55 protein-coding genes and 2 pseudogenes (2 of these 57 running past the window's edge) are annotated in these 57,671 nt (G+C 40.5%); 47 read left to right on the plus strand and 10 right to left on the minus strand.

Annotated elements, in window-relative coordinates; genetic code table 11:
- Window positions 1–352, plus strand: the final stretch of a protein-coding gene (locus BMZ22_RS01215; RefSeq protein ID WP_090080610.1) for a hypothetical protein. Its footprint begins 404 nt before the window's first position; only the last 352 of its 756 coding nucleotides appear in the window; its start codon lies off the left edge, out of view; the stop codon is at window positions 350–352.
- Window positions 349–834 carry a DUF6516 family protein gene (locus tag BMZ22_RS01220; protein WP_090080209.1) on the plus strand — a complete coding sequence of 162 codons (486 nt, stop codon included), beginning with the start codon at window positions 349–351 and terminating at the stop codon, window positions 832–834. The genes BMZ22_RS01215 and BMZ22_RS01220 overlap by 4 nt, the downstream gene beginning before the upstream one ends.
- 70 nt (window positions 835–904) lie before the next feature.
- Here BMZ22_RS01220 and BMZ22_RS01225 read toward each other — a convergent pair whose 3' ends face one another.
- Complete coding sequence (locus tag BMZ22_RS01225; RefSeq protein ID WP_090080212.1) at window positions 905–1,387, minus strand: DUF4188 domain-containing protein; 483 nt, start codon at window positions 1,385–1,387, stop codon at window positions 905–907.
- Entirely contained in the window at window positions 1,380–1,943 is a 564-nt protein-coding gene (locus tag BMZ22_RS01230) for a PadR family transcriptional regulator (protein ID WP_090080214.1), read from the minus strand. Before BMZ22_RS01230 ends, BMZ22_RS01225 begins: the two co-directional genes overlap by 8 nt.
- 214 nt (window positions 1,944–2,157) lie before the next feature.
- On the opposite strand from BMZ22_RS01230, the gene BMZ22_RS01235 reads away from it, so the two are divergent.
- Window positions 2,158–3,090 carry an HNH endonuclease gene (locus tag BMZ22_RS01235; protein WP_090080215.1) on the plus strand — a complete coding sequence of 311 codons (933 nt, stop codon included), beginning with the start codon at window positions 2,158–2,160 and terminating at the stop codon, window positions 3,088–3,090.
- 376 nt (window positions 3,091–3,466) lie between these two features.
- On the opposite strand, the gene BMZ22_RS01240 is transcribed toward BMZ22_RS01235, so the two are convergent.
- On the minus strand, window positions 3,467–5,401 hold the full coding sequence (locus BMZ22_RS01240) for a DUF2075 domain-containing protein (protein ID WP_090080217.1): 1,935 nt from the start codon (window positions 5,399–5,401) through the stop codon (window positions 3,467–3,469).
- A gap of 427 nt (window positions 5,402–5,828) precedes the next feature.
- Between BMZ22_RS01240 and BMZ22_RS01245 the strand changes: the two genes are divergently transcribed.
- From BMZ22_RS01245 to BMZ22_RS01285, 9 genes are all read left to right on the plus strand, one after another.
- Window positions 5,829–6,707 carry an LAGLIDADG family homing endonuclease gene (locus BMZ22_RS01245; protein WP_090080219.1) on the plus strand — a complete coding sequence of 293 codons (879 nt, stop codon included), beginning with the start codon at window positions 5,829–5,831 and terminating at the stop codon, window positions 6,705–6,707.
- A gap of 23 nt (window positions 6,708–6,730) precedes the next feature.
- Window positions 6,731–7,021: a DUF7222 domain-containing protein gene (locus BMZ22_RS01250; protein ID WP_090080221.1), complete on the plus strand. Its 291-nt coding sequence runs from the start codon at window positions 6,731–6,733 to the stop codon at window positions 7,019–7,021.
- A gap of 324 nt (window positions 7,022–7,345) precedes the next feature.
- Window positions 7,346–7,588: a helix-turn-helix domain-containing protein gene (locus BMZ22_RS01255; protein WP_177183320.1), complete on the plus strand. Its 243-nt coding sequence runs from the start codon at window positions 7,346–7,348 to the stop codon at window positions 7,586–7,588.
- A gap of 122 nt (window positions 7,589–7,710) precedes the next feature.
- Window positions 7,711–8,274, plus strand: coding sequence for a sigma-70 family RNA polymerase sigma factor (locus tag BMZ22_RS01260; RefSeq protein ID WP_090080226.1), 564 nt, complete (start codon window positions 7,711–7,713; stop codon window positions 8,272–8,274).
- A gap of 44 nt (window positions 8,275–8,318) precedes the next feature.
- Window positions 8,319–9,323: a DnaD domain-containing protein gene (locus BMZ22_RS01265; RefSeq protein WP_090080228.1), complete on the plus strand. Its 1,005-nt coding sequence runs from the start codon at window positions 8,319–8,321 to the stop codon at window positions 9,321–9,323.
- Between the two features lie 181 nt (window positions 9,324–9,504).
- Window positions 9,505–11,121: a DUF262 domain-containing protein gene (locus tag BMZ22_RS01270; protein WP_090080230.1), complete on the plus strand. Its 1,617-nt coding sequence runs from the start codon at window positions 9,505–9,507 to the stop codon at window positions 11,119–11,121.
- A gap of 219 nt (window positions 11,122–11,340) precedes the next feature.
- Window positions 11,341–12,321, plus strand: a complete 981-nt coding sequence (locus tag BMZ22_RS01275) for a PDDEXK family nuclease (protein ID WP_090080232.1) — start codon at window positions 11,341–11,343, stop codon at window positions 12,319–12,321.
- A gap of 116 nt (window positions 12,322–12,437) precedes the next feature.
- On the plus strand, window positions 12,438–12,728 hold the full coding sequence (locus tag BMZ22_RS01280) for a helix-turn-helix domain-containing protein (RefSeq protein WP_090080612.1): 291 nt from the start codon (window positions 12,438–12,440) through the stop codon (window positions 12,726–12,728).
- 62 nt (window positions 12,729–12,790) lie between these two features.
- A complete protein-coding gene (locus BMZ22_RS01285; RefSeq protein WP_090080234.1) occupies window positions 12,791–13,006 on the plus strand; it encodes a hypothetical protein in 216 nt (71 codons plus the stop codon).
- A 354-nt stretch (window positions 13,007–13,360) separates the two neighbouring features.
- Here BMZ22_RS01285 and BMZ22_RS01290 read toward each other — a convergent pair whose 3' ends face one another.
- From BMZ22_RS01290 to BMZ22_RS01300, 3 genes are all read right to left on the minus strand, one after another.
- Window positions 13,361–13,762, minus strand: a complete 402-nt coding sequence (locus BMZ22_RS01290) for a hypothetical protein (RefSeq protein ID WP_090080236.1) — start codon at window positions 13,760–13,762, stop codon at window positions 13,361–13,363.
- A complete protein-coding gene (locus BMZ22_RS01295) occupies window positions 13,759–14,244 on the minus strand; it encodes a helix-turn-helix domain-containing protein (RefSeq protein WP_090080239.1) in 486 nt (161 codons plus the stop codon). Before BMZ22_RS01295 ends, BMZ22_RS01290 begins: the two co-directional genes overlap by 4 nt.
- Window positions 14,245–14,682: 438 nt before the next feature.
- A complete protein-coding gene (locus tag BMZ22_RS01300) occupies window positions 14,683–15,450 on the minus strand; it encodes an IclR family transcriptional regulator (RefSeq protein WP_143069944.1) in 768 nt (255 codons plus the stop codon).
- A 175-nt stretch (window positions 15,451–15,625) separates the two neighbouring features.
- On the opposite strand from BMZ22_RS01300, the gene BMZ22_RS01305 reads away from it, so the two are divergent.
- From BMZ22_RS01305 to BMZ22_RS01355, 11 genes are all read left to right on the plus strand, one after another.
- Window positions 15,626–17,551, plus strand: coding sequence for a helix-turn-helix domain-containing protein (locus tag BMZ22_RS01305; protein ID WP_245745114.1), 1,926 nt, complete (start codon window positions 15,626–15,628; stop codon window positions 17,549–17,551).
- Window positions 17,552–17,716: 165 nt separating this feature from the next.
- A complete protein-coding gene (locus BMZ22_RS01310; protein WP_090080247.1) occupies window positions 17,717–19,228 on the plus strand; it encodes a 4-hydroxyphenylacetate 3-hydroxylase family protein in 1,512 nt (503 codons plus the stop codon).
- 28 nt (window positions 19,229–19,256) lie between these two features.
- On the plus strand, window positions 19,257–19,739 hold the full coding sequence (locus tag BMZ22_RS01315; protein ID WP_090080250.1) for a flavin reductase family protein: 483 nt from the start codon (window positions 19,257–19,259) through the stop codon (window positions 19,737–19,739).
- Between the two features lie 30 nt (window positions 19,740–19,769).
- A complete protein-coding gene (locus tag BMZ22_RS01320) occupies window positions 19,770–20,594 on the plus strand; it encodes an FAD synthetase family protein (RefSeq protein ID WP_090080252.1) in 825 nt (274 codons plus the stop codon).
- A 139-nt stretch (window positions 20,595–20,733) separates the two neighbouring features.
- Window positions 20,734–21,714 carry a catechol 2,3-dioxygenase gene (locus BMZ22_RS01325; protein ID WP_090080254.1) on the plus strand — a complete coding sequence of 327 codons (981 nt, stop codon included), beginning with the start codon at window positions 20,734–20,736 and terminating at the stop codon, window positions 21,712–21,714.
- Window positions 21,715–21,759: 45 nt separating this feature from the next.
- Window positions 21,760–22,674 carry an acetaldehyde dehydrogenase (acetylating) gene (locus tag BMZ22_RS01330; protein ID WP_090080257.1) on the plus strand — a complete coding sequence of 305 codons (915 nt, stop codon included), beginning with the start codon at window positions 21,760–21,762 and terminating at the stop codon, window positions 22,672–22,674.
- Window positions 22,671–23,690, plus strand: coding sequence for a 4-hydroxy-2-oxovalerate aldolase (gene dmpG / locus BMZ22_RS01335; RefSeq protein ID WP_090080258.1), 1,020 nt, complete (start codon window positions 22,671–22,673; stop codon window positions 23,688–23,690). Before BMZ22_RS01330 ends, dmpG begins: the two co-directional genes overlap by 4 nt.
- 70 nt (window positions 23,691–23,760) lie before the next feature.
- A complete protein-coding gene (locus tag BMZ22_RS01340) occupies window positions 23,761–24,549 on the plus strand; it encodes a 2-keto-4-pentenoate hydratase (RefSeq protein ID WP_090080260.1) in 789 nt (262 codons plus the stop codon).
- Window positions 24,546–25,337 (plus strand): 2-keto-4-pentenoate hydratase, encoded by a 792-nt coding sequence (locus BMZ22_RS01345; RefSeq protein ID WP_090080262.1) that lies wholly within the window; start codon window positions 24,546–24,548, stop codon window positions 25,335–25,337. Before BMZ22_RS01340 ends, BMZ22_RS01345 begins: the two co-directional genes overlap by 4 nt.
- A gap of 21 nt (window positions 25,338–25,358) precedes the next feature.
- A complete protein-coding gene (locus tag BMZ22_RS01350) occupies window positions 25,359–25,553 on the plus strand; it encodes a tautomerase family protein (RefSeq protein ID WP_090080264.1) in 195 nt (64 codons plus the stop codon).
- A 1-nt stretch (window position 25,554) separates the two neighbouring features.
- On the plus strand, window positions 25,555–27,027 hold the full coding sequence (locus BMZ22_RS01355; protein ID WP_090080266.1) for an aldehyde dehydrogenase: 1,473 nt from the start codon (window positions 25,555–25,557) through the stop codon (window positions 27,025–27,027).
- A gap of 109 nt (window positions 27,028–27,136) precedes the next feature.
- Here the strand turns inward: BMZ22_RS01355 and BMZ22_RS01360 are convergent, their stop codons facing one another.
- A complete protein-coding gene (locus tag BMZ22_RS01360; RefSeq protein WP_090080268.1) occupies window positions 27,137–27,829 on the minus strand; it encodes a DUF3862 domain-containing protein in 693 nt (230 codons plus the stop codon).
- Between the two features lie 381 nt (window positions 27,830–28,210).
- Between BMZ22_RS01360 and BMZ22_RS01370 the strand changes: the two genes are divergently transcribed.
- Window positions 28,211–28,531, plus strand: coding sequence for a YolD-like family protein (locus BMZ22_RS01370; protein WP_177183321.1), 321 nt, complete (start codon window positions 28,211–28,213; stop codon window positions 28,529–28,531).
- A gap of 95 nt (window positions 28,532–28,626) precedes the next feature.
- Here BMZ22_RS01370 and BMZ22_RS01375 read toward each other — a convergent pair.
- Window positions 28,627–28,854 (minus strand): annotated as a pseudogene (locus tag BMZ22_RS01375) (M20/M25/M40 family metallo-hydrolase); the annotation flags it as partial.
- A 442-nt stretch (window positions 28,855–29,296) separates the two neighbouring features.
- Between BMZ22_RS01375 and BMZ22_RS01385 the strand changes: the two are divergent.
- The 6 genes from BMZ22_RS01385 (at window position 29,297) to BMZ22_RS01410 (ending at window position 37,900) form a co-directional block, all read left to right on the plus strand.
- Window positions 29,297–31,885, plus strand: coding sequence for an ATP-dependent Clp protease ATP-binding subunit (locus BMZ22_RS01385; protein ID WP_090080274.1), 2,589 nt, complete (start codon window positions 29,297–29,299; stop codon window positions 31,883–31,885).
- A gap of 103 nt (window positions 31,886–31,988) precedes the next feature.
- A complete protein-coding gene (gene lpdA, locus BMZ22_RS01390; protein WP_090080276.1) occupies window positions 31,989–33,323 on the plus strand; it encodes a dihydrolipoyl dehydrogenase in 1,335 nt (444 codons plus the stop codon).
- A 149-nt stretch (window positions 33,324–33,472) separates the two neighbouring features.
- Window positions 33,473–34,408 (plus strand): thiamine pyrophosphate-dependent dehydrogenase E1 component subunit alpha, encoded by a 936-nt coding sequence (locus tag BMZ22_RS01395; RefSeq protein WP_245745151.1) that lies wholly within the window; start codon window positions 33,473–33,475, stop codon window positions 34,406–34,408.
- A gap of 31 nt (window positions 34,409–34,439) precedes the next feature.
- A complete protein-coding gene (locus BMZ22_RS01400) occupies window positions 34,440–35,471 on the plus strand; it encodes an alpha-ketoacid dehydrogenase subunit beta (RefSeq protein WP_090080279.1) in 1,032 nt (343 codons plus the stop codon).
- Window positions 35,472–35,487: 16 nt separating this feature from the next.
- Entirely contained in the window at window positions 35,488–36,738 is a 1,251-nt protein-coding gene (locus BMZ22_RS01405; RefSeq protein WP_090080282.1) for a dihydrolipoamide acetyltransferase family protein, read from the plus strand.
- Window positions 36,739–37,027: 289 nt separating this feature from the next.
- Window positions 37,028–37,900, plus strand: a complete 873-nt coding sequence (locus tag BMZ22_RS01410) for a hypothetical protein (RefSeq protein ID WP_090080285.1) — start codon at window positions 37,028–37,030, stop codon at window positions 37,898–37,900.
- 200 nt (window positions 37,901–38,100) lie between these two features.
- Here the strand turns inward: BMZ22_RS01410 and BMZ22_RS01415 are convergent, their stop codons facing one another.
- A complete protein-coding gene (locus BMZ22_RS01415; protein WP_090080286.1) occupies window positions 38,101–39,270 on the minus strand; it encodes an amidohydrolase in 1,170 nt (389 codons plus the stop codon).
- A 137-nt stretch (window positions 39,271–39,407) separates the two neighbouring features.
- Between BMZ22_RS01415 and BMZ22_RS01420 the strand changes: the two genes are divergently transcribed.
- The 7 genes from BMZ22_RS01420 to BMZ22_RS01455 all read left to right on the plus strand — a co-directional run bounded on the left by BMZ22_RS01420 (window position 39,408) and on the right by BMZ22_RS01455 (window position 46,965).
- Window positions 39,408–39,830, plus strand: a complete 423-nt coding sequence (locus tag BMZ22_RS01420; protein WP_090080287.1) for a DUF1801 domain-containing protein — start codon at window positions 39,408–39,410, stop codon at window positions 39,828–39,830.
- 721 nt (window positions 39,831–40,551) lie between these two features.
- Window positions 40,552–41,751, plus strand: coding sequence for an acyl-CoA dehydrogenase family protein (locus BMZ22_RS01430; RefSeq protein WP_090080289.1), 1,200 nt, complete (start codon window positions 40,552–40,554; stop codon window positions 41,749–41,751).
- A 20-nt stretch (window positions 41,752–41,771) separates the two neighbouring features.
- On the plus strand, window positions 41,772–42,536 hold the full coding sequence (locus BMZ22_RS01435; RefSeq protein WP_090080293.1) for an SDR family NAD(P)-dependent oxidoreductase: 765 nt from the start codon (window positions 41,772–41,774) through the stop codon (window positions 42,534–42,536).
- Window positions 42,537–42,634: 98 nt separating this feature from the next.
- Window positions 42,635–43,405, plus strand: coding sequence for a 3-hydroxyacyl-CoA dehydrogenase (locus tag BMZ22_RS01440; protein WP_090080295.1), 771 nt, complete (start codon window positions 42,635–42,637; stop codon window positions 43,403–43,405).
- A gap of 19 nt (window positions 43,406–43,424) precedes the next feature.
- Window positions 43,425–44,573 (plus strand): acyl-CoA dehydrogenase family protein, encoded by a 1,149-nt coding sequence (locus tag BMZ22_RS01445; protein ID WP_090080298.1) that lies wholly within the window; start codon window positions 43,425–43,427, stop codon window positions 44,571–44,573.
- A gap of 65 nt (window positions 44,574–44,638) precedes the next feature.
- The gene (locus tag BMZ22_RS01450; protein ID WP_090080302.1) at window positions 44,639–45,790 is read left to right on the plus strand and encodes a thiolase family protein; all 1,152 of its coding nucleotides are present in this window, start codon (window positions 44,639–44,641) and stop codon (window positions 45,788–45,790) included.
- Between the two features lie 38 nt (window positions 45,791–45,828).
- Complete coding sequence (locus tag BMZ22_RS01455) at window positions 45,829–46,965, plus strand: CaiB/BaiF CoA transferase family protein (RefSeq protein WP_090080303.1); 1,137 nt, start codon at window positions 45,829–45,831, stop codon at window positions 46,963–46,965.
- A 432-nt stretch (window positions 46,966–47,397) separates the two neighbouring features.
- On the opposite strand, the gene BMZ22_RS01460 is transcribed toward BMZ22_RS01455, so the two are convergent.
- Window positions 47,398–48,000 (minus strand): TetR/AcrR family transcriptional regulator, encoded by a 603-nt coding sequence (locus BMZ22_RS01460; protein WP_090080304.1) that lies wholly within the window; start codon window positions 47,998–48,000, stop codon window positions 47,398–47,400.
- A gap of 182 nt (window positions 48,001–48,182) precedes the next feature.
- Here BMZ22_RS01460 and BMZ22_RS01465 point away from each other — a divergent pair, with 182 nt between their 5' ends.
- The 10 genes and pseudogenes from BMZ22_RS01465 to BMZ22_RS01505 form a co-directional block, all read left to right on the plus strand.
- Window positions 48,183–49,676, plus strand: coding sequence for an aldehyde dehydrogenase family protein (locus BMZ22_RS01465; RefSeq protein ID WP_090080305.1), 1,494 nt, complete (start codon window positions 48,183–48,185; stop codon window positions 49,674–49,676).
- 92 nt (window positions 49,677–49,768) lie between these two features.
- Window positions 49,769–50,854, plus strand: a pseudogene (locus BMZ22_RS17205) (AMP-binding protein); the annotation flags it as partial.
- Between the two features lie 24 nt (window positions 50,855–50,878).
- On the plus strand, window positions 50,879–51,355 hold the full coding sequence (locus BMZ22_RS17420) for an AMP-binding enzyme (protein ID WP_342709734.1): 477 nt from the start codon (window positions 50,879–50,881) through the stop codon (window positions 51,353–51,355).
- 32 nt (window positions 51,356–51,387) lie between these two features.
- Window positions 51,388–52,968, plus strand: a complete 1,581-nt coding sequence (locus BMZ22_RS01480; RefSeq protein ID WP_090080317.1) for an ATP-dependent acyl-CoA ligase — start codon at window positions 51,388–51,390, stop codon at window positions 52,966–52,968.
- Between the two features lie 26 nt (window positions 52,969–52,994).
- Window positions 52,995–54,326 (plus strand): MFS transporter, encoded by a 1,332-nt coding sequence (locus BMZ22_RS01485; protein WP_090080319.1) that lies wholly within the window; start codon window positions 52,995–52,997, stop codon window positions 54,324–54,326.
- Window positions 54,327–54,394: 68 nt separating this feature from the next.
- Window positions 54,395–55,561 (plus strand): thiolase C-terminal domain-containing protein, encoded by a 1,167-nt coding sequence (locus BMZ22_RS01490; protein WP_143069947.1) that lies wholly within the window; start codon window positions 54,395–54,397, stop codon window positions 55,559–55,561.
- A 2-nt stretch (window positions 55,562–55,563) separates the two neighbouring features.
- Window positions 55,564–55,986 carry a Zn-ribbon domain-containing OB-fold protein gene (locus BMZ22_RS01495; protein ID WP_090080323.1) on the plus strand — a complete coding sequence of 141 codons (423 nt, stop codon included), beginning with the start codon at window positions 55,564–55,566 and terminating at the stop codon, window positions 55,984–55,986.
- Between the two features lie 49 nt (window positions 55,987–56,035).
- Window positions 56,036–57,088, plus strand: a complete 1,053-nt coding sequence (locus BMZ22_RS01500; protein WP_090080325.1) for an alcohol dehydrogenase catalytic domain-containing protein — start codon at window positions 56,036–56,038, stop codon at window positions 57,086–57,088.
- Between the two features lie 98 nt (window positions 57,089–57,186).
- Window positions 57,187–57,399, plus strand: coding sequence for a hypothetical protein (locus BMZ22_RS17215; RefSeq protein WP_245745119.1), 213 nt, complete (start codon window positions 57,187–57,189; stop codon window positions 57,397–57,399).
- Window positions 57,396–57,671 carry the 5' portion of an alpha/beta hydrolase gene (locus tag BMZ22_RS01505; protein WP_342709737.1) on the plus strand. Its footprint extends 216 nt past the window's final position, so only the first 276 of its 492 coding nucleotides appear in the window; the start codon lies at window positions 57,396–57,398; its stop codon lies off the right edge, out of view. Before BMZ22_RS17215 ends, BMZ22_RS01505 begins: the two co-directional genes overlap by 4 nt.

Genomic DNA, 57,671 nt, shown 5'->3' on the forward strand with positions numbered 1-57,671 from the left:
TGTGACACTGAACAATTATATGAAACAGGGCCTGGAACATATAGATACGTCTTCTCATAATAAAATACCAAAACATGCGGTAGATCTTTGGAAGGACCCAGTGTACTGTATTAAGATGCAATACCTTTATCAAGAGAAGAAGCGATTACGTCAAACACCTGAAGAACGTTTGAGTGAAGTTTATGAAGAACTGATGCAATACAAAAAGAAATACAAGACGCCTTACATTGAAAAAGCCTTTGAAGGGATAGACATTGATGCGATGGATGATCCATCTGATTATTATGAATGGCGGGAACTCCTTGAAGAGGAAGAGCAGATAACCAATCAAATTATAGGAGAAGGAAATTGATTAGAGAGACGAAAAAATTCCTTCTCCCTGCTGACATCCCGGAGATATTAAGAAAATATGGTGATTTATTCTGTAATTATACGCAATTGGCACCAAAGGATTCGATATATGGTAATTATAAACGAACCAATCATAAGTTGTCGGTACTGTTTCCACTAATAAAACATCCTGTGCACGGGAAGACAGGATTGCATGCAATTGAAAAATATGAAGATGGCTTTGTCATCGAGTACCATTACCAATGGAAAATTATCATCCCAAAAAAAGGAAAACTGTATAATCATATTTCGGCTTGGGAAAATGAGCCACACGATGAATCATGGACCCCAAGAGAATACAAAATTAAGTCAGAACCTCACCACCATCATCATGTACCCGGTGACAAGGGCAAGCGAAAGGAAAATTGGGACATCTTAACTTTAGATGATGCTTTTTCTTTCGTTGCTCATTACATACGCAGCGGTGAAGAATATCAGCCATAGAGGGCTCCTGCTTGCGAAGGAGTCTCTTTTCATTAATCAATAAAGATGTACATAAACGGTTAACGCACAGTTACTTCACACCCGTCCGTAACCGTTTCTCAGCAGTCCTTACCTCAGCAGTCACCGGCATATGTCCGGAGGCCTTAGCCAGCCCATAAACGGGCATGTTTCCATAAATCGCTTCATAATGCCCTTGTGGCACGACATACGTTTCGTGATAAATTCCGACTGTATCCGTGTCGCCGATTTTTCGGTTGAAATTCTTCCATGCTGTCAGATGCCTCTGCCCTCTGGAATAGGCAAGCAGATCCTCCTTGGACCGCCAGTACGTGATCATCACCGTCGTGCGCAGTCCGAAATAGTTTTCCATCGACAGAAAACCAAGCGCCTCCTGATTTTCATACAACTCCCGAATCATGCCCGGCATTGCGGTAAACACCGGCAGCCATTTCCGGATCGCAAGCCGCTTGTTGATGCGCATACCAATCAGAAATACGACAACATCCCGGTTATTTTCCGTTGTATACCGCCCTTCAAAAATGTGGTTATCCATCATTATCCCTCCCAGGATTAATTTGATCAATTGTGTCAGTGCACCAATCAATCGCGGCTTTTGTCAGTCGTTTGCCATAATCCAGGGTGAAAAGCCAATATGGTGCATCCTGTTTGTTATGCATATGTGAGGCAATCATCTCCTCAATCACTTCATACGTGCTGTACCGCTCTTCAAGCTTTTGCTGGTAATCTTCAAGCTGTCTGATGGTCGCATCAGCATCTTGGTGGCGGCTGAAAAAAAGCTTCAGCAGCACAGCGTTCCTTTCAGCAGGTATCTTGTCAATCGGGGTTTGCAACCATTCCTGTAATGCCGCCTCGCCTTTAGCTGTGATAAAATATTCCTTTTTATCCGGCCCGTCATCCTGCGTTGTGTCCCGGACCGTCGCCAGTTCATCCGTCACAAGTTGCTTCAGCATCGGATAAATCTGGCCATAGCTGATCTTCCAAAAATGATTCAGACTCCTGTCACACATCTGCTTGATGGCATAACCCGAGCGGCAATCCGTCGTGAGCAGCCCGAGAATGGCATATTTCGTATGATTGTCTTTTTTCATGAAATCACCTATCAATATGATATATATCTTTTTGATATAGTATACAGAAAATATTTGCGAATGACAATAGTATTTTGACATTTTTGTATTTTTGATGGAGGAGCCTGTTTTTGAAGATGTTTATTAGTGAAGTACATATTTGTTAATATAGACTTGTAGAAAAAGTTTTAATGAATTGCTTTTAACTGACATCGTTAATTGTGGGGGGAGAATGATGAAGTTTTATGTGGGTGTTACAGATGACAAGTGGTTTGAGTTTTTGAAATCAAATCAGCCAGACGAATTGAATTTCTGGCGACCTGGTGGAAAACAACCATTCAAAGCGTTAAGAGAGAATGATCTGTTTTTATTTAAACTTCATAGCCCTAATAATTATATTGTTGGGGGAGGATTTTTTGTTCGTCATACATTTCTCCCGCTTTCTTTAGCATGGGAAGCCTTTGGCTATAAAAATGGTACAAATGATGTCATTCATTTTCGAAATGCTATCTATAAATACAGGAAAAGCAATTATCAATCTGAACCAGACCCTGTGATTGGGTGTATTATATTAACTGAACCTTTCTTTTTTGATCGACAAGATTGGATTCCTGTACCAAAAGATTGGAAACCTAACATAGTACAAGGAAAAACTTATAATACAGATACTGAAATTGGCCAAGAACTCTATAATCAGGTGCAGGAACGGTTACATTTTCAAAAACTTAGACAATCTAATTACGTTGGAGAAGACCAACCAATGAATAGGTATGGCTCACTCCAAACGGTTAAACCCAGAATTGGTCAAGGTGCGTTCAGGGTAATGGTAACGGATGCTTATCACAGAAAGTGTGCAATAACAGGTGAAAAAACGTTGCCAGTGCTTGATGCTGCTCACATTAAACCTTATTCACAAAACGGCCCGCATCTAACAAATAATGGATTGTTGTTGAGAAGGGACATACATACACTATTCGACCGAGGTTATATTACGATAAACGAGGAACACCAAGTTGAAGTCAGCAAACGGATAAAAGCTGATTATGGAAATGGCAGAGAATATTATGCTTTACATGGAAAAAAACTAGCCGAAATGCCTGATTTCAAAAAGGAACGACCATCTCCTGAATTTCTATTATGGCATAATGAGAATATGTTTTTGGCTTAGTGTATACATAAATTGTAAGGACGAATAAAAATATGAAACAATTAGATTTCTAGGATTTGCATTGGAGTATGGAATCTTGCTTTAAAGACAATTACAAGGAAACATACGAAGAAATATAGAGAGAGAATTTATGACAGCCTACTGAATGATCGCTAAGGAGAGTCTGGTAATCGGAAATAATAAAGAGCCTCTGCAGGTTCTTTGCTATGAAATCACAGCCGACTGCTGTGCCTCTTCTTTATGAGTCGCTGTGATGGGAGTTCAGGACCGGGCCAAAGAGAACTTAAAAAGTTTTGGAGGTTGTGGTACATACTGAGAAAAATTTGATAATGAAAAAATACTGAGCGCTATAATGCACTCAGTATTTTTGTGAAAATTACTGATAAAACCCTTTATCCTCTGCCACCATGTCTATTTTGCCAGGTGAAAAATCATTGTATTCATAAGTCTTGTTCAGTCGTGATTGAAAGTATTTATTCAATTCCGGATCTGTACAAAATACGAAACAACCCTTTTGACCACGTGTCATAAGTGTACGATAGGTATTGCGAATAATATCATCTGCAATAGATTGGGCTTTTTCAGGGTTTTCTTTTGCCATTTTCTTAATACCTTTCAGTGACTGATCACTTCGGGCGCGTTTTGTGTAATCGGTTTGCACTTCACCGTTTTGAAAAAATAAATCCGGTCCTATAATGACACCGACATAATCAAACTCCAACCCTTGAGCTGTATGGATACACCCTGCCTCACTCACAGAGTTTTGATCAATTGCCCAAATGCTGTCTGATAGATTCCAACTGATTTCGAAATTATGTTCTGGTATTGTGATATCTTTATAATCTGTATTCTTCCGTTCTTTTGTCGGCCATTCCCAGCAATATCCGGCTAACATACGTGATTTGTTATTGGATTGATTAAGTTTTTCGATTTCACTTAACATCGCATGTGGATCATCGAACACTCGAAAGTCATAGTCCACTCCGTAGTCGTGTGTATTAGCTGTTTTGCGAATTTGAAGAACATCTTCAAGCCAGGCTATATAGGCATCCGATCCATCACAGCGGAATTGGGAAGTGAGTTTTCCAGTAATCAGATCAGCATCAAATTCATTTGCATACTGTTTGATTAAATCAATGCTTCCAATATCCTTTAACGTAACGCGTTGATGTTCATCAATGAAAAAGAGTGTAAATTTAGATGCTTTAATGAGTTCCTTAATTTGATTTTCCCCCATGTTCCCAAAGAAACCGGATTTTTCATTTAATCGATGTGCTTCATCGACAACGATAACATCAAATTCGTTCAACTCTGATTTGGTAAAGCTGCCAGACCCTTTAAATAAATTATCAATCTCTGTTTTTTTGATCGTCCCTTTCAGTTTGGAAGCATAGACTTCCCGTGGAGCTGCATTTTTGGAAACATAGAGGGTCATTAACCCATCATTGATTAGATTAACCAGTAAATTGACAGCCATAACAGACTTACCTGTACCTGGACCTCCGTCGATTACCATAACCTGTTTCTGGGTATTTTTCAGACTGTCAATCGCTAATTGGTAGGCATCTTCGTAAAACACTTTTTGTTCATCAATCATGATAAATTCTTCGTTACCCTTAAGCATGCTGCTCAGCGAGTCCTGCAGTGATTTTGACGGACGGATTCTGCCATGTTCAATTTGATAAATAAGATGATTCTTATCACCTTTGCGGACGTATTTTTTTATAAAATTACGGAGCTTTTGGATTTCTCCTTTTGCGAACACCGGGGCTTTGTTCAAGTGTTCTGTGTAATGACCATCAGTGAGTGGGTCATTTTCTGTTTTTCGGTAATTGTGTAAGTATGCGCATGGATTTAATTCGATTTGCTGCTCCTGTACATTCTCATTAAAATCCTTTATTAAAGCAGCATAGGACCAGGCTTGATAAGATGGATGGGTAACAGAGCGGATTCCTCCCCCCAAAAAAGTACTGACTAAAGCATCTTTACTTTCCACTTTTTCAACCTCTGACCACTGTTTTAATTCCACTATAACAACATGATCTTGTTCGCCATCATTCCCAGCTACGAGAAAGTCAACCCGTTTTGAAGTATTAGGGATTTTAAACTCAATAGCAACTGTAGATTCTATCGGTATATCTGGATCCTGCATAACATTCGACATACGCTGTAATGAATTTTCCCAGGAAGCTATTTCTCTTTTGGAAGTTCTACCGATTTTTTCCTGATACGAATGATATAATCGTTCGACTAACAGTTCATTCGTAATATCAGATATAAATTCAGTTTTGCTTGCTTCATAAATAATCATAAACTGTCTCCTTATTTACAAATGGTAGACTGGATATAGTTATATTTTACCATGTTTATTATAAAATTGAAGGCGAAAGTCGCTGCCTGAGAAAATCCGCTTGGGATTGTGGAAAAGGAGTTTTCGGCTTAAAGTGTACAATCATAGAAACAAAAACAATCGCTCAATGGCAAATACGCATATACAGAACTAATAAAAACGCTGTTGTTCAGTTCTTCTCTTACACTTGGTCGATTATATTATGTTAAAATTGGCTTATAGAAAGGGGGAGAGGAAACAGTTGACCTTCTTTCTACGAGAATAGGATTGTTTACACAAAATCATTGACCCCCTCTTATTTCACATTATTTTTTCAAAAGGTGGAAAATAGACGAGTGTTACAAATTTATTGTAGAATAAATTTAGTAATTTTAAAGGAGTCCCAAGGATGTTAAATAACTATCTACTGGGTATACTGTACGGTGACGGTTACATACAAATTATTAACAATCGTGAAACTGTCTTTTTTTCCACTACACATAAGGAAATTGCTGATAAATTAGTATCCAATTTATCAAACTACGGTATTATACATAATCATTATACAAGAAATAACGATGTTGATTCGAAAAAAGAAAACTATGAAATTTTAGAGGTTATTCAAATTACTGACCCACGATTTTTGCAGGAACTGAAGGAATGCGGCTATGCTTCTTCAGCAGTAGAGGCACGAATTAAGTTTGATTCGGATTTTTTAAGGGGTTACATGGAGTCAAAAGGAACATTTTTCAAATCGCATTCACGCGGAAGTGAATTTTGGAGGATCTCAATTAGTGGTAATTATGAGGATTTGACATACATAAAAAAACTTTTTGAAACGAATCTTGGTATCAAGGTTGGAGAAGTTTTGCAAAGGAGAGAACGTGAGGCATATGGTGTTTACAGTAACTCATACCGGCTCAGTACACAAAGTAGGGATGCTGTAACTAAGATTATTCAACTGATAAAGGGAGAAGAAATATCAACATATTTAAAAGAAAAAATTAAAGGTTTTGATCGTTTTCATGCCAATACACCTTTTAATGCTAAACGGAGGGTATTCAAACATTACCGCAATGCGACGTTAGCGATGGCAAGAGAATTGGGTCTGACAATCAAAGGTATACGTGGGAGTACGGGAACTAAAGGTTTCAGAGCAATATTTCTCTGGGAAGCTGATTGCCCGGTATTATGCTTTAAAGGTTGGGAAGGAGCATATAAATGGGTCTCTAAAGAGTATGAAAAAAGTACAGGCTACAGGGCTCCAATGGTAGAGTCAGCTGATTAGCTTAAAAGGTAAGAGGTGTTTATATGACAGAATTAGAAAAAGCTGTTAAAGAGATTGTAGAAAAGCAAGAGGATAAAGAAAGCTTTGTGAAAGATGTTTTAGAACATGGTTGCGTCAGCGGAATTGTCCCTGAATTGGTTTACTATGAAGATACGCATGAATGGTTTGATAAGTATTATGAAGACATTGAGGATTTACGGATAGAAGTAGAAAGTAGCATTGGTGAGCCATTAAAAATTGGCAATAATGATTTGAAGAATTGGTTAGCGTGGTTTAGTTTTGAAGAGAGTTGTAGGAAGTTGTATGGTAATTGAGGTAAAGTTGTAGTTTAGCACCAGACTATTTTTACATTTTAATACATTCTTACCTTATTTGGAATGTTGGAATTTTCTAATTGCCTTTAAAATGTATAAATTGTCTGCTTTGGCAGATGGTACTTTTAAATTTAATTAAGGAAACCTGTTATTCCTTGAAATTCTCAAAACATGTTGAGAAAGCTTCTTGAGCCAGATTTGCCTTTAGTTCTTTAAATATAATATAATTTGATAAAAAACCGAAAAAATTTCAAAATACCACATATATGTTGTGTACCTTTCCCCCTTTTGCAAGGATAATATTCCTTGAGAAGGGGGATTGGCGTGGACAACGAAAAACTTCGAAAGCATTTTGGCCAGCAAGTGCGTTACTTCAGAGAACAAAATGACTTCAAGATACACGAATTAGCGGAAGAATTGGGCATCAGCAATAATCACCTCGGTCGAATTGAAAGAGGTGAAAGCGACACGACCGTCACGAATTTATATCGAATGGCTGCCATTCTGAATATCCCCGGTTATTTCATTGATGAGATGAAAAAGGTAGTTCAAAGCCAGGATAATTAATCCTCTATATCGCAACGGGCTCTTACCTTTCTTGAAGATCACTCCCCTAAGCTTGCATCACAAGGCCATAAACACCTCTCCAACCTATTTTATCTTTATCATCCACACAAAGGAGCAATCACATGGACAATCGAATATCGTTTGAGGAAATTTTTGAGCAAAACAAGCGGCGGATACATTATCAGATCCATAAGCTTAACATCCACGATCCGCATGAGGAATTTTTTCAGGAAGGCTTAGTCGCGATGTGGCGAGCCTACGAATCCTACCAGCCGGACAAAGGCCCCATGGCAACCTACTTCAACTACATGATCCGCAACCGCATGATTGACGCTATCCGCAAAGACACCCGAAAGCATGAGGCGCTTGAGAAAATCATTCACCAACGCAAAACCCAACTCACTGACGGCAACTACCACCGTAAAAGTGACGCGACCAATCCCCTGGTCGATGCGCAACACCTCCCAATGCACGATCCCAACCTTTGGAACAATCTAAAATCCCAACTGACGGATAAACAATGGAAATGGGTGCAACACCGCATCATTCTGGACATGCCTTATAAAGAGATTGCCGAAGCAGAGAATGTAAGCGTCGAAGCCGTGAAAAGCTGGGGCAAGCAAGTCCGGAAAAAGTTTAAAGACCCCGAATTCCGCAAAGCTATTAATTTGGACAACTCCCTTTAATTGAAAATAAAATACCTCTACAAGGACAAGGAGCGAATCACGCAATGAATTATTTAAAAGAACTGAACGCTTTTTATAACAAAATCATTTTCAATCCGCTTTCCGGCTCGGCTGTGGCACTCTGGAACACGCTGATGCATTTAAACAATCTGTGCGGGTGGCAGGCGACGTTTACCGTCCCTGCTTCCGCCATCGAATTGAAATCAGGCATCAAAGGCACATCCTTCAAACGCGCCCGCGAAGAACTGCAGGACAAAGGCTATATTGACGTCACGCCGGGCAGGGGCAACCAAGCCGCCACCTACCGCATGCTTTCACAGGTCCAGCCAAGCGGCGGGTTGATGCAGGCGGGACAGAATACGCAGCCAGCTATGGAAGAACACCGCGAAACGCCTCCAATCGAAAACCCTCACATGAATGACGCTACTGAAACGACTGCCGATGAATCTGTCGATGCCCTTGACGGGCACCAGTCAGTCGATTCGGCAGCGGTGGAAAAGGTGGTCCACGAGACGGCCGAGACCCCGGACCACAATACAGACCGCAATACGGCCCACAGTTCGGCCCCATTAACTAAACAATACATAAAACAAAATAAAACAAAACATAAACCAACAACAACAACCTCTGACGCTATTCGCTTTTACCAGGAAAATATCGGTGTGACCAGTGCGTACATTGCCGGTGACATCAGCAACTGGATTAGTGATATGAGTGATCCGCTCGTTTTGGATGCGTTAAAACGGGCAGTGGAGCAGGGCAAACCAACCTGGCGCTACGCAAAAGGCATTCTAAAGGCGTGGAAGACGGCGGGAGTTACGACTGTCGAGCAGGCAGCGGCAAATGATAATGCATTTCGTAATCGATCGAAGGGCAAGCAGGCTGGCGGCAGGGGAGAAGTGGTGCCTGATTGGTTTAATGAGCGGAAGGCAAAGCGGACTAATCGTGAAGATGCCTCTGAGCGAAATTCCACGGGGCAAGCTAGAGATCAGGAGGCGTTTGATCGGTTGCTGGCTGAATTTACGGGAGAGGTAGGGCGGGTTGGGTGAGGTGAATTTTTTTAGTGCACCAAGTTGTTTGGTGCGAAATACTAATAGAGAATACAAAAATCTTTTTATTGACTGGTAGATACTTTAAAATAATCCCCCTACATAGTAATATTTATGTAGAATGGAGAATCAAAAATTTTAGCTGAGACTATAAGGAACTATAATTATCGGGGGTAAAAACATGTATCAGCCAGAACCACAGTCGATTACATTTTCCACCTTAATTAGTGATATTGATAAAGGAATTATTAAAATACCACAATTTCAAAGAGATTTTGTGTGGTCGCTAGAGCAGTCTGCTCAACTCATTGACAGCATAATTAAAGGTTTTCCAATTGGTACTTTTATATTGTGGGAATCTGATGAAAACCTTCGTTCTATCAGAAATATAGGGGGAGCAGACCTTCCGCCTACACCGCTAGGTTCAATGTGTCAGTATGTCTTGGATGGCCAACAAAGAATGACAAGTTTATATGCAAGTTTAAAAGGATTGGTTGTAAAAAGGGAAAAGAAATCAGAAGACTTTTCAGGAATTTATATAGATTTAACAGCTAGTTCAGAAGAATCAATTGTAATTACAGATATAAGTGAACTTGAACCGACCGAATATATATCTCTCCAAAACTTGCTTCATGGGGGCATCTCTGTATTAGCAGCTTATCCCACAGACCTCCATAACGTATTGGAAAATTATAAAGATAGACTATCTACATACCGTTTTTCTACAATATTGCTACGAGGAGCTTCCATTGATGTAGCCACCGAAGTATTTACCAGACTAAATGTAGGTGGGAAAAGTTTGACCGTCTTTGAAATTATGGTCGCTAAAACGTATGATGCTGAACTAGAATTTGACTTGTCAGAGAAATTCGAAAGTTTTATGCTGGAGTTAGAACAAGTGGGATATGAAACAATCTCAGCAAGTAATGTCCTTCAAACCATCTCCGTGCTATTGAAGGGTGAATGTACTAGAAAAGACATATTAAGAATTGATAAGCAAGACTTCATTAAAATTTGGGATGATGCCATAAATTCAATAAAAAGCGCAATAGAATATTTTAGAAACAGTTATAGGATACCGGTATCAAAAATATTACCATACAACGCATTGGTTGTTCCTTTTGCTTATTTCTTTTATAAGCACCCACACAAACCTACAAATGAAAGAAAAACTTATTTGGATGACTTTTTTTGGCGTATATCTTTGTCAGAAAGATATTCTAACTCATTAGAAGGAAAGCTCGCTCAGGATATTAAAAGGGTGGACAGAATACTGAAAGGTTCTCAGCCTAAGTATGACCACCATTTAGATATTAGTAAGGAAGCACTTATCGAAAATGGCGGATTTAATGCGAATAGAAGTTTCATCAAAGCTCTTCTTTGCATTATGGCTTATCAAGAGCCTAAATCATTTAGCGATAATTCGATTGTGAGAATCAGCAATGACTGGTTAAAGCAGGCCAATAGCAAAAATTATCATCATTTTTTTCCTAAAGCGTATTTAAAAAAGAAAGGCAAAGAAGAATTTTATATTAACCATATTTTGAATATTACTATAGTGGACGGTTTCTTGAACAAAAATAGAATTCGAGCTAAAGCCCCTTCAAAATATATGGAGGAATTTAATAACGAAAACGCAGAATTGCTCAATACTATGGAAACACATCTCATAAAGGATTTAAAAGAGTTTGGGGTTTGGGATGATAACTATGAATTATTTTTTGAAAAAAGAGCTGAGATATTTAAAGAAGAATGTAAGAAAAGGATAATTGCGACAACCTTAAAGAATAGAAGCTAGTCAATCTGTGGCTAATAAGGGATTTTTTAAAGCGGTAATCAGATGTTTACTTACCTCATGCATCAGGGACGTGACCCTAAATGAAATGCGAACAGGTTTAAATGGAATGATCGCATCACGAAGGACGTTAGAACCATTAACTTGGACAAACCCAGAAACGATATTTATACTGATTTGCTTTCGAGAACAGATTATTTTCGCAGGAGGGGTAGTAGTTAAATGTATAAAATATCCGATAATAAAGTCACGAACCATGCACCTGCAACGTTTGCTGAATTAAACATGAAAGAAAACGATATTGAAGAATTATTAAGAAAAAATATTGATATGATATGTGATGAAGAAGAGTCTATGTTAATCGTAGGCAGCCAAGTGCGTAATGCGGAACGCGGTATCAGTGATTTGACAGCAGTGGATAATAGAGGAAATATCGTTCTTGTTGAAATCAAAAGGGACCGACGGGATATTATTGGGCGTAAAGAATCATTTGAATTCCAGGCAATCCGTTACGCGGCCAGCTACGCCACGATTGAAGATCCGGATGATTTAGTAAATAAAATTTACACACCTTATATTGAGAAGTTTCGGGATGAATTTGAAAATGCCCCTTTGACCAACTCAGAGATCGCCACAAGGAAATTGCAAGAATTTCTGGAGAAACACAATGCTAATGGGATGTTCAATGAGAATCAAAGAATTATATTGGTTGCCTCTGATTTTGATGAACAAACTAAATCAGCTGTAGCTTGGTTGAATAGTAATAATGTGGATATCAGTTGTTTTAAATTAATTCCACATAAAATAGGTGACGAGATATATTTAAATATCGAGAAAGTTTTACCTTTGAGTAGTTATCAGGATCACTACGTTAACTTCTTGGAGGACCGATTGAATAATGTCAAACCTAAAAAAGGCATCACACGCCGTTCACTTCCAAAAATAGATGAGATGCTTGAATGGGGCGCTGTCAAGGCAGGCGACATTATCGTAGCAAAGGGCCGTGAAGATGAAGCCGAATTGCTGGAAAATGGCAACGTCTCAGTAAATGGTGAAGAAACATCTATGCAGAAATGGCTGAAGGAGTTATTTGGATGGTCCAGTATTCAGACGTATGTGTTTGCGGTTCATAAAGAAAGCAACAAAACACTTTCGCGTATTCGGGAAGAGTATATGGAGAGTTTGAAAGAAGAAAATGGGTAGTGAAAGGTAGTTATGTTATTGAGGGTCATCATTAAATATAAGTTGTGAGTTTGTCAAATTAAGTGTGAATCCATAACCACTGTCCAAAAAGGAGAGTGATTTTGTTGTCTTTTACAGTGAATGATGATTTTAATGAGAAGTTGGCGGATATTATTGGTAAAGATCGTGTGAAAGAAATCGAGCAGCGAGACTATTTAGCAGCGCAAATTGTGAGTCATCGTCGTAAAAAACAAATGACCCAACAAGAACTGGCAAAAGCCATCAATGTTGCCAAGCCTACTATTATCCGGTTAGAGTCCGGGCTAACGCAGCCCAATTATCAAACACTTCTTTCCCTTTCTCGTGCTTTAGATACGCCTCTAATAATTGATGCAAAATATGAAGAACATCAAAATGCAAAAACATAATCCATAACTTGCGAACATCTTGTAAAGTGGTGTTCTGTATGTGTGGTAAGGGGGATAAAAATATGGCTGATTCACTTTTTAAACATTCGAAAAATGTAGATTTGAAAAGAGCTCGTCGCACAAAAGTGAAAGATCCATATGAAATAATCGCTAACCGGTATTTCAGAGAAGATGACTTAGACGCTCTATTTGAAAGTGATAAGTTATTTCCTCGTCAAGACAGCGTAATTCATCTTGACCCTGAAGATCCGGAACAAAGAAGGTGGTTTGAAACATGACTATCCCGTGTCGCCCTGGTGGTGTCATTTTATTTCCCTTTAGGCTGTTGGGTTCGCAGGGCGTTAAATCGCGTGCTGCATGTTGAATTGATTAAAGTTGAACTTTCCTCCCCTTCTGCATGATATTATAAACAAAAGGATGGCGAAAGATTATGATTAATCGTAAAGAGTTACATCGATTAGTGGATAAATTACCAGAAGATAAGTTGTCTCGACTAGAGGAACTTTTTCACCAATTACTCGGGAACGCTGCAGATTAAAAACGGCCAAGGTACCTGTCCCCCCCCCCCCCCCGGGATCTTTGCCTTTCTATTTATGTTGTTTTAATTTATTTCATACCAAATCAATAATCAATTATTTAATCATTTGCCAGCAATCTTGATTAGTTCTTTTCAGACGATTGGCTGCAATATAATATATGCTGTGTTCTTTAGCTGAAACTCTTGTTTCTTCTGAGTTTCTGAGTCCGACAGCTAACAAATAGAAATTCTTATTAAAGCTGTTATAGTAATATACAAACCTCATATCTGGTTTCTCCTGTATAGCTGGTAATTCTTTTGAGAAAAACTTGTATTCGTGCCACCCTGTTAAATCATACCTGAGTTCCCAGCCTGGACGGTTTGGATTTTGTTTAGCTTTATAAATTGCAAAAATAAATAACTCATATAAGGTATTAAAAGCAGCTGTCTGTTCAGCAATAGATGGCAAATCGAAATCGATTACTTCCTTATGCCAAAATTCACTGCCTATACTCATTTGTTTTTCCTGAGGTCATGTTTAATATCATCATAACTAATACTGCTGTTATGACTGTGCTCAGGAAGTGAAACATCACTTTGACTCGAATCGGTATTTGGGATATCTTTCATAGCTTTTTCTCGTCTTTTACTGAACGTAGGATCCACAATATTCATTTCTCTCTCTGTTTGAAATTGTCCCTTTGGAATTTGGTAGCCCTTTCGCTGTATTTTACCGGGACTCTCATCGACTTTATAATCGATTTTCTCTTCTGCAATCCATTTATAGACTGTCTGCTTATTAACATCAAACAGTTCCGCAACATCTTTTACTGAATAATATTCTGGGACGTTATGGTTTCCGGATGAACTGACTAGCGCTACCGAATTAAGTTCAAATAGGAGCTTTTGAATATAAGGATCTGCCAAATCAACATTTTTTTCAGTTTCCTCAGCAAGTTTAAGAATAATATCATGCGCCACCTTTGTTTTGTTAACCATTTACCCTCACCTCCACCTTTATTATAGCACACCATTAAACTTATTAAACTTATTAAACTTATTAAACTTTTTATACTTATTATAAAGAAAAATATACATAATACATACAGTTAAGGTATGCTCTGACAGCTGTGCAAATAATCAATCTTATAAAGAGGTTCATGTTGAAAAGGCGGCATACACGTCGATGAATATAATTGTTGAACAGTTTTATGGGAAATGGCAGTGCACTGGGCTGGAGGACGTTGTTATTTCAGAGTTATTTGATTCATAAACAAAACACGCACCCCAAACGGGTACGTGTTTTGTTTTTTACTTATTTTCTAAAGCATTGACAAGCGTGTCGCCCATCAGCTCGGAGGAAAATGGATCACGGCTCGTTACAATTTGGACATCAACCCATACGGCGTGCGCTTTACCATTAACTTTCCTTTATAATTACCTCTCTCGGTAGCCCAGGTTATTGGAAATACTGGCACCTGTAAGCATCAATTCTTTTTTCAAAACTTCAATTTTATGACTGGAAAGCTGGTTTTTTGATCCAACAATATTAACAGCTGCTACAACCCGTCCGGTGTGGTCTTTTACCGGAGCTGAAATTGAATTCACACCTTGTCGAAACTCTTCGTGGCTTATTGAATATCCTTGCTTATAGATTCGATCCAATTCCGCTCGAAAAAGTGATGGGTCTGTAATAGTGGAAGAAGTAAATTGAGTGAGTCCTCTTTCAATAAGAATTTCTTGAAAAGAGGGATCGCTGTGGGCCAGCAGAAGCTTTCCTGAACTTGTGCAATGAGAGTAATTGTGGTGACCTGTGTAGGAAGGCAAGTTAATGGAATGCTGCCCTTCAACTTTGCATATATAGACTACTTCCAGATTTTCAAGAATAGCAAGGTGTGACGTTAACTGACTTCTTTTTGCAAGGTTTTCAATTGCCGGAAGCGATTCGGTATGGAGTTCCATATTTGCTAGTATAATAGAACTTAATTCCAATGAAGAGACACCTAATTCATATTTACGTGTTTCTTCATTTTTTTTAATAAAGCCTTCAGAAGCAAGGGTGATTAAAATTCTTTGGACACTGCTTTTGCTAATGTTTAATTCAGCAGCTAGTTCTCGGACACCTTTTTGCGGCTCTTCCATTCTAAAGGACCGCAAGACTTTTAGAGAATTTTTAACGGAGGAAAGTAGATTTGGATTTTGCACTTCTTTCAACTTCCTTCAAATGGTTTTTATACTGTCTATTATAGAGGGACAATACTCTTTTGTAAAAACACTTTTTGTTATATTCTTAACAAATGGAATAATCAAGCAGAGTGGGCGGTGACTGAATGTACAAAAGTTGAACGACTTGATATCAGCAAGCCGTTTATGTCATAGGGTGAGAAACTATTATTTTTCTATTATTTTGAGGGAGTTGAGTGTATTGGAATCGAACAAAAATCAACTTCAGGAAAAAGTTATATATAATGAGGACGGGTTTGTTTATTACGGAGATAATAGATCAGTTATCATTCCAACTTCGTCACTTGGTTTTTTAAAAAGAGATTTATATCGCAATATTGGTCAAAAGCGGGCAAATGGGTTCTTTGTGCGTTACGGCTCGGATCTCGGTCGAAAAGATGCCAGAAAAGTATTGAAGAAGTTTAACCATGAATCGATCGAAACGATTATGAATAAAGGGCCGATATATCATCAAGCACAAGGTCATGTTACCTCTGTGCTTCAAAAAATGATTGTCGAAGAAAAACACGATAAAATTTCAACTTATATTGAAGGAATTTGGAAGGGTTCATTTGAGGCAGAAGAGCATATTAAGCATTTAGGTAAATCAAACGAGCCTGTGTGCTATATGAATGTTGGCTATGGGAATGGCTACCTGTCAGAGATTTGCAACCAGACTGTTTTATTTAAAGAAATAACATGTATAGGGAAAGGTGACAAGGAGTGCAGATGGGTTGGCAGAACCATGGACTATTGGGATGATAATATGGCAGAAGAACTTAAATATTACAGCCAAACATCGATAATGGATGAGTTGGAAATAACTTATGAGAAGTTATTAGAGGAACGCAATCGGCTTAAAAATGTGTCTGTTATATATAACAAACTAACGGAAGAAATATTGAAGGGAAAAGACCTTCAATCGCTTATGGACATTGTTTATAATTTGACTGGAACAACAATTTTAATTGAAGATGCTGAACTTTATCCGATAGCATCAGGTGGGATATCTGCCAGTAATTTAACGGAACTGAATAATACATTTAAAGCATATGTTCATTCAGTAATTGGTAATCGTCCCATTTATCAAACACAGTCGATTAGTTTTACTGACTATACTCGGCTGGTGACCCCCATATTTTTGCAAGATAAAATAATAGGGTATTGTTCCTTTTTCTATGTTGACCCTGAAAATGAAAGTTCTTCCAATCTCCAAGTAACGATTGAGAGAATTTCTTCCATATGTGCTCTGTATTTACTGAATAAAAAAACAGAAGAAGAAGCGGAGACAAGAGCGAAAGGACGCTTTCTGGAGCAGATTTTAAACGGTGATTATTCGAAGGAAGAAATATTAAGACGCAGCAACTTAATCGGGGTGGACCTTTTTCAGCCATACTATATCACAGCAGTCAGTATTGGGTCAGCTCATGATGATTACAAAAAAGAACTGACATTTTTGGAGGATGTGATTACGCAAACTTCAGGTTTTTTCAAGAAAGAAAGAATTAAAGCGTTGGCAGGCCAGCAATCCAATTACATGATTTTATTAATTTTGGAAAATAACAACACAAATGTTGAATCAATTTGTTCAAAATTATTAAATTTCCTTAATGAGAAATATCCATCTGCTCAGTTTCGAGCTGGTATAAGCATGAAATCTACTGAAATTAATAATGCTTCAGATGCTTATATGGAAGCAATCACTTCTCTCAGAATGACAAGCAAAGGTAAAATCCTAGTTTCTTTCGATTCGTTAGGAATACTCGGCACCTTGATTAATACAAAAAACCAGCAAGAAGTTGAAAAGATTGCAACACAGACACTTCAGCCAATTTTTAAAAATTGTGATGAGGATAAAAAAGTGGAAATGCTAAAAACTTTATATGTTTATCTTCTTAACGGAGGGAACCTTGAATTGACGGCCAATGATTTAGCGCTTTCCTTAAGCGGAATAAGATATCGGTTAACGAAAATTGAAGAACTGCTCGGTCAAGACTTGCGGAATACTGAAGTAAGTTACAAATTATTGCTTGCGATACAAGCGTTGTTGTCAATTGGGAAATTAGGCTTTGATGATTTATAAAGTTAGCTCATTCATTCATCTATGGAAATCACGTTTATTAAATTGATGATTCAAACTAGCATGTTATGTTTGTTTTTTAATTATATTCAGACACTTTGTGTCGTTGTTTATGAAAACGCTTTAAAATAGAATGAAATTAATCAAACATGCATTGGAGGATGAATGATGTTAACAGGAAAAGAATTTTTAGAGAGTTTAAACGATGGTCGAGAGGTTTATTTATATGGAGAAAAAGTAGAAGATGTCACCGAGCACCCGGCATTTCGTAACTCAGCACGTTCGTATGCACGGATGTATGATAGTCTTCATGATCCGGAGTTAAGTAAAAAATTAGTCACTGAAAATGAATATGGCGATAAGACACATCGATTTTTTAAAACGCCTAAAAGCCCAGACGATTTATTTAAAACAAGAGATGCTATTGCGGAATGGTCTAAGTTAAACTATGGATTTATGGGGCGGACACCTGATTATAAGGCTTCTTTCATTGGTCACTTACAAGGTTATGCCGATTTCTTTGAGGGTTTTGAAGATAATGCAAAAGAATGGTACCGAAAAGTATCAAAGGATGTTTCTTTTGTAAACCATACAGTTATTAATCCCCAAGTAGATCGTTCGAAACCACTTCATGAAAATAAGGACGTATTTGTGCGTGCAGTCGGCGAAAGAGATGATGGCATAATTGTAAGCGGTGCCAAAATGGTGGGAACATCGGCACCATTAACTCATTATAACTTTGTTGCGAACTACGGACCAAAAGATTTAGGAGACGGCGATCAAAGTCACGCACTTATTTTCATGGTACCTATGAATGCGCCGGGCATGAAGATTATCAGCCGGCCATCATATGAATTAAAAGCTGCAACTACCGGTACGCCATTTGATTATCCACTTTCAAGTCGTTTTGATGAAAATGATGCAGTGATTGTATTGGATAATGTCTTTATCCCGTGGGAAGATGTTTTAGCTTATAAAAACGTGGAGGTATCAAATAATTTTGTCCCAGGTACGAATTTTGTCAATAGATTTTCTTTCCACGGGGGAACAAGATTGGCAGTAAAACTCGATTTCATGGCCGGGTTGCTGCTTAAAGCTACAGAAGGCGCTGGTACAAAGCAGTTTAGAGGTGTCCAGGTTAATGTCGGGGAAGTATTGGCTTTACGTAATATGATGTGGAGTCTAACAACAGCTATGGCGAGTGAACCTGATAAGGGAATGAACGGTTTGGCTGTACCAAATAGCTTTGCGTCCCATGCCTATCGTGTACTGGCACCAGATACGTGGGTAAGAGTGAAAAATATCTTTGAGCAGGTAGTGGCTGGTGGTTTGATACAGCTGCCATCGAGTTCTAAAGATTTTCTGAATGAAGATTTACGGCCGCATATTGATAAGTATTATCGTGGCACCGGTATTTCCGCCGAAGAACGTGTGAAGCTGTTGAAAATGATTTGGGATGCCATTGGTACTGAATTTGGCGGACGTCACGAGCTTTATGAAGTGAACTATGCTGGTAATACGGAAAATATTCGAATTGAAACATTAAAACATGCAGAATTTTCAGGAGCGGCGGATGCTTATAAAGGCTTTGCAGAATCAGCAATGAGTGACTATGACTTACACGGTTGGACTAATGATACTTGGGTAAATCCATCTGAAATTAACTTGGTTAAACAATAAATTCAAAAATTATAAGGAGGAATTTATCATGGATAATCGTCAATTTCGTAATGCGATGGGGAAATTTGCGACAGGGGTTAATGTGATTGCAACTGAAGTTAATGGTGAGGTACACGGGATGACCGCGAATGCATTTATGTCCGTGTCAATGGATCCGAAGCTGGTGATTATTTCGGTGAAAGAAGATGCCCAGATGCTGGATAGAATCAAGGAAAGTCAAACGTTTGCAATCAGTGTTTTGTCTGAAGAGCAGCAAAAAATGTCGATGACGTTTGCCGGACAAATCGATAACGACGAACCGGTTGAATTTGAATACCTTGACGGGAAACCGGTCTTGCCGAATTCACTGGCACAGATTTCTTGCGACGTTTCAAGTGAATACGTGGAAGGTGATCATACGTTGTTTGTCGGTAAGGTGACCGATATTCAATTGGAAGACGGGCAACCATTAATCTTTAACTGCGGACGTTATCATTCACTGGAGAATGAAAAAGCCAACTCAGCTTCATGATTAAAGCATGACAAAGGAGCAGTTATCATTATGGAAACCATATATCTGAACGCCGCAAATCTTGACTATTGGAAAAAGAAATCAACTTCAAATGTAATGGCGCTCGGCTTTTTTGACGGCATTCACAAGGGTCACCAAAAGGTGATCCGGACTGCCGTTAACAAGGCGAAAGAACGCGGTGTCGCGGTGACGGTGATGAGCTTCTTCCCGCACCCGAAAACCGTTTTGTCGAAAGGCAATGAGACGTTTGATTATATCATGCCGCTGACCGAAAAAGGGAAGGTCTTGGAACAGCTGGGTGTTGATACCTTTTATATTGTTGAGTTTGACAAATCGTTTGCATCGCTTTCGCCGGAAGCGTATGTGTCGAATTACTTGGTTGACTTTGGTGTCGAACACGCTGTTGCCGGCTATGATTTCTCTTACGGCAAGTTTGGGGCCGGCCATGTGGGACGGATGGAAGACGACTCCGGCGGCAAATTGGGTGTGACAAAAGTCGATAAAGTTTCGTATCAAGGCCAAAAAATCAGTTCCACATGGATCCGCCAGCTGCTTTCAACCGGCGACATGAAAACGCTGCCGCATGTTTTGGGACGTTCTTATGAATTGGCATGTAAGCTGAATGGTGATTTACTTGATCCCTTGGCCTACTATACAGTACCGGCATCTGGTTGTTATTCGGTAACTATTGATAATGGAATTGAACAAGAGCTTGTTAAAGTCGTTATACCTGAAAACCATCATACAATTAAACTATTGGATCGGCATAAATTGAACTATATGTGGGAAGGAAACGTCTCAATAATATGGCATCATCGGGTTCCTGATGAGACAGCTATGTCTTATTCCTACTAAAAGTACATTCGAAATAGCGTTAACAAGTTTAGGATTTCAAGACTTGGCAACGTAATAGAATCGCTGCAATAGAGTGAAAAAAAATATGAAGTAAAAAAAGCATTTTAAAAAACGATGATTTATTGGGGGAGGATTTACAATGACGGATTATAAAGAACCGATACTTGATGTAGCACAGTTAGCGCATGTGGAGATTTTTTCACCTAAGCCAGAGGAGACAGTAGAATTTTTTACAAGATTTCTGGGGATGGAAGTGACTGCGCGTTCCGGACAATCGGTATATTTAAGAGCCTATGAAGAAGCGTATCACAATTCTTTAAAAGTAACCGAAGCTAATGAAGCAGGCTTAGGACATGCAGGCTGGCGTGCGATGTCCCCACAGGCCCTGCAGCGGAGGGTTGAGGTATTAAAAGGAACGGGATTGGGGCGAGGGTGGATTGATGGCGATATCGGACATGGCGAAGCATATCAATTTACGTTGCCTGATGGTCAATTAATGGAGCTTTTTTGGGATGTCGATTATTATCAATGCGATAATGATTACAAATCAAAATTACTGAACCGGCCTTCGAAGCGTCCTGAGCAAGGCGTTCCGGTCCGCAGACTGGATCATATCAATTTAATGAGTGCCAACCCGCAAAATGATGCACAATTTATGATAGACAATCTTGGATTTCGCTTGAGAGAAGGCATTGAGGCCGAGGGCAATTTGATTGGAAGCTGGCTAAGTGTATCGAATCTTATGCATGAAATTGCAATTATGCCGGAGCCGAATCAAGTTCCAGGAAAATTACACCATCTCTGTTTTTGGTATGGCGTTCCGCAAAACCTTTATGAAGTTGCTGATCTATTAAAAGAAAATGATATTTTTATCGAAGTTCCACCAAACAAGCATGGTATTAGCCAAGCCTTCTGCATGTATGTTTATGAGCCTGGCGGAAACCGTATTGAATTGTTTGGGGATGCTGGTTATCTTATCCTGGACCCTGAATGGAAACCAGTTATATGGGATATGGAAGATGTGCCAGGTTATGGAGATACGTGGATAGGCACTGCTTTTCCTGACTCATGGTGGAATGAAGGCACCCCTTTAACCGTCCCGGAAATCTCTAAGAAATAATGAAAGCGATTTAGAAGTCAAGAAAGATAGGAAAGGTGGGACGTTATGTCAAAAATTAAAGCCGCAATATTGGGATCGGGAAATATTGGAACAGATTTAATGTATAAAATTCTAAAAAAAGACGGAAATATTGAGCTTTCACTAGTCGCTGGTATTGATCCGGAATCGGAAGGACTGCAAAGAGCGAGAGAAGCAAAAGTTGAAACGAGTCATGAGGGAATCAAGGATATTTTAGCTGACCCGGATATTAAAATTGTGTTTGATGCAACGAGTGCAAAAGCTCATATGCACACGGCGGAACAATTAAGCGAAGCAGGAAAAATGGCAATTGATTTAACACCGGCGGCAATCGGCCCATATCTGGTGCCACCTGTTAATTTAAATGAGCATATTGAAGCAGAAAATGTAAATATGGTTTCTTGTGCAGGCCAAGCAACGACCCCTTTAGTTTATGCCGTTTCAAGAGTGGTTCCTGTTCACTATGCTGAGATGATTGCAACAGTGGCAAGTCGTGCGATTGGACCTGGAACGAGACAAAATGTGGATGAGTTTACGCGAACGACTGCAAACTCGTTGGAAAAAGTCGGCGGTGCCAAAACTGCTAGAGCAATTCCGGTGTTTAATCCCGCAGAACCGCCGATTACGATGGCAAATACGGTATATACGGTAATTAAGGAGAAAGATTTTGACGTTGATGCAATTAAAAAGTCAATTAATGACATAATTTACGATGTTGCTGACTATGTGCCAGGTTATCGATTGAAATCGGAACCGATTATTGATTATCGGGATACACCATGGGGGCGTTTACCTGTTGTTGTCATTATGAATGAGGTGGAGGGAGAAGGAGACTTTTTCCCTCAATATGCGGGCAACTTGGATATTATGACAGCTTCTGCAAGAAAAGTCGGTGATCTGTATGCCAATCATTTTTTGCAGAAAAAGGGGGTTCGGCAGTGAAAATTCCAAGACTTACGGATACGACGTTAAGAGACGGTTCACACGCAATTAGTTACAGTTACACTGTTGAACAAACAAGAGAGATTGTACGCGGTTTGGACGAAGCTTCAGTTCCCGTAATTGAAGTAAGTCATGGTGCTGGATTAAACGGATCAACAATTCAGCAAGGGTTTTCAAAGACACCTGAATATGATCTCATAAAAACTGCTGTTGAAACTGCTAAACAAGCAAAAATTGCATCGTTGTTCGTTCCTGGAATTGGTACGAGTGAAGAGTTGAAAAAAGCAGTGGACATTGGGATACAGGCGGTTAGGGTTGCAGTTCATTGCACGGAAGCTGATGTTACAGAACAATATATCCGCTTGGCAAAAGAATTAGAAATCGAAGCTGTTGGATTTTTAATGATGGCTCATACACAACCAAAAGAGGTACTTGCTGAACAAGCGAAATTGATGGAATCTTATGGAGCAGACTGTGTGTATATAGTTGATTCAGCAGGGGCACTTGTGCCACAGGGCGTGAGAGAGAGGGTTTCTGCACTAAAAGATGTGTTATCCATTGATGTCGGATTCCATGCGCATAATAACCTGGGGCTAGCGATTGGTAATACAGTAGCGGCAATCGAATCCGGTGCAGATCAAGTAGATGGAACTGTAAGAGCTTTAGGAGCGGGTGCCGGAAATGCGCCGACAGAAGTAATCGTAGCAACATTAAATAAAATGGGAATTAATACAGGAATTAGTCTGTCCCATTTAATGGATTTAGCAGAAGACGTTGTCGCACCAATCATCCCATCACCGATTGTGATTGATCGTGATAATTTGTCCAGCGGTTATGCGGGTGTATACAATAGTTTCCTGTTGCATGTAAGGCATGCGGCGGAAAAATTCGATTTAAACCCCACTGAAATCATGGAAGAACTCGGAAGACGTCAAGCTATAGCCGGTCAAGAGGATTGGATAATTGATGTAGCCCTTGAACTTGCTGATAAGAAAAAGGATATGGCACATATATAATAGGTTGCATCCGTGTTAATTACCGGGGACACTGATACAAAATATTCTTGGTTTGCGGGAGAGAGCATATATGAATGTAAAAGAAGCGGCAAGAAGTTTGTTGGAAGCCGAAAAGACAAAACAAGTTATACCACCATTAACGGACACATATCCAGGTATTACTGTCGATGAAGCCTACCACACGCAATTGGAAATTGTCCGTTATAAAGTGGATGAGGGAGCAATCAACGTCGGAAAGAAAATTGGCGCAACGAGTAAAGCTATCCAAAATATGTTTGGCGTTGAGCAGCCGGATTATGGGCATTTATTAGACTGCATGATGTATGCAGAAGGCGATGACATTTCATTAAACGATTTTATTCAGCCCAAAGCAGAGTTTGAGATTGCTTTTAAGTTAAAGAAAGACCTGAGAGGACCAAATATCACTGTAATGGATGTTATTGATGCGACAGATTATATTGCTCCTGCTATTGAGGTCATTGATAGTCGAATTAAAGACTGGCAAATTAATTTTGAAGATACGGTAGCAGATAATGGATCTTCAGCGGCTGCTGTGATTGGTGGCACCCCAACGCCATTAAACGGTATTGATTTAACGCATATTGGCATGGTCGCTTACAAAAATGGTGAAATGCTGGATTCCGGTGCCGGAGCTGCGGTTTTAGGCAATCCTTTACGTTCGGTAGCTTGGCTGGCAAATTCATTAAGTCAATATAACGTTGATCTAAAAGCAGGGGAAATCGTTTTGTCCGGCGCATTAACAAGTGCAGTGACAATAGCGGATCAGGACAGTTTCACAGTCGAATTTGACCATATTGGCACAGTCGGTGTGACGTTTGTACAAGAGGTGAGGGCATGATAAAAACAGATGTAGTGGAGGCTATAGCGAGTGACTTGCTTAACGCCGAAAAAAGCGGTACCGCAACCAATAAGTTTGTGGACAAATATCCTGAATTAGATGAGACATTAGCCTATCAAGTTCAGGATAAACTGGTAGAAATGAAAGAAACCGAAGAGAAGACTAAGCGAGTCGGCTGGAAATTAGGATTAACGAGTAAGGCGAAACAGCACATGATGGGGGTCCATGAGCCCTCTTATGGCGTTTTATTGGAAAGTATGCAATTGAATGAAAGTGAGCCTGTCTCCATAGCTCCTTTTATTCATGCAAAAGCGGAACCTGAAATCGCGTTTGTTTTAAATAAAGAATTAAAAGGGCCGCATATCAGTGTAGCTGATGTACTTCATGCAACAGAATATGTGGCACCAGCTATCGAAATTATTGATAGCAGATTTCACGGATTTCAGTTTACGTTGGCTGACGCAATAAGTGATAATTCCTCATCTTCCCGATTTATTATCGGGGAACGCTTTTTTAACCCAAAGAATGTGAATTTAAAACTGATGGGATTTGTCTACAGGCAGAATGGCGAAGTTGCAGCGACTGGTGCTGGAGCAGCCGTAATGGGACACCCGGCCAGAGCGGTTGCCTGGTTAGCAAACAAGCTCTATCCAGTTAACAAGACGTTAAAACCTGGCGAAGTCATTTTGAGCGGTTCCCTGTCAGCTGCTCTCGAAATTTCACCAGGCGACCAATTTGCAGCTAGTTTTGATGGAATTGGTGCAGTTAACGCAATATTTACGGAATAAATAGATTACAGAGGTGACGATATGCCGTTTATTCAACTTAATATAATGGAAGGAAGAGAACCGGAAACAAAAGAGCGCTTTATTCGTGAAGTTACAGACTTGGCTTCAGAAGTTCTCGATGCCCCTGAACAAAATGTTCGGGTAATGATTAATGAGCTTCCGCCTGAACATTGGGGTATCGCTGGCGAATCCGTGAAAAAAAGGAGGGACAAGTAACATGTCAAATGTCAAAACGGATATAAGAGAAATAGGTTTATACATTAACGGGAAGTATGTACCGGCACATGATGAGGGCACGTTCGATGTGACAAATCCAGCGACACAGGAACACATTGCCCGTGTTAGTGAGGCAACCGAAGAAGATGTTGATTATGCATGCCAAGCAGCACGTGAAGCATTTGAAAATGGTCCTTGGCGAACGATGTCTGTGCAGGAACGTACTGAAAAACTAAGAAAAATGGCTGATATAATTATTGAGAGAAAAGAAGAAATTGCTCGTTACGACGCAATGGATGTTGGGAAGCCATATGAATCAACTGTTGCCCATGAAATTGGCCGTGCAGCTAATAACATCCGTTTTTTTGCTGATTTTGTCGAAAAACAAGGCGGGGAAACATATCCAATGGGCGAAGAATATCTCAACTATACAAGGTATGAACCTGTGGGCGTTGCAACAATCATAACACCATGGAATGTACCGTTTATGTTAACCACATGGAAACTGGGACCTTGCCTTGCCGCAGGAAATACGGCTGTTATTAAACCGGCTGAGAACACACCTTTATCCGTTTCACTATTAGGGGAAATTGCTAAAGAGGCGGGTATCCCGGATGGGGTCGTAAACATTGTTCAAGGACAGGGGAGCACTGTAGGAACTGCTGTCACCACTCACCCTGAGGTAGACTTGGTGTCTTTTACAGGTTCGACAGCTACTGGTAAAAAGATATTGAAAGGCGGCGCTGACACGCTTAAAAAGGTCTCATTTGAACTGGGCGGGAAAGCAGCAAATATTATTTTTGAAGACGCAGATCTTGATAAAGCTGTACCAAGTTCTATTCGCGCAGCGTTTATGAATTCAGGACAAGTGTGTCTGGCTGGTTCAAGAATCTTAGTGCAGCGATCGATTTTTGATAAGTTTCTTGAAAAGTTCAAAAATGCTGCGATGGACCTGAAGGTAGGAGACCCACAGGAAAAGGGAACAGACATGGGGCCTTTGGTTAGTAAAGAGCACTATAACAAAGTAACAAGTTACTTCGATATCGCTGAAGAAGAAGGTGCCACCCTTATCTGTGGCGGGAAACGACCAGACCTTCCAGATCATTTAGCTAATGGTTATTATTTAGAGCCAACTCTTTATATACATGATGATTCAAAATCACGGATATGTCAGGAGGAAATCTTTGGTCCTGTTGTTACACTCATCCCATTTGATACAGAAGAGGAAGCGCTTCAAATTGCTAATGACACGGATTATGGGTTAAATGGTGTGGTCTGGACTGAAAACTTGCAAAGAGCACATCGTATTTCGCACAATGTTCGCGCTGGTACGATTTGGGTCAACTGCTGGTTCGTTCGTGACCTGCGTGCCCCATTTGGTGGATTTAAGAAGAGCGGTATTGGCAGAGAAGGCGGCGAACACAGCATGGAGTTTTTTACTGAAGCCAAAAATATTTGTATTGCGTTACAATGAAAACTTTACCAGCAATAAACGATAAAATAAAAAAGCGCGGTATCCTGCCCAATCGGCAAGTACCACGCTTTTTTATTTTACTTGGTTTTGCCCAATCCTATTGTCAGGTCTATTCCAACCCGAATTGTGATTTCGAGCTTAACTCATCGCCTTGGAACATAAGTGTTGCATTTGCTCCGATACTGCTATCGCCATCATACGTATAAGTAACGGTGTAATATTGGGAACCCTTTTCGCCGGTTTGAGAAGTTATCTCGCCTTCACCACCAATAATGTCGAATACCTCGTCGGTCGTCATACCGTTTTCCAATTGATTGAATTCGTCTATGGTTATGGTCACGTCTGATTCAGAATCATTACCTACACCAGCTTGTGATTTACTTTGCAACTGTCCGTCCTGGAATGTCAACATGGCATTTGACCCCCAGCCATCTGCACCCTCCCATGAATAGATTATCGTATGAAATTGGGAACCTTCTTCTCCGGTTTCAGATTGAACAGTTCCTTCGCCGCCGATGATACTGACGACTTCATCATAAGTCATTCCATTTGAAATTTGTTCAAATTCTTCCCCGGTTATGGTACTGTCATCTTCAGTTTCTGGTGATTGGCCTGAATTTTCCTTCTCAGCATTTGCTTCTTCAGCTTTTTTTGTTTCAGCACTGTTGCTGTTTTCTGATTCAGAAGTGTTGTTGGAAGCTGAATCATTCGTTTCTCCTCCGCTAAAAGCTACTGTGGCAATTATCATAATTGCTATAATCCCTATAAATCCTAAGCACCCAACTTTCATAAGTTTTTTCATACTTAATTACCCCCTAAAATGTACTAATTAATGCAGATGACTTTCTCCTGCTGCATTAATTATGATACTGCAAAAGGTATACAAAAAAATGTTCACCTTAATTTTTCCTGTTACTGTGAAAAAGCGGCCCGCAAAAAAACTCCAATACGACCAATCGAAATTCCGGGAGGATCAACCGAAATCAAAGCTGGATCAATCGAAACCCCCGGGTGACCAACCGAAATTCCACAAGGACCACGCGAAACCCACCACACACCACGCGAACGAGTATATCACCCGGGCGTGCCATGGAAGGGGAATAATTTTTGCCATAACAGGTGGAACATAAAACAGAGAATTGTGTTATAATAGAACAAACGTTCTTTTTGTGGAGGGTCAATGATGAGTGACGTAAACGACAGAGGTTCTATAAAATGGACATCATTGATGATACCGGAGCATGAAGAAATGCTGCGGAAATGGTGGGCCTCACAGGAATATAAAGAAAAACCGATACTTGATGAACAGCAGAAAGAAGACATTAATGCACGTCTGCAGGCAGCTTTCCATCACAGCCTGCCAATCGAAGTAACGTATCATCACAGGGGCGAATTTTTCACAGCAAAAGGAAAGCTAGTGACCATTAACGCAGGAAAATTGATATTAGAGGATGAGGGTTCGATTGCATTGGAGAAGGTTGTGGATGTGGTGGTGGAGGAGTGAAGGGGAGAGAGGTGGTGGTGAATTTTAACCTATATTCCCCCTCAACAAAAACCCGGACAGCATCCGTAAATCAACGATACTGTCCGGACACGTTTCTATTTTTCCTGATATGCAAAATATGCTGAAATAAGCGTTTTAGCGGCAACGGGCATGGCGCGTTCTTCGATATTAAATTTTGGATGGTGATGCGGATAAGGATGATCCTCGGTCTTGGCACCGGTAAAAAAATAAGCGCCGGGTTTTTCCATTGTATAGTAGGCGAAATCTTCGCCGGCCATAACGGGTCTAGCTTCATCTGCCGTATGGATCTCATCTACGATTTTTTTGAGTATATCACACTGGAAATGTATAATAGAGTTAGGAATCTTAGTGGTATGGCTAACAATTTTGTATGGTTTATCGCCAAATAGCGAGAAGGAAACGGGTGAATGTACAAACGAAAAACAAAAGGAATGAACAACAATGCTATTGAATTTATTGAAAGCGTTTTACTGCAATCACAGGATATGACGTTAAAATGTGGATCCTCAACCTCATTGGATTTGGCAAGTATCATTACAACTATGTATAGGGTTACGAAGGCAATACTTGTAGGTTTTTTACCTCGAAAGGCTTTGATAAGTTTATATACATAAGCGTCAGGGAGGCGCATTTGTATAAGGTGTATAATTGAATACGTAATATTTAGAAAGTTTATTGTCAAACAACTCCTGAAATTATTGATATGATTAGAAATCACTTGAACGATCGGTGAGGATGATAAAAATGGAGAAGAAACAAACTGTTGCTTTCAAGGAAGGTTTGCAAAGAGCAAAGAAAATTGCGCACGAGCATCATAATTATCAGCTTGACATTCCACATCTATGGGCCGCTTTGATGCAACCGGAGTATTTTGCTTATTCAATATATGAGGATTTGGGCTTGGATATGAATGCGCTTACCCAATGCATTCAGGCCGAAATAGAGAAGATTTCAACGTTGACAGGCACAGATGTTACATATGGAGAGAAGCAAAGTCAACGGCTGCGGAATTTATTCAGCAAAGTGGAGGAAATGGCTCAATCAATGCAGGATGATTATGTGACCGTGGAGCATGTAGTGCTGGCATTGTTTGACCAGCCGTTTAATCCAATTACTGATTTTTTACTGAAAAACGACATTAACTATGAGACGGTTCAACAAAAAATAAACCAAAAGCGTCAAGGTAAACAAGTTACGTCGGTATATCAGGAATCGCTTTATGAATCGCTCAACACGTATGCAGTTAATCTCAATCAACGGTACAGAAATGGCAAAATGGGGAAAGTTATTGGGAGAGATCCGGAAATTAAAGATGTGATCAGGGTTTTAACGCGCAAGCAGAAAAATAACGCCATATTGATTGGTCATTCCGGTGTAGGAAAGACGGCTATTGTCGAAGGGCTTGTTCAAAAGATTGAACGGGATGAGGTACCAAAAAATTTAAAGGATAAAATTGTATTTAATTTAGACATGAGTGCTTTAGTTGCCGGTGCAAAGTATCGGGGCGAGTTTGAAGAAAAATTAAGAGCTGTCTTGCAAGAAGTACACGATTCCAATCACCAGGTCATTTTGTTGATTGATGAAATTCATACGATTGTCGGGATTGGACAAGCGGAAGGGTCCATGGATGCCGGCAATATATTGAAGCCTATGTTAGCGCGTGGTGAGCTTCATTGCATTGGATTGACCACACCGGATGAGTACCGGGAAAGTATTGAAAAAGATAAAGCATTGGAACGTCGTTTTCAGCGGGTGAGTGTGCATGAACCCTCTATAGACGATACCATAACAATTTTGCACGGCATCAAACAAAGTTATGAGAGGTTCCATATGACTAAAATAACCAATGAAGCGATCGAGGCAGCTGTCAAAATGTCGAGCCGCTATATTACTGATCGGTTTTTGCCTGATAAAGCAATCGATTTGTTGGATGAAGCGTGCGCCGTAAAACATATTCAACTAAATGAAGTGCCCACAGAGATACATAAGCTTGGGCAAGAGATTTTAAACAAATCGATAGCTATTTATAAGCAGAAAAAAAGTGAAGGGACCGAAAATTCGAATGACTTTGAAACAATCGATGCGTTAAAAGAAAAGCAAAGTCGTATGAAACAACAATGGCAGCACGAGCTGAATTTATTATCTGAAACGCAGCATCATGTCAACCGATTGGACAATTTACGAACCAACTATCAGCAAGCACTGGAAAGCGAAAACATTCCAGAGATTATTCGTTTACAGGAGGAATCTATTCCATATGAAAAAGAAAAAATCGAGTCATTGAATACACAACGTTACCGGCATGTGATAGAGGAACCTTTTTTAAATGAAGTGGTAACAGCAGAAGATATTGCAAACGTTGTTGAAAGACTAACAGGAATCAAAGTCAGCGGCATTTTAGAAAATGAAAGACGAAAACTGTTAAATTTAGAAGAAGAATTAAATCAACTCGTGGTCGGCCAGCAAAATGCTGTCGAAAAAGTTTCTCAATCAGTGCTGCGCTCAAGAGCGGGGATTCAAAATCCGACAAAACCAACAGGGACATTTTTGTTTTTAGGGCCAACAGGTGTCGGGAAGACACAACTTGCTAAAAGTTTAGCATACGTTTTATTTGGTACGGAATTGGATGCCATTCGGTTGGATATGTCAGAATATATGGAAAAACATGCTGTTTCCAGGTTGGTTGGTCCGCCACCGGGATATGTCGGCTACGATGAAGGTGGGCAGTTAACGGAAGCCGTGCGTCATAAACTGCATTCAATTGTGGTTTTAGATGAAATTGAAAAAGCACATCCGGATGTGTTTAATCTACTCTTGCAAGTGCTGGATGAAGGAAGGCTGACGGATTCGCAAGGCAGAACGGTTGATTTTAAAAATACGATTTTGATTATGACGAGCAATGTCGGCTCTTCCCTGTTATTGGAAGCAATGGAAGACCATAAAACGGTGACGAATACAGCGCGAAATCAGGTTAAAAACGAATTGCATCACTATTTTAAGCCCGAGTTTTTAAATCGGATTGACCATACATTGATTTTTAACCCTTTAAATGCCGAGCATATGTATGCGATTTCCGAGAGAATGATTCAGGACTTAAATCGCCGTCTGGAGGATAAGAAAATGGGTTTGTCAGTAGATCAGGAGGTTATTAAGTGGATTGCTGAAAATGGTTATGATGTCATTAACGGGGCCCGCCCATTACAACGATTTATTACAGAAAGAATCGAAACGCCGATTGCTCGGGAGATGATTAAAAAGGACGAGAAAGAAAATTTGCATATCAATATATCGATGGAGCAAGGGAACCCCGTTTTTAATTATGAACGAATATAAAAAATTGTCAGATGATTCTTTTATTGCTATAATTAAATTGCAAAAATGAAAACGATTTCATTAAATCTATAACTATTTTGTTAGAAAGGGAGGAGGTTATGGATTGAAACAGTTTGACATATTGATAATTGGATCCGGCCCTGGTGGTTATGTGGCTGCAGAAGAAGCGACGCGTCTGGGCCATACGGTGGGAGTGATTGAAAGAGATCAAATAGGCGGGTGCTGTTTAAATGTAGGATGTATCCCTTCAAAGACTTATTTGCAGTACAGCCACTGGTTAAATTCACTGGAAACAGCAAATCGGCACGGGCTTAAAGTAACGATTAATGAAATTGATTTTCCCTCGATTGTAAAACGAAAAAATGATGTCGTCTCAACGCTCCAAAATGGCATTAGCAGCACGTTTAAACAAAAAGGAATTCAGTTTATTGAGGGAGAAGCAACCTTTATCAAGGACCATACCTTTGAAGTCGAAGGCGAATACTATTCAGGAAGGCAGGTCTTATTAGCGACAGGCGGACATCCTTTTGTTCCTGATATCCCTGGCTTGCAAGATGCTGAATATGTGACGACGGATACTTTTTTTAATGTGGATGAAATTCCAGGTCAATTCGTAACGATTGGCGGTGGTGTGATTGCTGTCGAGTTAGCTTTTGCGATGCAAAAACTAGGTTCAGAGGTGACTGTTGTAGAAGTGGCCTCAGATATTTTATTAACGGTCGACAAGGATGCCAGGGCAGCCGTTAAACAAAAAATGAAAGAAATTGGGATTGAAATTATCACGAATGCAGACATAAAAGAAGTGACAGCGGATCGTGTGGCGCTTTCAAGTGGAAAAGATACATCATATGATCAATTACTCGTTGCGACAGGAAGACGGTCCAACTTGGATATTCCAAATGCAATGAACCTTTCTTTAGATTCGAACAATCATTTTGTAAAAGTGGACGAGTATTATGAGACGAGTAAAAAGGGGGTTTATGCGATTGGAGACATCATTGGCGACTATACCCTTGCACATGCGGCAAGTGCAGAAGGTATAAAAGCAATTCGGGCTATGAGTGGTCATAAGGAGAAACCCATTCAGCCTAATCGTGTCCCGAGGCCGGTATTCACTAGTCCCGAAGTTTCCGAATTTGGAATGAGTGAAGAAGCAGCTCAAAAAGCGGGATATGATACGATCGTTGAGCAAATGCCATTTTCGTTTAATGGACGAGCGATTGTATCGGGTGAAACAGAAGGGTTTATTAAACTTGTGACAGAAAAAAGATTTAAAGAAATTTTAGGAGCTGTGGTTGTAGGGGAAAATGCTACCGATTTATTACATGAAATTATGACCGCCTATGAAGCAGAAGGAACGATTGATGAATTGGCGAATACGATTTATGCGCATCCAACCGTTTCAGAGTTGATTAAAGATACATCAAATAAATTTTAGGAGGAATGACGATGGCCAAAGAAGAAAGAAAAGCAATGCCGAAGTCCATGAAAAATCCAGAAACCTCGTTTAAAGAATTAGTTGATTTGGATGTAAAAACGTCAACGGAAACAAAAGTGGAAGATTTGACTAAAGAAAAATCAATAAGCATGTATAAAAACATGGAAAACATTCGAAATTTTGAAGAGAATGCAAAACGTTTTTTTGCAGCGGGCGAGATTCCTGGTTTTGTGCATTTATATGCCGGAGAAGAGGCAATAGCGTCTGGGGTGTGTGCTCATTTATCCGATGATGATTTTATCACGAGTACCCACCGCGGTCATGGGCATTGTGTGGCTAAAGGCGGCGATTTAAATGGCATGATGGCGGAGATATTTGGTCGTTCAGATGGCCTTGGGAAAGGAAAAGGCGGTTCCATGCATATTGCAGATATTGATAAAGGGATATTAGGCGCAAACGGGATGGTCGGTGGCGGCTTTGGCTTGGCAACCGGTGCGGCCATGCGAAATCAGTATAAGAAAAATGGAAAAGTAGTCGTCTGTTTCTTTGGCGATGGGGCTTCGAATGAGGGGTTATTCCATGAATGTTTAAATATGGCGTCCATATGGAACTTACCAATTGTTTTTGTGAACGAAAATAACTTTTATGCAGAAGCAACGCCTCAATGGTATGCTTCCGCTTCAAATACGATAGCGGAAAGAGCAGCAGCATACGATATGCCCGGTGTTCGGGTAAACGGAAAAGATCTTGTTGCTGTATATGATATTGCAGGTGAAGCGATCGAACGAGCACGAAATGGTGAAGGCCCTACATTGATTGAGTGTGTGACATACCGAAACTATGGTCATTTTGAAGGGGATGGCCAAAGTTATAAAGCCCAATCCGGCGAAGAAAAAGAATGGGCGGAAGTCGATCCTTTGAACGTGTTTCGGGAATACACCATTGAAAACGGAATTATGACTGAAAAAGAATTGGATGAAATCAGAGAGCAGTCGAAAAAAGATGTCGAAGCAGCAGTTTCATTTGCAAAAGAAAGCCCGGAACCAAGTCTGGATTCCTTATATGAAGATGTGTTTGCAGATTAATAATTAAATAATAAAGAGGAAGGTGAAATTGATGAGTAAAGATAAACTATTTATGAATGCGATAAATGAAGGATTAGATCAGGCAATGGAGAAAGATGAGAATGTTATTTTACTAGGCGAAGACATTGCCGGAGGTGCAGACGTTCCCCATCTTGAAGAAGCGAATGAAGATTCGTGGGGCGGCGTGATGGGGATTACCTCTGGCTTAATGCCGAAATATGGGCGCGAGCGTGTTGTAGATACCCCGTTATCCGAAATGGGATATATGAGTTCGGCAGTCGGAATGGCAGCCACAGGATTACGCCCGGTTCCGGAGTTAATGTTCAATGATTTTATTGGTTTTGCCTTCGATGCCATACTGGGCCAAGCGTCGAAAATGCGTTATATGTTTGGAGGCAAAGCTAAAATACCGATGACTGTACGGACCATGCATGGGGCGGGGGTAAACGCGGCGGCCCAACACTCAGGTTCGTATTATGGTATGTTTGCGTCAATTCCAGGTGTGAAAGTTGTCGTCCCTGCAACGCCATATGACGCGAAAGGCCTCTTACTTTCAGCGATCGAAGAAGACAATTTAGTCGTGTATTCAGAGGATAAAACGTTGTACAGTACAAAAGGTGAGGTACCGGATGATTATTATACCATTCCTATCGGAGAAGCCGATGTGAAGCGAAAAGGGGAACATCTTACCATTGTTACAATTGGAAAAATGTTATTCGTAGGGCTTGAGGTAGCAGAAAGGTTGGAAAAAGACAATGTTTCCGTGGAGGTCATTGATTTAAGAACGGTTGCACCATGGGACAAGGATACTGTCATCGAATCAGTGAAGAAAACAGGAAGGTTAATTGTTATCGATGAAGCCAATCCACATAATAATACCGCAACGGACATAGCGTCGGTTATTAGTGATAGAGCCTTTGATTTTCTTGATGGGCCGATTAAATGTATCTGCGCACCAAATACACCTGTCCCGTTCGCTCCAAATTTGGAACAAGCTTATATCCCTGACGCAGATAAAGTACTTAAAGAAGCTGACGATATTATTTTTGATTTAAAATCGTAAACAAGGAGGTGACAAGATGGCTACAGAAATTGTAATGCCAAAATTAGGTTTAACCATGACTGAAGGAACGGTTGAAAAATTACTCGTAAACGAGGGCGACAAGGTTGAAGCGGGAGATCCTGTTATCGAGATTAGTTCGGAAAAACTGACGAGTGAAGTCGAAGCGCCCGCGTCAGGTACCATAATTGAATTCACCGCGCAAGAAGGGGATGTCATTCCTTATAAGGAAGTAATGGCTTATGTCGGGGAGGAAGGCGAAGTTGTAGACAAAAGTACAAGTGCCCCATCGGCAGAACCTTCTCCTGAAGAGGAAGAAACCACGGAAAATAATAAACCAGAGCCAAAACAAGAATCAAAACCAGCCGACCAGGAAGCTGGCAAAACAGATCAAAGTGAACGTATATTTATAACGCCGCTCGCCAGAAAAATGGCAAAAGAGCAAGGTATCGATATTCGGGATGTGAATGGAACTGGCGGAAACGGTCGAATTACACGCTTGGATATTAACCGGTACACACCATCAGCAAAAACATCGGCCAAAGAAGTACCGGCTTCTGCAGCTTCATCGGAAATGGAATATGGTGCAGGGCTGACAGGAATGCGCAAAACCATTGCTCAACGCATGATGCGTAGTGTCCAAACAACTGCACAAGTTACCAATCAACGTAAAATCGATGTCACGCGATTAATGGAATTCAGAAATGAAATAAAAGAAAAAGTGGATTTTCCACTCGATAATGGCGAATTAAGTGTTAATACGTTATTGACAAAAGCAGTAGTTTTGTCATTATTGGACATGCCTAGTATGAATGGCTGGTACTACGATGGTGAATATACGACATTTGATGAAGTTCATATCGGAATGGCAACAGCCATTGATGACGGATTGGTAGTACCTGTTATAAAAGATGCGCATAACATGTCGCTTTCCCGACTTGGTTCTTCCATAAAAGAAGTTGTTTCTCAAACACGAAAAGGAACTTTAGACGGGTCTCTATATTCGGGTTCTACTTTTACCATTACTAATTTAGGCGGCGCTGACATTGAATATTTCACACCGATTTTAAACACGCCTGAAGTTGGGATATTGGGTGTAGGCGCAATCCAGAAAGAGTTGGATTTAGATGAGCAGGGAACAGTTATTCAAAAACAAAAACTGCCTTTAAGTTTATCCTTTGACCATCAAGTTATCGATGGCGCACCGGCAGCCGAATTTTTACAAAAAATAGCCGGTTATTTACAAAACCCATATCGCATATTGTTTTAACTTTTGGTATTAAAGACACTACTTAAAAAAAGTTTGGTGCGTAGCAACTGAAAAATTCACGTCTAACTAAGAGGCTGGGTTTAAATAACCCAGCTTCTTTGATTAATTAGTCACAATCGTATTGTACACCTGAAAGTTTTTAGCAATAATTTCTTATGGGTATTTGAATTAGCATAGCGTTAGAAATTTACAGAACGCAGCCAATAAATAAATCAACAATCGAGCTATACATATTCTTGCCTACCCTCTGATGTAGAATGAAAATAGACCATTAAAGGGGGAGAGGTAAATGAAGCGTTTAATAATTTTGTTGGTTGCAGGATTGCTAATGATGCTAGGAGCATGCAGTGGAGAAGAAACTGACAGTGAGCCGGTCAATGCTGAAAGTGATCAAGACAAAGGGGCAGAAGAATCGGAAGCAAGCGGAAGTGAAAGTGCAAATTTCATTAAAGGAACAGTTAAGCCAGAAGAGTTTGATAAAGTTTTTTCTGCTCCGAAAGAATACAAAGGCTATGAGCTTTCTTTTACTGGGAGAGTATTCGTTAAACCAGAACGTGATACTGATGGAACTTACTTGCAAGTATATGCTGACCCAGAAAATTCGGAGCTCAATACAATCGTTGGAATAGAAGATCCTAACCTCGACGTATCAAACGGGGATTATGTTCAGGTAGACGGTATCATCCAAGATGAAATCCAAGGACAAAATGCTTTTGGCGGCACCATAAACGCTCCGGTTGTCCAAGCGACTGCAGTGGATGTTGTGGATTACGTCACAGCTGTTTCACCGGCTATTGAAACCTTTCAGGTCGATAAAAGCCAGGATCAGCACGGCTATGTGGTACATCTGAACAAAATTGAAATCGCCGAAAATATGACGCGGGTTTATGTGAAAGTGACAAACAATACGGATGATGAAATATCTTTCTACAGTTTTAATTCAAAACTATTGCTTGATAACAAACAACTCGAGGAAGAGCATCAATACGATACAGGTCTTCCTGAGGTACAATCGGATATTCTGCCGGGTATGGAAACAGAAGGAGTAATAACTTTCCCGTCGGTTGATCCATCAACTGAATCGCTCACATTCCATGCTGAGGGATCATCCATGAATTACGAGGTTGAATTTGAACCATTTATATTTGAGATTGAGAATTAAAATCTCACATTGCCTATAGTCATGATGAAAAGGGTAATGTTTTGTTGCATCGACTATGTACTATGGCTAATCATTTAACTTAAAAAGTCTACCTGAATCTACAGGGGAGAGAGGTGGTGGTGAATTTTAACCTATATTCCCCCTCACCCAAAAAACCCGGACAGCATCCGTAAATCAACGAATACTGTCCGGTCACGATACTATTTTTCCTGATACGCAAAATATGCTGAAATAAGCGTTTTAGCGGCGACGGGCATGGCGCGTTCTTCGATATTAAATTTTGGATGGTGATGCGGATAAGGATGGTCCTCGGTCTTAGCACCGGTAAAGAAATAAGCGCCGGGTTTTTCCATTGTATAGTAGGCAAAATCTTCGCCGGCCATAACAGGGGCGACATCATTTGCAGTATCGATCTCCTCAACGTTGCTGCTCGCCTCCATGACCAGTTCTGCCTCTTCTGCATGGTTTTTTAACGGTGGATAGCCTTTGATGTAATCGAATGTGTACGAAGCGTCATTTCCGACGCATGTGCCGTTAATAATCTTCTCCATTTCGTCAATAACCTTTTCTTGGACGTCTTCGTTTAAATATCTGACAGTACCGACCAGTCTGGCAGAATCGGCCACGACGTTGAATGCTTGACCGCTTTCAAAGATACCAATCGTTAATACGGCGGTCTCGAGCGGATCGAGTCGTCGGCTGGTGATCTCCTGCAGATTGGAAACTAGTTGTGATCCGAGCACGATCGCGTCTTTTGTCTGGTGCGGATAGCCGCCATGGCCGCCTTTTCCCTGAATTTTGATTTCAAAACGATCGGCGCCGGCCATAAACACATCTGTTGAGGTCTGCAATTCCCCGAATGGGACCGTTGCCCACAAGTGAGTTCCGAAAACCGCTTCGACATGATTGAGTTTGCCCGATTCAATCATCGGTTTGGCACCGCCCGGGGCGAATTCTTCTGCGTGCTGGTGGACGAAAACGATTGTGCCCGGCAAGTCATTTTGGAATGCTTTCATAGCTTTCGCAAGTAGTAGCAACGTCGCTGTATGCCCGTCATGGCCGCACGCGTGCATAACGCCATCCACCTGTGATTTATAGGGGAGGTCATTTTCTTCCTGGATTGGCAGCGCGTCAAAGTCTGCCCGCAATGCAATTGTTTTACCTGGTTTATTGCCCTTTAATGTGGCGATGACCCCATTTCCGCCTATATTTGTTTCGTAAGGAATGCCTAATTTTTCGTAGTAATCGGCAATGTATTGCGCAGTCTTTGTTTCCTGAAAAGAGAGTTCCGGATATTGGTGCAGGTAACGACGTACATCAACCATTTCCGGATATAAATTATCGATCGAACGATGTATAGCTTCTAACAACTGAATACCTCCTTTGCTTGAGTATATCATATTGGCAAAATAGTATTGGAATATCATGTCAGGAAACATATAATAGAAATAACAATCTGAGAGACTAACCATCGGGGCGTCTGAATATTGGGAAGGGAGAGGTGTGAATGTACGAACAAAAAACGAAAGAAACGGACAACAGTGTGATTGAATTTATTGAGGGCGTTGATAACGCGAAGAAGCGGGAAGATGCCTACAAATTGCTCGGTGTCTTCACCGAAACCACAGGGTATGACGCAAAAATGTGGGGGCCGAGCATTATCGGATTCGGCAAGTATCATTACAAGTATGCATCCGGCCATGAAGGAGATGCCCCGCTCGTTGGCTTTTCACCACGTAAGGCTAAAATTAGTTTGTATTTTGCAACGGGTGATACGCAAAGGGAAAAATTATTAGAGGATTTTGGAAAGCATACAACAGGAAAAGCGTGTGTGTACATTAATAAAGTGGCCGATATCGATATCGAGGTGTTAAAGGCACTGATCACGCAATCGATCACCTTCTTGCGCGAAACTTATCCGGAGCAGTGAATGATGTACATACATTAGACGTCTTTCGTCCAATGAATGGGGAAGGGGCAATTTTTATCAGGCAGGAAAACCGGTTGGATGGTTTTCCTGCCTTTTTGCGTGTCTTTTTATGCTTGGTGTTAAGGCAAGCTCTCGCAAGCAATTCCTTCACCAGTCCGGTCCAATCGGTGCGGATCTTTTTCCGAACCACCAGCCGCTTCATAAAAGTTCTGCGCTTGTTGCTGCGTGTCAAAATCACCGCAATCTTGGTCAGGACCGTTGGGATCGTATTTAAGACTGCTGGATTCGCTTGTTGAGGATTCCGGGTTTGAACCTGCCGTATCCGTTTCATCATCGGCCGATGGGATGAGAGGTTAAGTTAATAGCCTTTGATGAATATTTGCCTAGACTTTTAGTTAGAGAAGATTGTTCTACTTTTATGGCATCTTTTTTCACATGATTATAGGGGAGGTTGTTTAAATAGGATAATGGTACCGGTGATAATATTTATTAATTCGAACCTAGTTAAGGTGTTAATTTTTTATATTTTTTAAAAATTAACTTGATATTTAAAAACGAAATTGATAGAATATTTTTAACGAAGAAAAATTAATTTGCTTTCATGGATGTATGTGAGCGGTTAATGTTTCTTATTTCTTGCTGAACTTTGGAATTTTCAGTTGTGAAAAATTTGCGTTAATGCAGTTTTTTAACCTCTATAGAAAAAGGAGAAAAGATATTTATGTTTAACTTTAGTCCATCGAATGAACAAGAAGAACTCTTAGCCCGAGCAAGAAAAATTATGGAAGAGGATGTGTATCCCGCTGAACAACACATCATTCCTGGGCAAGGTTTGCCTAAGGAATATTTAAAACCGTTACAACAGAAGGTAAAAGATCAAAATTTATGGGCGGCTCACTTACCTGAAGAGGCTGGCGGATTAGGTCTCGGTGCTGTTTTTTTAGGGTTGCTTAATGAAATACTTGGCACCAGTCCGATTGGACCGCGTGTATTTGGCACTGCTGCCCCTGATACAGGAAATATGGAAATTCTCTTAAATGCAGCTACGGCTGAACAAAAAAAATCATACCTCGACCCTTTGATAAATGACGATATAAGATCGTGCTTTGCTTTAACGGAAAAAGAGGTTTCAGGTGCTGATCCAACCGGCATTGAGACGACTGCAGTGAAGGACGGAGATGACTATATTATCAATGGAGAAAAGTGGTTTATAAGTAACGCCGGTTTATCCACTTTTACAATTGTAATGGCTGTAACCAACCCGGAAGCGCCGAGGCATGAACAAGCAAGTATGTTCATTGTTGATATGGATAACCCAGGTCTTGAGCGGGTGCGTGATATCGGCGTAATGGGGGATTACAGTGAAGGCGGGCACTGGGAATTAAAATTTAATAATTGCCGTGTACATAAGCGCAGTATGCTTGGCAATCCTGGAGAAGGTTTTAAACTTGCCCAGAAGCGTCTCGGACCTGGCCGTATTACCCATGCCATGAGATGGCTTGGTGTCATGAACCGCAGTTTTGATTTAATGGTCAATTATGCCTTGAAGCGAAAAACACGAGGCACGCCGCTATCTGAGTTTCAATCAATTCAAAACTTCGTCGCTGATTCCGCAGCTGAAATTCAATCTGCAAGACTGTTAACCTTACATGCTGCTTGGAAAATGGACCAAGGCGAGGATGCACGGAAAGAAATTTCGCTTATTAAATTCCATGGAGCCAAAATCATTAATGATGTCATTAATCGTGCTATACAGGTCCATGGTGCATTGGGTTACTCGAAGGATACACCACTTGAGTCATTCTATCGTGAATCAAGAGCGGCACATATTTACGATGGTCCGGATGAAGTGCACCGTATGGTAGTTGCCAAACGAATTTTCAAAGAATATAAGAAAAAAGCAGAAGCGGTTCAAGTATAAGCAGCGGGGGGTATGATAGTATGAGCAATCTATTGGATTTGTCCGGAAAAGTTATTCTGATTGCCGGTGGGAGCCGCGGTATAGGTGCGCAAATGGCTTGGGATTACGCTGAGCAGGGAGCAAATTTAATTATTTCCAGCAGAAGTCTTGAAGCCTGTGTCAGACTGGGAGAAGACATTACTACTCAATATAATGTGGACGTACTGCCTCTCCGCTGTGATATGGCAAGTCTGGAAGATATTAAAAATATGTATGCACAAACAATGGAGCGATTCGGGAAGATTGATATTATCGTGAACAATGCCGGTGTTAATCGGACCAAACCCGCCATTGAAGTAACCGAGGACGATTTCAATTTCATATTTGATGTGAATATAAAGGGGTTGTTTTTCAGCTGCCAGGAAGCCGCAAAGATTATGATCGATCAAGGTCATGGAAAAATTATTAATATCTCTTCAGTCGGCGGTTTGAAACCATATAAACGGATTGCGCCATATACAGCAAGTAAGGCAGCTGTCATTCATTTAACCAAATCGCTTGCTTCGGAGTGGGCAAGATACGGCGTTATCGTCAATTCAATCGCTCCGGGATTAATCAGTACAGAAATCAATGAAGAAGAATTTGAGAACGAAAAGTGGCTGAATAAGGTGATGAAAACGATCCCGATGCGCAAACTGGGGGATCCAAAGGATATTTCCAACCTTGGGTTATATCTGGCATCAGAGCTTTCCAATTATATTACAGGGCAAACATTCCCGATTGATGGTGGCACGTTAACGGAATAAATACAGTAACGAAAAGGCTGGGCTCTTGGGATTGTTAAGTATCATAAGGAGTCCAGTTTTCTGCTTGAGAAAAATGAATCGAAAGGAGAAAAATTACAATGAAGATGGAAGATGTAGTAGCTGTCGTAACTGGAGGAGCTTCCGGGTTAGGAGAGGCAACCGTTCGAAATATAACTTCTAATGGCGGTAAGGCAGTTATTTTTGATTTACAAGAGGAAGCTGCGTCACAGCTTGTTCAGGAGTTAGGAGAAGAGAAAGTGGGATATGTCCACACTGATGTAACGAGTGAGGAGAGTGTTCAATCCGCTTTAGATCAGACTGTTGTACAATTCGACTATATCAATACAGTGGTTAATTGTGCAGGAATTGGTGCGGGCGCTAAAACATATGGCAGAAAGGGACCGCATAGCTTGAGCGATTTTTCTAAAGTAATTGAGGTTAACCTTATTGGAACATTTAACGTTATTCGACTCGCTGCTGAAAAAATGAGCAATAATACACCTAATGAGCATGAAGAACGGGGCGTAATTGTAAATACGGCATCAGTAGCTGCTTATGACGGGCAGATCGGTCAAGCGGCGTACAGCGCCTCAAAAGGAGGTATTGTTGGCATGACGCTTCCAATTGCCCGGGACCTTTCCACAGCAGGGATTCGTGTGATGACGATTGCACCAGGTCTATTTAAAACACCATTATTTGCGAGTTTACCGGACAAGGCCATTCAATCATTGGAGCAAATGACGCCGTTTCCAAAACGATTGGGAGAGCCGAGTGAATACGGTATACTGGCAAAGAGTATAATCGAAAATCCTATGTTAAATGGAGAAGTCATACGTCTGGACGGCGCAATTCGCATGCAGCCTAAATAAAGAGAAAAGGAGGCTTATGATGAAAAGACCGTTCTTGACAGAAACACACGACATATTTCGAGCCTCATTACGAAAGTTTTTGGAGGATGAAGCTCTCCCTAATTATGAACAATGGGAAAAAGATAAACAGGTGCCACGTACTTTCTGGTTGAAAATGGGTGAAAAAGGTTTTCTCTGTCCCCAAGTGGATGAAAAATACGGCGGATTGGAAGCTGATTTTGGGTTTTCTGTTGTAATTGCTGAAGAGTTTGACAGGATTGGGACCGGATTGGCTTCCGGTGTCAGTCTTCATAATGATATTGTTATACCTTATATTGAAACACTTGGAACAGAAGAACAGAAGAAACAATGGCTTCCCAAAGCAACGTCTGGCGATATGATTTCTGCGATTGCCATGACAGAACCTTTTGCTGGTTCTGATCTTGCAAATATAAAGACAACAGCCGTGAAAGATGCTGGTACTTATATTATTAATGGTGAAAAAACTTTTATAACCAATGGTCATTCTGCAGATCTGGCAATCGTTGTTTGTAAAACAGATGCCCAGGCCTCCCCCCCGCATAAAGGAATCAGTTTACTGGTGGTAGAAGCAGGAATGCCTGGATTCTCTAAAGGAAAAAAACTCTCCAAGGTCGGCCAGCATGCCAATGATACATGCGAACTTATTTTTGAAGATGTCAGGGTCCCAAGTGACTATTTACTGGGTGAAGAGAATAAAGGGTTTTATTATTTAATGCAAAATTTGCAACAAGAAAGATTAATTGTGGCTATTCAAAGTATTGCATCTGTTGAAAAAATACTTGACTTGACACTTGATTACGTCAAGGAACGGAAAGCCTTTGGAAAAAGTATCGGTTCCTTTCAAAATACACAGTTTAAGCTTGCTGAATTAAAAACAGAATTAGAGCTGGGCAGAACGTTTGTTGATCGCTTAATCCAGGAGCATATGAATTCCGAGGATATCGTTAATGAGGTCTCCATGGCAAAGTGGTGGGCGAGTGAGCTGGCAAAAAAAGCTGCAACAGAATGTATGCAGTTTCATGGCGGCTATGGATATATGGAAGAATACGAGATTGCCAGAAGATATCGGGATACTGCAGTTTCCACGATTTATGCAGGGACAAATGAAATAATGAAACGAATTATAGCTAAAAACATGGGGTTATAAATACATCTAGACGGTCAAGTAAGTCCAGCGAGGAGAAAGGATTTGAATAATGGAGGGAAACCTTTATGCGTGAAGCGGTGATTGTTGAAGCGGTAAGAACTCCCGTCGGAAAATATAATGGGGTTTTAAGCGGCATCCGGTCAGAAGAACTCGCTGCTAAGCCTTTAGAAGAAATTGTAAAGCGTGCAGGAATTTCACCCGGGATTATTGAGGATGTCATTTTAGGATGTGTGACACAAGTTTCTGAACAGGCATTTGATATTGCCAGGCAAGCGGCACTTATTGCGGATTATCCAGTTGAGGTTCCCGGAACAACTCTAGACCGCCAGTGCGGTTCCAGTCAGCAGGCAGTACACTTTGCAGCGCAGGCTATTCTCAGCGGGGATATGGATGTTGTTGTAGCGGGCGGCATTGAAAGTATGTCGCGCGTGCCAATGATGTCCAATATGCAGGGAACGAAATTAACGGATGCTCTGACTTCCAAATATGACATTATTAATCAGGGCTTATCGGCGGATTTAATTGCCGATAAATGGGACATTTCCCGTACCGAAATGGATGAATTTTCACTGGAAAGTCATCAAAAAGCCATTAATGCCGAAAATGAAGGCAGGTTTGAAAAAGAAATTATGCCACTGAAGGTTACGCTGCCTGATGGAACAGTCAGCGTTGTGAAGAAAGATGAGGGTCCAAGAAACAATACCAGTCTTGAAAAACTGGGTACGCTGAAGCCGGCTTTTAAAGAAGATGGCAATATTACACCAGGCAATGCCTCACAAATTAGTGATGGGGCAACGGCTCTATTGATTATGTCCCGCGAGAAAGCAGAGGCACTAGACTTAAAACCCAGGTTTAAAATCACTGCACGAACGGTAGTTGGCTCAGATCCAACAATGATGTTAACAGGTCCGATTCCGGCAACTGAAAAAGTATTGGAGAAAGCAAATCTTGAAATCGATGATATAGACATTTTCGAAGTGAACGAAGCATTTGCCTCCGTTCCAATTGCATGGTTAAAAGAAACCGGAGCAAACCCAAAAAAATTGAATCCAAATGGTGGTGCGATTGCATTGGGGCATCCATTGGGCGCCAGTGGCGGTCGCTTAATGATTACGTTAATGCATGAGTTGGAACGCTCCGGAGGGAGATATGGGTTGCAGACAATGTGTGAAGGCCATGGGATGGCGAACGCAACCATTATCGAAAGACTGGATTAGCCATTGCTGAGCAGATTAATAACAGGGAGGCGTATTGTATGCCGTTACACTCGATACGAGTATTGGATTTGACACGGTTATTGCCTGGTCCATACAGCACCATGCTGCTCGCTGATTTTGGAGCAGAGGTTATTAAGGTGGAAGAACCGAACCATGGGGATTATGCCAGGGCCGATGAGCCAAAGTTGGATGAAGATAGTGCGTTTTTCCATTCAATAAACAGAAATAAAAAGAGTGTTTGTTTAGATTTAAAATCTCAAGAAGGAAAAAATCAGTTCTTAAAGCTTGTGAAAACTGCGGATGTGGTAGTGGAATCTTTTCGTCCTGGTGTGATGGAAAGGTTGGGTTTAGATTATGAATCAATAAAGAAAGTAAACCCGGCCATCATTTATTGCGCGATTACGGGGTACGGGCAAACTGGCCCGTACGTTGACATACCAGGCCACGATATTAACTACATTAGTTATGCGGGATTGCTTCATTTAATGGGAGAAAAGAATCGAAAACCGATAGCACCTGCAACGCAAATTGCTGATATAGGAGGTGGTGCGCTTCCTGCGACAGTTGGAATTTTATTAGCGATTATTGAACAGCAGAAAACCGGCAAAGGCCAATTGGTGGACATTTCGATGATGGATGGTGTGATATCTTGGCTGCAGACCATTTTGCCATACTATTTCGCAACGAATAATGAAGAAAAACGTGGCGAATTGGCTTTAAGTGGAGGAAAAGCCAGTTATGGTGTTTACGAAACGAGAGACGGAAAGTATCTGTCAGTAGGTGCGCTGGAAGAAAAATTTTGGAAAAAATTCTGTCAGATAATTGGCCGGGAAGACTTTATTCCATTACTTGAAGCCCCTGTGCATAAACAACATCAGCTTTCATATGAAATTCAAACAATTATTGCTGGAAAGTCTCAAGCAGAGTGGCTTGAACTTTTTTCCGGAATAGATGCGTGTGTTGCCCCTGTTCTTACAATGGAAGAAATGGTTAAGGATCCACAAGTTCAGGCAAGGGAAATGATTCAAGATATTGATCATCCGACGCTGGGGATTAGTAAACAAATAGGTATTCCTATTAAACTATCTGAAACTCCCGGTGCTATCCGATCACATGCTCCAAAGCTGGGAGAGCACAACGATGAAATTCTAGAGAAATTGAAAAATAGAAGTTAGATTTGATGACGTTATATATTTTTCGAGTTGCTGAACTTTGAGCAGAATGAAATATATTACATTCAAGGAGAGGGCGGGTTCACATTCATGGAGTGGACCTGTACCCGAACCTTTCTCACCATTCCTTTGATTATAGGGGTTGAATATTCCTTTAAAAATACATATCTTCATCCGATAAGTACTGGTTGTTAATTTTTAAACTCCTGCCACTTGTCTCTTCCAATGCTACTTTTCCGTCTTTGAACTCCGCTTCTAAAAGAATGCATGGGATGGCTTTCTCAACAGGTTTTCCTTCATTTTCTTTTCTGTTAAAGCTTTTAAAGCATTTAACGAGGTGGTCTCTTCCAATTGTTCTATCTCCAAGCTTGTCGTTTTCCGAATCCTTTCTGTTATTCGATCTTAATGTGTTTCGATTGTTAAAACAAGACCCTGTTAAGAATGATGGATATCATTAAACTTAATATAAACTTTTTCTGTATGAAAGGTAGCTATATTGATAACCTGCTCGGCCATATATTGTTTTGAATGCTGAAAGTCGTTTTTAATCCATTCCAGGATTAGCCCTATTATTCCGTAGACTCGATAGTTATAAAAAAGTTTCATGTCTAGTTCCGAATGATCTGTGACAAAATCAATATCCTTTTTGAAGTGAGTTTTCAATGTTTCAACCATTTTATCGAGGAAGTTAATGTTCACGTTAGGGCTCAGCATAATCTTGTACAATTCCTTGTTCTTAAGAAAATGATCAAAAAGTGCGGTGGTAGAAAGTTCAACAATACTTACTTCTTTTTCTAAATTCTTGTAAGGCTTTCGAAAAGAATTGCCCATATCCTGAAGCACTTCATTTATCATTTCATTTAATAAATTTTCTTTTTGTTCAAAGTGAATATAAAACGTGCCACGATTATAGTCAGCTTCTTTCACAATTTCAGTAATCGTGATATCTTCAAATTTTTTTTCTTTCAAAAGTGTGAGGAGTGCCATCTTAAAAGCTTTTTGGGTTCTGAAAACCCTTTTATCAACGGATCTTTTCATAGTAAAAACCTCTTTTATAAAAAATTTTATAATTAATGAACAAATGAAGATGAACTGTCTAATAATAAACACTTTCAAATGATTTAATTATTGAACAAGATTTTAATATAGATTAAAATTTCAGTATAATAACATTTTAACGACAATTTAATATTTTGCAAATATAAAAAGGAGGAGTTTCCATGTCAACTTTAGTTGCCTTAAATCCAACGGCACAGGAGTTTGTATCGAAGCCCTTAAAGATGTTCATCGGAGGTAAGTGGGTGGATGCGTTATCAGGGAGAACAACAGAAATTAGAAACCCTGCCGATGGAACACTTATCACAACTGCCGCTGAAGCGGAAAAGGAAGATGTCAATTTCGCAGTTATCCAGGCGCGAAAAGCGTTTGAAGAAGGATCATGGGCAAGAATGAAGCCAAATGAACGTGCAAAGCTTATGCTAAAGGTTGCTGACTTGATTGAAGAACATAGTGAGGAATTAGCCCATTTGGATACACTTGATTATGGTCAGCCACTATCAACCACATTAAATTTTCCGGTTGCTGCTGCTGATAATTTCAGATATTACGCAGGATGGGCAACAAAAATCACCGGAGAGACACACACTTCATCTGTTCCAGGAGAGATATTTAATTATACAAGAAGAGAACCGCTGGGAGTTTGTGCAGGGATTGTTCCTTGGAATGCACCATTAATGAACGCAGTGATGAAAATTACTGCCCCGCTTGCAGTAGGAAACACGGTAGTCATCAAGCCATCTGAAGAAACACCTATCAGCTTGTTGCGTTTAGGGGAGCTTATCCAGGAAGCGGGAATTCCGGATGGCGTTGTGAACATTGTTACCGGTCATGGGGCCACTGCTGGGGACGCCCTGGCATCCCACGCTGACGTTGATAAAATTGCGTTTACCGGTTCAACCGCTGTTGGCAGAAAAATCATCCAAAACAGTGCAGTAAATATTAAAAAAGTAACGCTTGAATTAGGTGGAAAGTCCGCACATGTTATTTTTTCGGATGCAGATTATGAAACTGCTCTGCAAAGTGCATCAAATGCTATTTTCTGGAACTCCGGTCAAGTGTGTTTTGCCGGTTCAAGATTATTTGTTGAAAAAGGAATCTATGACAGATTTCTTAGCGACTTAGCGGAATACTCCAAGAATTATAGGATTGGAAATGGTTTTGATGAGTCTTCAGTCATTGGCCCGCTTATTTCAGCTAAGCAGAAAAAGCGCGTTCTGGATTATATGGATATTGGGCAAAAAGAAGGCGCAGAAATGCTTATTGGTGGGGAAGCAATAGAAGGAGAATTAGACAAAGGTCATTTTGTTAAACCGACCGTAATGGCAAATGTAAACAATGATATGACCATTGCCAAAGAGGAAATATTTGGTCCTGTTGTTTCGGCAATACCTTTTGATGGGGAAGATGAAATGATCAACCTTGCCAATCAAACCGACTATGGTTTAGGAGGGGGTATTTGTACGACCAATCTCAAGAAGGCACATAAAGTAGCCAATGCGTTGAACACGGGTAATATCTGGGTCAATACGTACAACATTACAGAGCCTAATTCCCCGTTCGGCGGATACAAACAAAGTGGAATAGGAAGAGAAAATGGTGCCGCTTCGATTGATTCTTATACGGAAGTTAAGAATGTATGGATAGATCTTAATTAAAATATGAAAAGTAAAAGTAAAGCATCCAGACTCTTAGATATACGCCATTTCTAAGAGTCTACTATATTTTGTCATTTACAGGTGGTGGACTTATGTATAACGGGTTAAATACTTTTGGTACCATTGTTGAACATCGTGCCAAGTTAAAATCTGATGAACGCTTTATCCGATTTGAAAATACGCATTTAACCTATCGTGAATTCAATGAGGGTGGCAATCAAGTTGCAAACTTCTCACAGCAACTGGGCCTGGAAAAAAGTGATACATGTGCGGTTATGCTTCCCAATGGACCGGAATTTATGGTTACCTGGCTAGGACTGGCAAAGCTTGGTGTTATTGAAGTGCCGATCAATACCGCATACAAAGGTGATTTGCTTTCCTATATTCTTAATAAATCGGAGTGCAAGGCAATTGTCATATCGGCACAATGGGTGGACCGGCTTATGGATATTGAAAAAGACTTGCACTATCTTCAACAGATCATTGTAGTTGGAGAAAAGGATCAAACAACCTCAAATAAATTCCATTGGCATTCATTTGAAAACTTGCTGGAAAATGCGAGCAATAAGCCAGTTGATGTCCAGATTCAACCGTCTACCCCGGCTGTTATACTTTTTACGTCCGGTACCACGGGTCCGTCCAAGGGTGTTGTGTTACCTCACAGCGCTAATTTCAGTGTAGCAAAAACGGCTTGCAACCTGATGAATTATGTGGAAGAGGACCGACTTTATACTGTTTTCCCCTTATTTCACGTGAACGCTTGATACACAACTGTTCTGTTGGCGTTACTTGTAGGATGCGATATTGTCATTCATAACCGCTTCACGGCTTCCGGGTTTTGGGATATTTGTCGCAAGGAGCAGATAACTGCTTTTAACTTTATGGGATCAATGCTAACCATTTTAATGAAACAGAAAGAAAGTCCGCATGATCTTGATAACCCAGTTAAAAAAGCATACGGTGCCCCCACCCCAACTGAAATATACCAAGATTTTCAGAACCGGTTTGGTATTGAAATTTCAGAGGTGTATGGCTCTACGGAATTAGGAACGGTAGCTGCAAATGCTGCAGCAACCTTTCGAAAGGGTGCGTGTGGAAAGATAGTGCCGATTTATGAATGTGACATTCAAGATGATAATGGTTATTCATGTCCAACAGGAGTAAGTGGTGAAATAGTCGTACGGCCGAAAATTCCGGGGATCATGTTTAATGAGTATTACAAAAATCCAGAGGCAACTGTGAAATCCTGGCAAAATTTGTGGTTCCATACAGGCGATACAGGAAAAGTGGACGAGGATGGTTATTTGTACTTTGTTGACCGAAAAAAGGATGTTATCCGCAGAAGAGGAGAAAACATTTCCTCTTATGAGGTGGAGCGGGTTATTAATGATCATTCGCGAGTCTATGAATCAGCTGTTATAGGCGCTCCATCGGAACTGTCGGAAGAAGAGGTATTTGCAATTGTCGTATTAAAGACAGGAGAAAATCTTGGATATGAAGAGCTTCTGGATTTTTGCCAAAGACGCATGGCCCACTTTGCTGTTCCACGTTTTATCAGATTTGTCAGTGAATTACCTCGGACACCATCACAACGAGTGGAAAAATACAAGCTGCGTAAGGAAGGGGTTACGGAAGATACGTGGGATCGTGAATTAGTAGGATATAAAGTACGGCGTTGAGATGAATTTTTAAAATGTAGGGGAGATTATAAATGTATAACGGTATTGAAACATTTGGAGCAATAGCGGAATTTCGTGCCAAAGAATATCAGGAAAAACGTTTTATAAGATTTGAAAAAAAGGATCTCACATATAATCAATTTCACTTTGGCGGAAATAAGGTAGCTAACGCATTTACAAAATTAAACTTAATAAAAGGGGATAAATGTGCTGTTATGCTGCCGAATTGTCCTGAGTTTTTAATAACCTGGTTGGGATTGACGAGAATCGGTGTTGTGGAAGTACCTGTTAATACAGGACTTCGTGGCGATTTATTGGCTCATGTCCTTAACCAGGCGGAATGTAAGGCGATTGTCATAGACGCCGAATGGGTTAATCGGATTCCTGAAATTCATGCTGAACTGGAATTTTTAGAACATGTCATCGTTCTGGGGGAGAGCAAACAACAACCGAATATACTAACCTATTCTTTTCAGCAATTAATTGATAACGCCAGTGATGATAAGGTAAATGTTCCAATTGAACCTTCGGATCGTTCCTTGATTCTTTTTACTTCAGGTACGACCGGTCCTTCCAAGGGGGCAGTTCTCAGTCACCGTGCCAATTTTACGTTATCGAGAACTTGTTGTGATCTTATGGATTATAGCCCTCATGACCGATTATTTACAATGTTCCCTCTATATCATGTGAATGCCAGATATGCAACGATCCTTGCAGCTTTACTGGCTGGCAGTGATGTTGTTATGCATAACCGTTTTTCCGCGTCAAGGTTTTGGGATGTTTGCAGAAGAGAACAAATCACCACATTTAACTATATGGGTTCGCTTCTAACTATTTTAATGAAACAGCCGGAGCGGCCGGATGATAAGGATAATCCTGTACGGCAAATACAGGGTGCACCATGTCCGCCTCAAATTTACGAATCATTCCAGGAAAGGTTTGATATAAAAATAACGGAAGCTTATGGGTCTACTGAGGTAGGGCTGGCAACCGTTAATCGGGCTGAGACTTTCAGAAAAGGATCCTGTGGCAAGGCTGTACCAAATTTTGAAGTTGAAATCCATGATGAAAATGGGGAAACATGTCCACCAAATACAGCAGGGGAGATTGTTGTTCGTCCAAAGGAACCGTCTATCATGTTTTCGGAATACTTTGGAATGCCGGAAGCTACGATTAAATCCTGGAAAAATTTATGGTTTCATACTGGGGACCGTGGACGGATGGATGAGGATGGTTATTTTTACTTTGTGGATCGTCAGAAAGATGTCGTTAGACGCAGGGGGGAAAATATATCTTCTTATGAAGTGGAGCGTACAATCAACAAACATCCGAAAGTTCAGGATACAGCAATTATTGGTGTTCCTTCAGAATTAACAGAGGAAGAGGTTATGGCGGTTGTAAGTGTTCGTGATGGGATGGAACTAACACCTGAAGAATTGCTTGACGCCTGTCAAGATGGTTTGCCACATTTTGCTGTACCTCGGTATGTGCGCTTTGTTAAGGAATTTCCTAGAACACCTTCCCAACGAATTGAAAAATATAAACTTCGCAAACAAGGGGTGACTTCTGATACGTGGGACCGGGATGAGACTGGATATAAAGTGGCTAGATAAAGAATTAGCAAGGGGGAGGTTTGTTTGTGAGTAAAATAAACGTTAACAATACGGTCGATAACAGTAAGTTTAATTCGTTCCATTTACTTTTGGTGTTTTTCGGGTTTTTAATTCTTCTGGCAGATGGTTATGATCTCATGGTCTATGGTGCTGTATTGCCCAGTTTGATTGATGAGTGGTCCATTACTGCCAGTACAGCAGGTTTTATTGGAAGTTTAACACTTGTTGGGGGACTGCTGGGAAATCTGATTTTTGGTATTTTGGGGGATAAAGTTGGCAGAAAGAAAACAATCATTTCCTGTGTTTTTTCTTTCAGTTTCTTTACCGTCTTATGCGGTTTTGCTCTCGGCCCTGTTGATTTTGCTGTTTATCGATTTATCGCAGGTTTGGCATTGGGCGGTGTTATGCCGATCATTGTGTCATTGACTTCAGAGTATGCTCCTAAATCGATTCGCAGTATGCTGGTTGGTGTTGCTTCAACAGGTTTTGCTGTGGGTGGAATTCTGGTTGCTTTGATAGGGTCAAACATTATTACTAACATAGGATGGCAGTGGATGTTTTATACTGGTGGATTTCCACTACTGATCATCCCGTTTCTGATCAAATATTTACCGGACTCATTAGCATTTCACATAAAAAATAAGGAAAACAAAAAGGTTCGCAGCATATTAAAAAAATTAGATCCTTCTCTCCAATTAACTGATGAAGATGTATTTGAAGTTGATTTACCAAAAAAAGGTGTTCCTTTATCAGAACTTTTTAAGGAGAAGCGCACAGTATCAACACTTGGTTTTTGGGTATCCACCTTTATGCTGCTTTTAATGGTGTATGGTCTGGGGACATGGCTTCCGCAGCTCATGGTCGAAGCCGGTTATGCATTGAATTCCAGTTTAACGTTTTTACTTGCCCTTAATTTTGGGGCTATGTTTGGTCAGGTTGGTGGAGGATTGTTAGCTGATTGCAATGGTTCCAAAAAGGTTCTTATTGGAATGTTTATTTTAGGAGCTATTAGTTTGACCTTATTCGGATTACAGTTTGAGGCTATAATGTTATATCTGCTAGCCGGAATTGCCGGATCCTGTACAACAGGTGGACAGGCGGTAAATAACGCATACGCTTCTCGGTTTTATCCGGTTCATGCCAAGTCAACAGGTGTTGGTTGGGCACTGGGGATAGGGCGTTTCGGTGCCATCGTCGGTCCATCGATGGGTGGTTTACTATTAGCATCCAATATACCAATTTATATGAATTTTATTATGTTTGCAATTCCGGGTCTATTAGGCGCAGTAGCTATATCTTTTGTGCAAGACAAATATAGTGAATTGGCATTAAATAAAAAGATTCGGACTGTCAGTTAACTGAGAATTTAAGTGATAATCATTGAATTCATACTATCTTTATTTTTTGGGAGAAAGAAGGGAGTTATTTGGAATCTTTAAGAGGAAAAGTTGCAATTGTTGGGGCAGCTGATTCAGAAGTTGGGGTTGTGCCACATATGTCAGCTACACAACTTACGGTGGATGCAGCACTAAAAGCAATGGAGGATGCGGGGGTCTCCAAAGATGAAGTAAATGGATTAATTACTTGTGATTCGTTTTCTGAACAACACTTATACCACTCTGAATTCATTGCAGAGTACCTTCAAATAGATCCTAAATATTGTATAAGTGTTGGAACGAGTGGCGGAACAACCTTTTCACTTATACATCATGCTGCGTCGGCGATTGTTACAGGTGTCTGTGACACGGTGCTGATTACAATGGGGGACAGCCTTCGAAGTGGACTCAGTAAAGAGCAGGCAATGAATGCACAGGCTTCCACTGGTCATTCACAATTTGAAGCACCTTATGGTCCATCAGTTCCTTCATTATATGCATTAATTGCAAGGGCCCACATGGCTGAGTTTGGCACAACATCAGAACAACTTGCTCATATATCTGTTGCTGCTAGAAAACATGCAAATTTAAATCCTGCTGCACAAATGCGTGATTTAATAACAGTAGAAGATGTAGTGAATTCCCGAATGATAGCCGATCCGCTCCATCTATATGATTGTTCACAAATATCAGATGGAGGTTCAGCAGTTATATTAACCTCTGCTGAAAAAGCGAAGAACTATTCAAAACAACCAATCTATTTACTCGGTGTAGGAGAGGGGCACCATCACGAACATATTAGCCAGGCAAAAAGTTTAACGGCCTCAGCGGCTGCAGACTCTGGAAGACGTGCTTATGAAATGGCCGGACTTAGACCTGATGATATGGATTTTGCAGAACTGTATGATTGTTTCACACCCACAGTTTTAATTGAATTAGAGGATTTAGGTTTTTGTGAAAAAGGTGAGGGTGGGGCATTTGTCGAAAGTGGAGCGCTTGAGCTTGGGGGATCTCTCCCGATTAACACACATGGAGGGCTGCTCTCGCACTGTCACCCAGGAAATCCTGGGTCAATGTTTTCACTAACAGAGGCTGTTATGCAATTAACGCACAGTGCAGGAAAAAGACAAGTCCCAGGTGCAGAAGTTGCTCTTGTGCATGGTCAAGGTGGTGTCATGTCCAGCCATACGACACTAATTCTTGGCAGGGAGGTATAGCAATGAAACATGAAGGTAAAAATTTCCCGGGGCCAACAATTGAAACAGAAAGATACTGGCAAGGGTGCAAAGACCATGAACTTCTCATCCAATGGTGTCATCAATGTGGCCACTATCAATTCTATCCGCGCATGATGTGTACAGTTTGCATGAGTAAGGATCTTGATTGGATAAAAGCGTTAGGTAAAGGTAAGGTGAAAACGTATACTATTGTCCATCGGGCTATATCAAAAGCCTATGCAAAAGAAGCTCCCTATACAGTTGCTATTATTGAGTTAAGTGAAGGGCCCACCATGATGAGTAATATCATCGGGTGTCAGCCTGAAGATGTGAAGGTAGGCCAGGAAGTCAAAGTAACTTTTGAGGATTGGTCAGAAAAGATTACAGTTCCTAAATTTGTACCAGTCGATAATAAACGCAATTGAATTGTGTCTATTAAAATAATATATTTAAAAATTATTAGGAGGTATATCTATGAAAGCATTAGTATTAACAGAGTTGGACAAAAAGATGGAAGTAAAGGACGTACCGGAGCCAACTTTGACAGATGATGGGGTAATTATCCGAATCAAAGCAAACGGGATATGCCGAAGTGATTATCACTTTATGAAAGGTGACCTGGATTGGGTTGGAATGAATCTGCAGCTGCCGCATGTATTGGGACATGAGTTCTCTGGCATAGTAGAACAAGTGGGAAGCAATGTCACCAAATTTAATAAAGGGGATCGAGTGGTTGTTCCCCATGCACACGGAGAAGGTTCATGTGAGTATTGTATGACAGGTCATTCCAATATTTGTGATCATGGCAGTGTTGCCGGTGTTTCCTATTGGGGTGGCTATGGTGAATATGTTCAGGTTCCGGATGCAGATCGAAATGTTGTTATTTTACCGGACTCAATTTCCTTTGAAGCTGGAGCTGCACTTGGGTGTCGCTTTATGACAGCGTTTCATGGTTTAGTTGACCAGGCCAAGGTAAAACCAGGCGAGTGGGTTGCAGTCCATGGAAATGGTGGTCTTGGTTTATGTGTTTCACATGTTGCCAGTGCCATTGGTGCCAGAGTTATTGCTGTTGATATTAATGATGCACCACTGAATATGGCAAAAGAGTATGGAGCAGAATTTACGATTAATGGTAGTGAAGAGGATGCCGTTCAGAAAATAGCTGAAATCACAAATGGAGGTGCTCATGTTTCAGTAGATGCCCTTGGAATAGCCGCTACTTGTCAAAACTCTGTTAACAGCCTTCGCAAAAGAGGAAGACATCTGCAATTAGGCCTTACATCCGCTGATGAGCAGGGGAAAGTTGAAATACCAGTAGATTTAATCGTTGTTAAGGAAATAAAGTTTGTTGGATCATCCAATATGCCAGTTTCAAGATTTCAAGCAATGTTGAATATGATTGAAAGCGGCGTATTACAACCTGAGAAAATGATTTCGAGAAAAGTGCATATAGAAGAAGTTGCAGATATTATTTCGGATATGGAAGAATTTAGAACGCCGGGCTTAAGTGTTGTTAATCAGTGGTAAATTCAAGGTGAATTCGTGAGGGACAGCAAAAATGAAACAAGAGATTATTGTCTAATTTATCACAATAAGCAAGAAGGTATTTAGAAATTTTTAACCAAATGCCGGCTATTCAAACTATGGATCCTAAAGCTGTAAGAGAAATGTTTACCGAAACTCCTCCTTTGGAGGTGGAGCTGGCCCCCCTTGTAAGTGTTGAGGACCGTTTAATTGCTGTTGGTAAAAATGAAAAGGTTAAAATTAGGATTTATACCCCAAAAGGCGAAGGGCCTTTTCCACTTTTTTATACTATCATGGCGGCGGCTGGGTTATAGGAGATATTGAAACATCTGATGCAAGCTGCAGAATGATCGCAAATCGAACAGGCACTATAGTTGTTTCAGTAGATTATCGACTTTCTCCTGAATATAAGTTTCCAACTCCATTGCACGATGCCTATGCGGCTTTAGAATGGATATATGAAAATGCTGCGCCTTTAAATGGCAACGCTTTCAAAATAATTGTAGGCGGAGATAGCGCCGGAGGAAATCTTGCAACTGTGGTCTCTATGATGGCACGTGATCAAAATGGACCACAAGTTTCCAGA

This window comes from Lentibacillus persicus, assembly GCF_900112705.1.
Classification (GTDB): domain Bacteria; phylum Bacillota; class Bacilli; order Bacillales; family Amphibacillaceae; genus Lentibacillus; species Lentibacillus persicus.

What these genes read in the sequence shown, in the direction of transcription:
- BMZ22_RS01225 (WP_090080212.1), bottom strand. Translation starts at nt 1,387, where the DNA reads ATGGATAACCACATTTTTGAAGGGCGGTATACAACGGAAAATAACCGG.
- BMZ22_RS01230 (WP_090080214.1), bottom strand. Translation starts at nt 1,943, where the DNA reads ATGAAAAAAGACAATCATACGAAATATGCCATTCTCGGGCTGCTCACG.
- BMZ22_RS01235 (WP_090080215.1), top strand. Translation starts at nt 2,158, where the DNA reads ATGAAGTTTTATGTGGGTGTTACAGATGACAAGTGGTTTGAGTTTTTG.
- BMZ22_RS01240 (WP_090080217.1), bottom strand. Translation starts at nt 5,401, where the DNA reads ATGATTATTTATGAAGCAAGCAAAACTGAATTTATATCTGATATTACG.
- BMZ22_RS01245 (WP_090080219.1), top strand. Translation starts at nt 5,829, where the DNA reads ATGTTAAATAACTATCTACTGGGTATACTGTACGGTGACGGTTACATA.
- BMZ22_RS01250 (WP_090080221.1), top strand. Translation starts at nt 6,731, where the DNA reads ATGACAGAATTAGAAAAAGCTGTTAAAGAGATTGTAGAAAAGCAAGAG.
- BMZ22_RS01260 (WP_090080226.1), top strand. Translation starts at nt 7,711, where the DNA reads ATGGACAATCGAATATCGTTTGAGGAAATTTTTGAGCAAAACAAGCGG.
- BMZ22_RS01265 (WP_090080228.1), top strand. Translation starts at nt 8,319, where the DNA reads ATGAATTATTTAAAAGAACTGAACGCTTTTTATAACAAAATCATTTTC.
- BMZ22_RS01270 (WP_090080230.1), top strand. Translation starts at nt 9,505, where the DNA reads ATGTATCAGCCAGAACCACAGTCGATTACATTTTCCACCTTAATTAGT.
- BMZ22_RS01275 (WP_090080232.1), top strand. Translation starts at nt 11,341, where the DNA reads ATGTATAAAATATCCGATAATAAAGTCACGAACCATGCACCTGCAACG.
- BMZ22_RS01285 (WP_090080234.1), top strand. Translation starts at nt 12,791, where the DNA reads ATGGCTGATTCACTTTTTAAACATTCGAAAAATGTAGATTTGAAAAGA.
- BMZ22_RS01290 (WP_090080236.1), bottom strand. Translation starts at nt 13,762, where the DNA reads ATGAGTATAGGCAGTGAATTTTGGCATAAGGAAGTAATCGATTTCGAT.
- BMZ22_RS01295 (WP_090080239.1), bottom strand. Translation starts at nt 14,244, where the DNA reads ATGGTTAACAAAACAAAGGTGGCGCATGATATTATTCTTAAACTTGCT.
- BMZ22_RS01310 (WP_090080247.1), top strand. Translation starts at nt 17,717, where the DNA reads ATGTTAACAGGAAAAGAATTTTTAGAGAGTTTAAACGATGGTCGAGAG.
- BMZ22_RS01315 (WP_090080250.1), top strand. Translation starts at nt 19,257, where the DNA reads ATGGATAATCGTCAATTTCGTAATGCGATGGGGAAATTTGCGACAGGG.
- BMZ22_RS01320 (WP_090080252.1), top strand. Translation starts at nt 19,770, where the DNA reads ATGGAAACCATATATCTGAACGCCGCAAATCTTGACTATTGGAAAAAG.
- BMZ22_RS01325 (WP_090080254.1), top strand. Translation starts at nt 20,734, where the DNA reads ATGACGGATTATAAAGAACCGATACTTGATGTAGCACAGTTAGCGCAT.
- BMZ22_RS01330 (WP_090080257.1), top strand. Translation starts at nt 21,760, where the DNA reads ATGTCAAAAATTAAAGCCGCAATATTGGGATCGGGAAATATTGGAACA.
- BMZ22_RS01340 (WP_090080260.1), top strand. Translation starts at nt 23,761, where the DNA reads ATGAATGTAAAAGAAGCGGCAAGAAGTTTGTTGGAAGCCGAAAAGACA.
- BMZ22_RS01345 (WP_090080262.1), top strand. Translation starts at nt 24,546, where the DNA reads ATGATAAAAACAGATGTAGTGGAGGCTATAGCGAGTGACTTGCTTAAC.
- BMZ22_RS01350 (WP_090080264.1), top strand. Translation starts at nt 25,359, where the DNA reads ATGCCGTTTATTCAACTTAATATAATGGAAGGAAGAGAACCGGAAACA.
- BMZ22_RS01355 (WP_090080266.1), top strand. Translation starts at nt 25,555, where the DNA reads ATGTCAAATGTCAAAACGGATATAAGAGAAATAGGTTTATACATTAAC.
- BMZ22_RS01360 (WP_090080268.1), bottom strand. Translation starts at nt 27,829, where the DNA reads ATGAAAAAACTTATGAAAGTTGGGTGCTTAGGATTTATAGGGATTATA.
- BMZ22_RS01370 (WP_177183321.1), top strand. Translation starts at nt 28,211, where the DNA reads ATGAGTGACGTAAACGACAGAGGTTCTATAAAATGGACATCATTGATG.
- BMZ22_RS01385 (WP_090080274.1), top strand. Translation starts at nt 29,297, where the DNA reads ATGGAGAAGAAACAAACTGTTGCTTTCAAGGAAGGTTTGCAAAGAGCA.
- BMZ22_RS01395 (WP_245745151.1), top strand. Translation starts at nt 33,473, where the DNA reads ATGTATAAAAACATGGAAAACATTCGAAATTTTGAAGAGAATGCAAAA.
- BMZ22_RS01400 (WP_090080279.1), top strand. Translation starts at nt 34,440, where the DNA reads ATGAGTAAAGATAAACTATTTATGAATGCGATAAATGAAGGATTAGAT.
- BMZ22_RS01405 (WP_090080282.1), top strand. Translation starts at nt 35,488, where the DNA reads ATGGCTACAGAAATTGTAATGCCAAAATTAGGTTTAACCATGACTGAA.
- BMZ22_RS01410 (WP_090080285.1), top strand. Translation starts at nt 37,028, where the DNA reads ATGAAGCGTTTAATAATTTTGTTGGTTGCAGGATTGCTAATGATGCTA.
- BMZ22_RS01420 (WP_090080287.1), top strand. Translation starts at nt 39,408, where the DNA reads ATGTACGAACAAAAAACGAAAGAAACGGACAACAGTGTGATTGAATTT.
- BMZ22_RS01430 (WP_090080289.1), top strand. Translation starts at nt 40,552, where the DNA reads ATGTTTAACTTTAGTCCATCGAATGAACAAGAAGAACTCTTAGCCCGA.
- BMZ22_RS01435 (WP_090080293.1), top strand. Translation starts at nt 41,772, where the DNA reads ATGAGCAATCTATTGGATTTGTCCGGAAAAGTTATTCTGATTGCCGGT.
- BMZ22_RS01440 (WP_090080295.1), top strand. Translation starts at nt 42,635, where the DNA reads ATGAAGATGGAAGATGTAGTAGCTGTCGTAACTGGAGGAGCTTCCGGG.
- BMZ22_RS01445 (WP_090080298.1), top strand. Translation starts at nt 43,425, where the DNA reads ATGAAAAGACCGTTCTTGACAGAAACACACGACATATTTCGAGCCTCA.
- BMZ22_RS01450 (WP_090080302.1), top strand. Translation starts at nt 44,639, where the DNA reads ATGCGTGAAGCGGTGATTGTTGAAGCGGTAAGAACTCCCGTCGGAAAA.
- BMZ22_RS01455 (WP_090080303.1), top strand. Translation starts at nt 45,829, where the DNA reads ATGCCGTTACACTCGATACGAGTATTGGATTTGACACGGTTATTGCCT.
- BMZ22_RS01460 (WP_090080304.1), bottom strand. Translation starts at nt 48,000, where the DNA reads ATGAAAAGATCCGTTGATAAAAGGGTTTTCAGAACCCAAAAAGCTTTT.
- BMZ22_RS01465 (WP_090080305.1), top strand. Translation starts at nt 48,183, where the DNA reads ATGTCAACTTTAGTTGCCTTAAATCCAACGGCACAGGAGTTTGTATCG.
- BMZ22_RS17420 (WP_342709734.1), top strand. Translation starts at nt 50,879, where the DNA reads ATGTTTAATGAGTATTACAAAAATCCAGAGGCAACTGTGAAATCCTGG.
- BMZ22_RS01480 (WP_090080317.1), top strand. Translation starts at nt 51,388, where the DNA reads ATGTATAACGGTATTGAAACATTTGGAGCAATAGCGGAATTTCGTGCC.
- BMZ22_RS01495 (WP_090080323.1), top strand. Translation starts at nt 55,564, where the DNA reads ATGAAACATGAAGGTAAAAATTTCCCGGGGCCAACAATTGAAACAGAA.
- BMZ22_RS01500 (WP_090080325.1), top strand. Translation starts at nt 56,036, where the DNA reads ATGAAAGCATTAGTATTAACAGAGTTGGACAAAAAGATGGAAGTAAAG.
- BMZ22_RS17215 (WP_245745119.1), top strand. Translation starts at nt 57,187, where the DNA reads ATGCCGGCTATTCAAACTATGGATCCTAAAGCTGTAAGAGAAATGTTT.